This window comes from Streptomyces sp. NPDC002888 (assembly GCF_042888465.1).
Classification (GTDB): domain Bacteria; phylum Actinomycetota; class Actinomycetes; order Streptomycetales; family Streptomycetaceae; genus Streptomyces.
Window position 1 is genome coordinate 1 of record NZ_JBIAPU010000005.1, and the last position, 57,671, is coordinate 57,671.

Genomic DNA, 57,671 nt, shown 5'->3' on the forward strand with positions numbered 1-57,671 from the left:
AGAACTCGTACCAGGCGCCGTACAGGGCCCGCTCCCGCTCGACCTGCAACGGCAGGGGGTCCGAGGAGGTCACCAACTCCCGCAAGGGGTAACGGCCCAGGACCGTGTCCACCTCAGGCGTCAACGCCGCCGCGAGCCGTGCCGCGGCCGGGCGGGACTCGTCCCTGAGCGCGTCGACGGCGGCCAGTACGGTCTCGTGGCCCGCCTGTTCGGGCACACCGGCCGCGGCACGCTCGTAGAGCTGCGCACCCTCCTCCAGGACCAGGTGCGTGTCGATGCCTGCCGGGATCTTGATGCGGGCGTGGTGCCGCCAGGTGGTGACCGGGTCGCTCCAGGCCTCCACGGTGTAGGTCCAGCGGCCCGGCGCGCCCGCGGTGACGTCGGCGCCCCAGCGGTCGGTGCCGGGGGCCAGTTCACGCAGGGGAGTCCAGGGGCCGGGGCGGCCGTCCGGGTCCGTCAGGACCACGTTGGCGGCGACCGCGTCGTGGCCCTCGCGGAAGACGGTGGCCGAGATCTGGAACGTCTCGCCGGTGACCGCCTTGGCGGGCCGGCGCCCGTGCTGGACGACGGGCCGGACGTCGAGGACCGGTATGCGCCCGACGGCGGTGGCGTGGCCCGCGGAGGATGGCTCCGGGACCGGCGGTGGACCGACGTCGGCGGGGCGCACGGGAGGCGCGGCGGTGCTGGGTGTCGGGGGTGCTGACGAGTGGTGCGTGGCGGGCATGACCGCTCCTGTCCGCGTCAACGTGGGTGGGCGGATGGCTATGGGGAGGTGGGTCCTGCGTGGTGTACCCGAGAGGTGCACCGGTGGAGCCTTCCCACCCTATTCGGGTGGGCAATCCGGCACTTTGTTAACTACTCACGCGTATGTCTACGCACAAGACCGGCCCCGTTCGAGAGGAACGGGGCCGGTACCGGCACTCCGCCCTACGAGGGGGGCACGCGTAGAAGTTTGTTCGGTGAACCCGGCCCCCGGCCGGACACCTTCCCCTTCGTCGCTCCGTCAATCAGCGTCCCGGCGACCTGGGCCGGTGTCGCCCCGGGGTGGTCGGCCAGGTAGAGCGCGGCCGCGCCCGCCGCGTGCGGCGACGCCATCGACGTACCCGAGAAGGTCGCTGTGCCGGTGTCGCTCGTCCGGGTGGCCGAGGTGATCGACACGCCCGGGGCGAACAGGTCCAGGGCGGGGCCGTAGTTGGAGAAGGCCGGTTTCCGGTCCGTCCGGTCCGTCGCGCCGACCGTGATCGCCTCCTTCACCCGCGCGGGGGAGTAGGTGTCGGCCCGCAGCCCGTCGTTGCCCGCCGCGACCGTGTAGGTGACGCCGGACCTGATCGAGTTGCGTACGGCGGCGTCCAGTTGGGCGTTGCGGTAGCCGCCCAGGCTGAGGTTGGCGACCGCGGGCTTCCTCGCGTTCCGGGTGACCCAGTCGATCCCGGCGATGACCTGCGTGGTCGTGCCGGAGCCGTCGTCGGCGAGGACGCGCACGGCCACCACGCGGGCCTTCTTGGCGACGCCGTGGACCGTGCCCGCGATGGTGCCGGCGACATGGGTGCCGTGCCCGTTGCCGTCGGTCGCGGACCGGTCGCCGTCGACGAAGTCCCAGCCGTGGCTCGCCCGGCCGCCGAAGTCCCGGTGCGTGGTGCGGATGCCGGTGTCGATCACGTAGACCGTCACCCCGGCGCCCGCGGACTTGGGCCCGGTGTAACCGCGGTCCAGCGGCAGGGCCGGCTGGTCGACACGGTCCAGGCCCCACGGCGGCGGGGTGCGCGGGGCGCGGTCGAGGGTGACGCGGCTGTCCTGGACGACCGAGGCGACACGCGGGTCGGCGGCCAGGAGCCGGGCCCGTCTCTCGTCGCCCCTGACCGCGTAGCCGTTGAGTGCCGTGCCGTAGACATGGCTGATTCTGACCCCGTACTTCTCGGCGAGGCTCGTTCCCGCCGCCGACGGAGCCTTCGTTCCCCCTTTGAGCGTCACCAGGTAGCTTCCGCTGACGGAACCGGGCGCTCCGGCGCCGGATATCCGCCCCTGCGGTACGGCGTGCGCGGGCAGGGTGACGGCCGTAAGGGCCGCGGCACAGCTCACCGCGGCCAGCCCCACCGCCCGGCGCAGACGCCGCTCACGCGTCCGTGCCATGGTGTGAGTTCCCCTCCTCGACGGCGTACGCCCCTGGCGGCGCGCCGGGTGCATCCGGCGTGGAGCGGTACGCCACTGGGCAGCCTCTCGTGCGGGGTGAGGCACCACAAGAAGGCCTACGGTGGAATCGGCCATAACGGTCGGGCCGTGGCACTCCCAGCGAAGGGGACGTCGACGCCGGTACCGTCATGGGTGACGCCGAGACGCACACCGCCGTGCGTCCACAACGCAACGCGCCGAGGTGGAATGTGAAGGCGATCCGTCGATTCACCGTCCGTCCCGTTCTTCCCGAACCCCTACGGCCGCTCAGCGACCTCGCGCGCAATCTGCGCTGGTCCTGGCATGCGGAGACCCGTGACCTCTTCCGGTCCGTCGACCCGGAGCGCTGGGCCGCTTCCGAGTGCGATCCCGTACGCCTGCTGGGCGGTGTCTCATCGGAACGGCTCGCGGAGCTGGCCGAGGACCGCCGTTTCCTGCGCCGCCTCGCGGCGGCCGCCGACGACCTGCACGACTACGTCACCGGGGAGCGCTGGTACCAGGCGCGGTCCGGTGAACTTCCCGACGCCGTCGCCTACTTCTCGCCCGAGTTCGGCATCACGGCCGCCCTGCCGCAGTACTCGGGCGGCCTCGGCATCCTCGCCGGCGACCACCTGAAGGCGGCCAGCGACCTCGGTCTGCCGCTGATCGGCGTCGGACTCCTCTACCGCCACGGCTACTTCCGTCAGACCCTCTCCCGGGACGGCTGGCAGCAGGAGCACTATCCCGTCCTCGACCCCAACGAACTGCCGGTGGCGCTGGTGAAGGAGGCCGACGGCTCCCCCGCCCAGGTCTCCCTCGCCCTGCCCGGCGGAAAATCGCTGCACGCCCGGATCTGGCTGGCCCAGGTCGGCCGTGTTCCGCTGCTGATGCTCGACTCCGACGTCGAGGAGAACGACCTCGGCGAACGCGGGGTGACCGACCGGCTCTACGGCGGCGGCAGCGAGCACCGGCTGCTGCAGGAGATGCTGCTCGGTATAGGAGGGGTCCGGGCGGTGCGCACGTACTGCCGGCTGACCGGCCATCCCGAGCCGGAGGTCTTCCACACCAACGAGGGCCACGCGGGCTTTCTCGGGCTCGAACGCATCGCCGAACTCTGTGCGGAGGGCCTGGACTTCGACTCGGCGCTGGAGGCGGTCCGGGCCGGGACGGTCTTCACCACGCACACCCCCGTCCCCGCCGGCATCGACCGCTTCGACCGCGAGCTCGTCGCCCGCCACTTCGGCCCTGACGCCGAACTCCCGCGCATCGACGTCGAGCGCGTCCTGCGGCTCGGCATGGAGACCTACCCGGGCGGCGAGCCCAACCTCTTCAACATGGCCGTGATGGGCCTGCGCCTGGCCCAGCGCGCCAACGGCGTCTCGCTGCTGCACGGCAACGTCAGCCGTGAGATGTTCTCGGGCCTGTGGCCGGGCTTCGACTCCGACGAGGTGCCGATCACCTCCGTCACCAACGGCGTGCACGCCCCCACCTGGGTCGCCCCGGAGGTGCTGCGCCTGGGCGCCCGCCAGATCGGCGCCGAGCGGGCCGAGGACGCGCTGAGCGTCGGGGGCGCGGGACGGTGGGACGCGGTCGCCGACATCACCGACCAGGACATCTGGGAACTGCGCCGGACCCTGCGCGAGCAACTGGTGGTGGAGGTGCGGGAGCGGCTGCGGGCCTCCTGGCGGCAGCGGGGCGCGGGGACGGCCGAACTCGGCTGGATCGACGGGGTGCTGGACCCCGACGTGCTCACCATCGGCTTCGCACGGCGCGTCCCGTCGTACAAGCGGCTGACGCTGATGCTGCGGGACCGCGACCGGCTGATGGACCTGCTGCTGCACCCCGAACGGCCGATCCAGATCGTGATCGCGGGCAAGGCGCATCCCGCGGACGACGGCGGCAAGCGGCTGATCCAGGAGCTGGTCCGCTTCGCCGACGACCCGCGCGTGCGCCACCGGATCGTGTTCCTGCCCGACTACGGCATGGGGATGGCGCAGAAGCTCTACCCGGGCTGCGACATCTGGCTGAACAACCCCCTGCGGCCGCTGGAGGCCTGCGGCACGTCCGGCATGAAGGCGGCCCTGAACGGCTGCCTCAACCTCTCGGTCCTGGACGGCTGGTGGGACGAGTGGTTCCAGCCCGACTTCGGCTGGGCGATCCCCACCGCGGACGGCGCGGGCACCGACCCCGACCACCGGGACGACATCGAGGCGGCCGCGCTCTACGACCTCCTCGAACAGCGCGTGACGCCCCGCTTCTACGAGCGCGGCCGGCGCGGCCTGCCCGACCGCTGGATCGAGATGGTCCGCCAGACCCTCACCCTGCTCGGACCCAAGGTCCTGGCGGGCCGCATGGTCCGCGAGTACGTCGAGCGCCTGTACGCCCCCGCGGGCCTCGCCCACCGCTCGATGGACCCGGACTCCGCCCGCGAACTCGCCGCCTGGAAGTCCCGGGTCCGCGCGGCCTGGCACGGCGTCAGCGTCGACCACGTCGAGACGTCCGCCACCACCGCCACCGCCGAACTCGGCACCACCCTCACCCTCCGCGTCCGCGTCGGCCTCGGCGACCTCGCCCCCGACGACGTCGAGGTCCAGGCCCTCTCCGGCCGCGTCGACAACCAGGACCGCATCACCGACGCGACACCCGTCCCCCTGAAGTCGGCGGGCGGCCCCGACCCGGAGGGCCGCTGGTTCTACGAGGGGCCCCTCTCCCTCGACCGCACCGGCCCCTACGGCTACACGGTCCGCATCCTCCCGGCCCACCGACTACTGGCGGCCGGCGCGGAGCTGGGGCTCGTGGCGGTGCCCGGTGAGGAACTCGGGGAGGAGGCGGGGGTGCTGATGCGGTGAGCCTCAGGCGCTGTCCTCCGGGGCGCACAGCTTGCGCAGGACCACTCCGCACCTGCGGGCGTACGCATGCTGCAACCCCCGGGTGGCCGGGCCGCCGGCTCGGGAGTACCACTTGGCGGCGCGGCTGAAGGCGGAGATCGTCAGCCAGACCGTGCCGTCGCCGGTGCGGTCGACGACGAAGGACTCCTCGCCGCACTCGGGGTGGCCCAGGAGGGTGCCGTAGGCCCAGCCCGCGCGGCGGGGTTCCTCCACGGTCCAGACGACGCGGCACGGCGCCTTGATCATGCCGGCGAGGGTGACCGTGACGTCGACGTCGGGGGCCGCGCGGTCGGCGGTTGCGGCTATGCCCACGCCCAGGGCGCGGTGCATCTCCCAGGTGAGGACGGCATCGGCGGCCCGCCGGAAGAGCGCCTGACCCTCCCCGAGGCGGGTGCGCACATGGAGCGGGTGGAAGTTGGGCGGGCAGAAGCCGTTCTCGCGGGTGGCGCCGACATCCGCGTACGTGAAGGACATGCGCCCAAGAGTAGGGCGGCCCCCGGGGATGCCTTCGTCCCGGGGGCCACTCATGTCAAGCGGGAGTGCGTCAGCTGACGTTGATCGCCGACCAGGCCGCGGCCACCGTCTTGTACTCGGTGCTGCTGGAGCCGTACAGCGCCGACGCCGCGCTCAGCGTGCCGGTGCGCGCCGACTTGTAGTTGGTGGTCGACGTGAAGTACGTCGTGAGCGCCTTGTACCAGATCTGCAGCGCCTTGTCGCGGCCGATGCCGGTGACCGTGGAGCCGTTGGACGTCGGGGAGTTGTAGGTCACCCCGTTGATCGTCTTCGAGCCGCTGCCCTCGGACAGCAGGTAGAAGAAGTGGTTCGCGGGACCGGACGAGTAGTGCACGTCCAGGCCGCCCAGGCTGGAGGACCAGCTGTCCTTGGACCCGCCGTCCTTGCTCGGCTTGTCCATGTAGCGCAGCGGGGTGCCGTCGCCGTTGATGTCGATCTTCTCGCCGATGAGGTAGTCACCCTTGTCGGTCGAGTTGTTGGCGAAGAACTCGACGCCGGTGCCGAAGATGTCGGAGGTGGCCTCGTTCAGGCCGCCCGACTCGCCGCTGTAGTTGAGGCCGGCGGTGGCCGCGGTCAGACCGTGGCTCATCTCGTGGCCGGCCACGTCCAGCGAGGTCAGCGGGTTGGTGTTGCCCTCACCGTCGCCGTAGGTCATGCAGAAGCAGGTGTCGTCCCAGAAGGCGTTGACGTAGGCGTTGCCGTAGTGGACGCGGGAGTACGCGGCCTTGCCGTCGTTCTTGATGCCGCTGCGGCCGAAGGCGCTCTTGTAGAAGTCCCAGGTGACCTGCGCGCCGTAGGCGGCGTCGACGGCGGCCGTCTGGTCGCTGGTGGAGCTGGAGGCGGTACCGGTGCCCCACGCGTCGTCGGCGTCCGTGAACAGGGTGCCCGCGGAGGAGCTGGTGCTGCGGGCCTTGTTGTACGTCTTGTGGCCGCCGCGCGTGGTGTCGTACAGCTGGAACGTCGAGCCCGACTTGGTGGTGCCGAGGGTGACGCTGCCGGAGTACAGGCTCTTGCCGCTGCCGGTCTCGATGGCCTGGTACTCGTACAGCTTCTTGCCGGTGGCCGCGTCGGTGATGACGTGCAGCTCGTTCGGGGTGCCGTCGTCCTGGAGGCCGCCGACGACGGTCTCGTAGGCCAGGGTCGGCTTGCCGTTGCCCGCCCAGATCACCTTGCGCGGGGCCTGGTCGGCGGCGGTCTTCTCGGAACCGGCGTCCTTCGCGGCGGTCAGCGCCTGCTTCTCGGCCTTCGACGCGGCGACGGCCGGCTTCAGCGAGCTCACCTTGACGGCGGCCTTGAGCGCCTTGGTCACGCCTCTGGTCTCGCCCGACTTCGACTGGTGGACGACCAGGTCGCCACCGAGGACCGGGAGGCCCGCGTAGGTGCGCTCGTAGCGGGTGTGGACCGAGCCGTCGGCGTCCTTCACGACGTCCTTGACGACCAGCTTCTCCTGGGCGCCGAGACCTATCTCCTGTGCGGTCGCGGGCGCTTCGGCCTGCTGCTGCTTGATGAGCGTGGTGCGGGCGGCCGTCGTCAGCTGGACCGGCGCGGCGGCGAGCGGCGCCTTGGCGGTGGTGTCCGCCGGGACCTGGGCGGCGGCGGAACCGGCGGTCAGACCGGTGGTGAGCAGGGCTCCGGCGGCGACGGCGGTGGAGATGGCCAGAGTGGTGCGCTTGTGACGCGCGTAGAGGGAGGACACACAAGCTCCTTCGTGGGGGAGTCCGGGTCGGCGTGGGGCGGCCGGCCGGAGTGGTTGTGAAGTTGTGCGGCGGTTGTGAGGAAGACTGGCACCCGGGACGCGTACATGTCATGACCCTCAAGTGATGTTGGCTGAAAACCGACTCACGGGTGAACATTGCAGGAATGTAAACGGACTTGACCTGGGTAAAGCGCCAACCCGGCGTGGGCATACGCCTGGCAAAAAACGGGGCGCCGCCCCGGGGGGTCCTGACCCCCGGGGCGGCGCCCCTGCCCATGACTGCCCGAAGGCGGTCGGCCTACGGGAAGGTGAGCTTCCAGCTGTTGATGTAGCCGGTGTCCTGGGCCGCGTTGTCCTGGACCTTCAACTGCCAGGTCCCGTTGGCGACCTCGGAGGAGGCGTTCACCGTGTACGTGGTGTTGAGGTTGTCCGAGCTGCCGCCGGTGCCGTATGCCTTCAGCGTGTACGCCGTGCCGTCGGGGGCGACCAACTGCACCTGGAGGTCACCGATGTAGGTGTGCACGATGTCGACGCCGACCTGGAGGTTGGACGGTGCGTTGCCGGTGCGGCCGGAGACGGTGACCGAGGACGTCACGGCCGCGCCGTTGTCCGGAATCGATACGTCGGCGGCGTTCTCGAAGGAGGTGCCGCCACCGCCGCCACCGCCGTCGGAGCGCGAGCCGACCGCGATGCCCGCCCACGCGTCCTGCACCGCCTTGTACTCGGCGGAGGTGGTGCCGTACAGCTCACCCGCCGCCGCGAGGGTGCCGGTGCGGGCGCCCGCGTAGTTGGTGGTGGAGGTCCACTTCGTGGTGAGCGCCCTGAACCAGATCTGCTCCGCCTTCGCGCGGCCGATGCCGGTCACCGGCAGGCCGTCCGAGGTGGCCGAGTTGTAGGTGACACCGTTGATGGTCTTGGTGCCGCTGCCCTCGCTGAGCAGGTAGAAGAAGTGGTTGGCGGGGCCGGACGAGTAGTGCACGTCGAGGCCGCCCAGGCCGGAGTACCAGCTGTCCTTGGACGAGCCGTCCTTGCTGGGCTTGTCCATGTAGCGCAGCGGGGTGCCGTCGCCGTTGATGTTGATCTCCTCGCCGATGAGGTAGTCACCGACGTCGGAGGGGTTGTTGGCGTAGAACTCGACCGCCGTGCCGAGGATGTCGGAGGTGGCCTCGTTCAGACCGCCCGACTCGTTGGTGTAGTTCAGCTTGGCGGTGACCGAGGTCAGGCCGTGGGTCATCTCGTGACCGGCCACGTCGATCGACGTGAGCGGATTGGCGTTGCCCGAGCCGTCGCCGTACGTCATGCAGAAGCAGCTGTCGGACCAGAACGCGTTGACGTAGTTGCTGCCGTAGTGGACCCGGGAGTAGGCGCCCACGCCGTCGCCGCGGATACCGCTGCGGCCGTGCACGTTCTTGTAGTAGTCCCACGTCAGCGCGGCACCGTAGTGCGCGTCGGCGCCGGCCGACTCCAGGTTGGACGCCAGGCCGTTGCCCCAGACGTCGTCGGAGCCGGAGAAGAGCGTGCCGGTGCCGGAGGAGCCCCGGTTGAGGTTGTACGTCTTGTGGCCGCCGCGCGCGCCGTCGGTCAGGTTGTACGTCGACCCGGACTGCGTGGTGGTGAGGTCGACCGTGCCGGAGTACACCGTGTTGCCGGTGCCGGTCTCGATCGCCTCCCACTCGAACAGCTTCGTGCCGGTGGTGGCGTCGGTGATGACGTGCAGTTCCTGCGGGGTGCCGTCGTGCTGGAAGCCGCCGACGACCGTCTCGTACGCCAGGGTCGGCGTGCCGTTCGCGGCCCAGATCACCTTGCGCGGCGCGATGTTGACGTCGGGGCTCTTGGCCTTCTCCGCCTTCGCGGCGCCCAGCGCCTGCTGCTCGGCCTTCGACGCGGCGACGGCCGGCTTCAGCGAGGCGACCTTGATGGTGGCGCGCGTGGCCTTGACGACGCCCTCGGTCTGTCCGGCCGGGGACGTCTCGACGACCAGGTCGCCGCCGAGCACCGGGAGGCCGTCGTAGGTGCGCTCGTAGCGTGTGTGCAGGGTGCCGTCGCGGTCCTTCAGCACATCGCGGACGACCAGCTTCTCCTTGGCGCCGAGGCCCAGCTGGTCGGCGGCCTTCGCCTTGCCGGCGTCCGCCTGGCGGATCAGCTCGGCGCGCTGGGCCGGGGTGAGCTTCGCGGGCAGTGCGCCCGGGTCGGCCTTGCCCACGGCCGACGGTGCCTGCGGCGGGGTCGCGGTCGCGACGCCGGTCTGCACGGCGGCGGCCAGGAACGCGGCGACGCCGACGAGGGCGACAGCGGCGGTCTTACGGGTGTGGGAGGTGCGTCTGTGGGAGGAACTGCTTCTCAACACTGACTCCTTCTGCGCGGCCGCGGGTCGCACGGCCAGGGGAGACCGGGCGGCGGGTGGGCCGTCCGGGCAGAACAAGGGCGTTACGCGGAACCAGGTGCGGGTGGCCGTGTGGCGACACAGCGAGACGTGTGTGGGGTTGCTGTGAAGCGGCCGTGGGAAGCCTGGCACCGGATGGCGCTTGCTGTCAGGAGCGCGTCAAGAAGTTGGCCGGAAAGACTCCGTTGACCGGATATTCATGTTCGATATACGGACCAACGGGATGCAAAGGGGGCGGGGCGGAAGGGAGTTGGGCCATGGCGGGGCTCAGCCCGCCGTCGGCCGCTCCCCGTGCCAGGTCCGCCACAGCGCCGCGTACGCCCCGTCGGAGGCCACCAGCTCCTCGTGCGTGCCGAGTTCGGTGAGCCGTCCGTCCTCCATCACGGCCACCCGGTCCGCGTCATGGGCGGTGTGCAGCCGGTGGGCGATGGCGATGACGGTCCGGCCCTCCAGCACGGCGGCCAGGGCACGCTCGGTGTGGCGGGCGGTCGCCGGGTCGAGCAGGGCCGTCGCCTCGTCGAGGATCAGCGTGTGCGGGTCGGCCAGCACCACCCGGGCCAGGGCGAGTTGCTGCGCCTGCGAACCGTCCGTGGCACAGCCGTGCGGGCCCAGCTCGCTGTCCAGGCCGTCCGGCAGCTCGCGCACCCAGCCGTCCGCGCCCACGGCGGTGAGCGCGGCCCACAGCTGCTCGTCGGTCGCGTCCGGCTCGGCGATACGGAGGTTGTCGCGGACCGTGCCGAGGAAGACGTGGTGCTCCTGGGTGACCAGCACGACCTGGCGGCGCAGCTGCTCCGGGCCCAGCCCGGCGACCGGCACCCCGCCCACCGTCACCGAGCCGGCGGTCGGCCGGTCGATGCCCGCCAGCAGCCTGCTCAGCGTGGTCTTCCCCGCCCCGGACGGGCCCACCACCGCCAGCCGCTCCCCGGGGCGCACGGTCAGGTCCACCCCGCGCAGCACCTCGCCGCCCCGGTCGTAGGCGTACCGCACGCCCGTCACGTCGATCCGGTCGTCCTGCGGGGCCCGCGGCTCGCCCTCCTCCGCCCGCGGTGCCTGGGCGAGCCCCTCGACCCGGGCGAACGAGGCGCCGCTGCTCTGGAGTTGCTCCACCCGCATCAGGATCTCGTCGAGCGGCGAGGTGAGCTGCTTCAGATACAAGACAGCCGCTACAACGGCCCCCAGGCTCACCGCCCCGCGCGCGTGCAGCACCCCGCCGAGCAGCAGCACGCCCGCCACGGGCAGGACGTACGACGTCTCGACGACCGGGAAGAACACACTCCGCAGGAAGAGGGTGTAGAAGCGCTTGACGCGGGACGTCTCCAGTGCCTCCCGGCTCGCCGTCACCCGCCGCTCGCGCAGCCGGAACGCCTCCACCGTGCGCGCCCCGCCCGCTGTCGCCGCGAGGATCTCCGCGACCTGGGACGTCGCCGAGCCCTCCGCGAGGTAGCCGTCCCGAGCCCGGCGCAGATACCAGCGCAGCGCGCACCAGATCGGGGTGAGGCACAGCACCCCCACCGCGCCGAGCAGCGGGTCGAGCAGGAACACCGCGCCGAGGAGCAACAGCGCCTCGACGGAGTTCAGCAGCAGCTCGGGCCCCGCGTCCCGCAGGGTGGTGCCGACGGCGGCCACATCGGCCGTGCCGCGCGCGGTCAGATCGCCGGTGCCGGCCCGCTCCACCGTCGACGCGGGCAGCGCCAGCGCCCGGTCCACGAACTCCTCACGCACCCGCGCCAGCATCCGCTCCCCGAACCGGTACCCCACGTACCGGGCCCAGCGCGCGACCAGCAACTGCGCCGCCGAGCACACCAGGATCGCCAGCGCCATCCGGTCCACGGCACCGACGCCGCCCCCGCCCCGCACCTCGTCGACGATCCGCCCCAACAGCCACGGCCCGACCAGCCCCGCCCCGGCGGCCGCCGCGTTCAACGCCACCACGACGCCGAAGACCCGCCCGTCCGCCCGCACCAGCCGCACAGTGGCCCGCCGCACATCACCCCGCCCCGCCACGGGAAGCAGCCCTCGCGTCACCGCACGACCTCCTCGGCAACGGGACACCGACCCGGCGCGGCACCCTGTCCTTCCGCGGTCTCCAAAGTCCGGCCCGGTGTCGTCCCGTATGTCATCCCACGACCTCCTCGGCGTCCGCGTCGCGGGCCACCAGGGCCCGGTAGCCCGGTTCCTCGTTCAGGAGGCGTTGGTGGCTGCCCGTCGCCGCCACCTTGCCGTCGACGAGGTAGTGGACGACGTCCACCTGGTCCAGCACGAGGGGTGAGGTGGTGGTGACGACGGTCGTGCGGTCCCGGCGGGCGGTGCGCAGCCGTTCGGCCACGGCCGCCTCGGTGTGGGCGTCGAGCGCCGACGTCGCCTCGACGGCGAGCAGCACCTCGGGGTCGGCCAGCAGCGCCCGCACCAGCCGCACGCGCTGCCGTTGACCGCCGGAGAGGTTGCGTCCCTGCGCGTCGATCGCGGAGTCCAGCCCCTCCGGCAGCCCCTGCACGATGTCGTCGGCCACGGCGGCCCGCACCGCCCGCATGATCTCCGCGTCGTCCGGCACCCGGCGCCCGCCGAGCAGCTCGCGCAGCGGCCCGGCGAACAGGTCGGCCTCGTGGTCGGCGACCAGGATCCGCGCCCTGACCTGTGCCAGGGGGATCTCGTCCAGCCGTACGCCACCCCAGACCGCCGCCGACGGCACGTACCGGCCCAGGCGGTCCACCACGGCCGCCGCGTCGGCCGGCCGGGCCCCGGCCAGCGCCGTCAGCCGCCCCGGCAGCACCCGCAGCCCGGACTCCGGGTCGTGCAGCACCGCCGGCTCCGCGGGCGCGTCCGTCGTCCCCTCGTCCGGCTCCGGCTCCAGCCGCAGCAGCCGTACGACACGCTCGGCGGCCACCACGCCCCGGCCGATCTGGTAGCCGCTCTCCACGAGGAACGCCACCGGGCCCACCAGCACCGCGACATAGCCGTACACGGACACCAACTCGCCCACCGTGATCTGCCCCTGGGCGGCGAGCCGGGCCGCCAGCCACGTCACCACGGCGAGGAACAGCGTCGGCAGCCCCACGCCGAGCGCCTGGAGCCAGCTGGTCACCGCCCCGACCCGGTAGCCCTGCTCCCGCAGCAGCCCCGAGTCCCGCCGGAACGCGTCGGAGAACAGCCCCTTGCCGCCGAGGCCGTTGAGGACCCGCAGTCCGCCCGCGAGGTCACCGATCCGCGCGGTCAGCACGCCCTGCCGCTCCCGGTACTCCGACTCCACCGCCCGCAACCGTCCGAGCAGCGGCCCGACGAGCCCGGCCATCACCGGCACCCCGAGCAGCACCACGACCGCGAGCTGCGCGGAGACCGACAGCAGCAGCCCGGCGACCACGCAGTACGCGACGACCGCGCCGACGCCGGGCCCGACGACCGTCAGCGACTGACTGATCGTCTGCACGTCGCCCACGCCGATCGTGACGACCTCCCCGGCCCCGGCCCGCCGCGGCAGCGCCGCCCCGAGCCGCACCGCCTGCCCGACGACCACCTTCACCGTGCGGAAGTTGGCGTCCATCCGCACCCGGGTCATCGTGCGGTGCCGCATGATGCTCAGCCACGAGTTGAACGCCCCGATCACGACGATGGCCCCGCACCACCCGGCCAGCGCCCCCAGGTCCTTGCCTTCCAGCCCCTGGTCGACGGCCCGTGCCATCAGAAACGGTGTCGCCGCCAACAGCACCATCCAGACGCTGGCCAGCACCGCCCCGGTCACCGACCGCCACGGCTGCCGCATCACCAGCCACCACAGATACCCGGCCCCGCCCCGACACTCGGGTGTCCCGGGATCCTCGTACGCGTCGATCAACGCTCCTCCTGGAGACTCACGCCAGGCTGTCCCGCCACGCCCGGTGCAGATCCGCGAACCGGCCCGTGCCCGCGATCAGTTCGGCCGGGGTGCCGTCCTCGACGATCCGGCCGTGCTCCATGACCAGGACCCGGTCGGCGATCTCGACGGTGGACAGCCGGTGCGCGATCACGACCGCCGTACGGCCCCTCAGCACCGTCGCCATCGCGCGCTGCACGGCCCGCTCCCCGGGGATGTCCAGCGAGCTGGTCGCCTCGTCGAGGATCAGCACCGCCGGGTCGGCCAGCAACGCCCGGGCGAAAGACACGAGTTGACGCTGGCCTGCGGAGATACGGCCGCCCCGCTTGCGGACGTCCGTGTCGTAGCCGTCGGGCAGCGCGCTGATGAACTCGTGCGCGCCGATCGCCTTCGCCGCCCGCTCGATCTCCTCCCGACTCGCGTCCGGCCGCCCGATCGCGATGTTCTCGGCGACCGTGCCGGAGAACAGGAACGCCTCCTGCGTCACCATCACCACCCCGCGCCGCAGTTCCGGCACGGCCAGCTCGCGCAGGTCGACCCCGTCGAGCAGCACCCGGCCCTCGGAGGGGTCGTAGAAGCGGGCGAGCAGCTTGGCCAGCGTGGACTTGCCCGCGCCCGTCGAGCCGACGACCGCGACGGTCTGCCCGGCCGGCAGGTTCAGGTCGAAGCGGGGGAGCACCTCGCCACCGGTGCGGTAGGTGAACCGGACGCCGTCGAAGACGACCTCACGGCCGGGGTGCTCGCCCGGCAGCGGCGGCAGCTCCTTCGGCGCCGACGGCTCCGGCACGGACGGCGTCTGCGCCAGCAGCCCCGCGATCTTCTCCAGCGAGGCCGCCGCCGAGTGGTACGAGTTCAGGAACATCCCGAGCCGGTCTATCGGGTCGTACAGCCGCCGCAGGTACAGCACCGCCGCCGCCAGCACTCCCAGCGCCAGCGAGCCGTCCGCCACCCGGTAGGCGCCCCACAGCACGATCGCCGCGACGGCCGTGTTGGCGACCAGCCGCGAGCCGACGACATAGCGCGCCATCTCCAGCAGGGCGTCGCCGTTGGTCCGCTCGTGCCGCCGGTTCAGCACCTGGAACGCCTCGTCGTTGACGGCCTCCCGGCGGAACGCGCGCACCGGGCGGATGCCGTTCATCGTCTCGACGAACCTGACGATGACCGCGGCGATCGCGGTCGACCGCTTCGTGTAGACCCGCCCGGCCCGCCGCCGGTACATCCGCACCAGCAGGTAGAGCGGCACGAACGAGGCCACCGCCACCGCGCCGAGCCCCAGGTCCAGCCAGAGCAGCATGGCCGAGATGTAGACGAAGGACAGGACGACGGTCACGAGCTCCTGCAACCCCTCGTTGAGGAGCTCGCGCAGCGACTCCACGTCCGTCGTGGAGCGGGAGATGAGCCGGCCCGAGGTGTAGCGCTCGTGGAAGTCGACGCTCAGCGCCTGCGCATGGCGGAAGATCCGGCCGCGCAGGTCGAGCAGTACGTCCTGGTTGACGCGCGCGGAGGCGACGATGAACGCGTACTGGAGCCCGCCGGACGCCACCGCGCACAGCAGATAGCCCACGGCCACCGCGATCAGCGGACCGTGGTCGTGGGCCCGGAACGCCGGTACGGCCCGGTCGATCGCGTACGCCACCAGCAGCGGGCCCGCCTGGACGGCTGCCTGCTGGAGCAGCAGCAGGAGCGTGGTGACGGTGACGCGCGCCTTCATCGGCGCGAGCAGCGAACGCAGCAGGGCGGACGTGGCGCCGGGCGGGGTGGGCAGGACGTCCCGGTCGAAGGGGTCGCCGGTGTTCTCGGAGTGCGGAACTTCCTGGCCGTCGTCGGTGGGGACAGGAGAGGTCGACGTGGTGGACGTGGTCATCGCTCGTCCCCTTGCTGTCCGGCCTGCTCGCCGGACATGAGATGGGCGTACTCGGCGTTCGTGCGCAGCAGTTCGTGATGGGTGCCGACGGCGGCGATCCGGCCGTCGGACAGCAGGGCGACGCGGTCGGCGAGCAGCACGGTGGACGGGCGGTGCGCCACGATCAGTGCCGTGGTGTCGGCGAGCACCCGGCGCAGGGCGGCCTCCACGGCGGCCTCCGTGTGGACGTCGAGCGCGGAGAGCGGGTCGTCCAGGACGAGGAACTCCGGCTTGCCGACGACCGCGCGGGCCAGCGCGAGGCGCTGGCGCTGGCCGCCCGACAGACTGAGTCCCTGCTCGCCGACCTGCGTCCCAGTCCCCTGCGGCAGCGCGAACGCGAAGTCGGCCTGCGCGACGGAGAGCGCCCGCTCCAACTCCTGGGGACCGGCTCCGTCCCCGGCCCCCATGAGGACGTTCTCCCCGACACTCGCGGAGAAGAGGGTGGGTTCCTCGAAGGCGACCGCGACTCGGGTGCGCAGCGCCCGTCTGGGCATCGCGGAGATGTCCTCGCCGTCGAGCGTGATCCGCCCCGCGGTGACCTCGTGCAACCGGGGCACGAGCGCGGTGAGCGTGGTCTTGCCGCTCCCGGTCGCACCGACCAGGGCCATGGACTCCCCGGGCCGGATGTGGAGATCGACGCGATCGAGGACGGGAGGGGAGTCCGAGGGGGCGTCGGGGTAGCGGAAGGTAACGTTGTCGAAGCGGAGTCCGGTGCGCTCGGCGTCCGTCGAACGGGTGCCCGCGGCGGTCTCGGCCTCCGGCTCCTCGTCCATCACCTCGAAGTACCGCTCCGTCGCCGTCGCCGCCTCCTGACTCATCGCCAGCAGGAACCCGATCGAGTCCACCGGCCACCGCAGAGCCAGCGCCGTCGACAAGAACGCGACCAACGTGCCCGCCGACAGGTCCCCGTCCGCGACCTGCACGGTCCCCAGCACCAGCGCCGCCCCGATGGCGACCTCCGGCAGCGTCACGATGACGCCCCAGATCGCCGCCAGCAGCCGCGCCTTGCGCAGCTCCGTCCCGCGCAGCGTCCGCGTCAGCTCCCGGAAGGCCCGCGCCTGGCTCCGGTGCCGTCCGAACCCCTTGATGATGCGGATGCCGAGCACGCTCTCCTCGACGACCGTCGTCAGATCACCGACCTGGTCCTGGGCACGCCGCGCCACCTGGGCGTACCGCTTCTCGAAGACCACGCAGGTCACCATCACCGGCACGGCGGGCCCCAGGATCACCAGCCCCAGCGTCCAGTCCTGCGCCAGCATGATCAGCACACCGACGAGGATCGTCACCCCGTTGACCAGCAGGAACGTCAGCGGGAAGGCGAGGAACATACGCAGCAGCATCAGATCCGTGGTCGCCCGGGACAACAGCTGCCCCGAGGCCCACCGGTCGTGGAAGGCGACCGGCAGCCGCTGGAGACGGCGGTAGAGATCTGCCCGCATCTCCGCCTCCACGTGCGACAACGGCCGCGCCACCAGCCACCGCCGGGCCCCGAACAGCAGCGCCTCCGCGAACCCGAGCAGCAGCAGGTACAGCGCTCCGAGCCGGACGCCCGCCGGATCCCGGTCGGCGACCGGCCCGTCGACCATCCACTTCAGGACGAGCGGGATCACCAGCCCCACACAGGAGGCGAGGACCGCCACGAACGCGGCGGCGGACAGCCGCACCCGCACGGGCCGTACGTACGGCCACAGGCGCAGCAACGTCCGTACGGCGGACCGGTCCTTGGTGGGTGCAGGTTTCGTCGGCATCACGGGCGAGCCTACGGATCGGCACTGACATCGCCCACCGAGTTTCGACCGGGCCCGACTCCTCCGCTGGTCCTACGACCTGCGCGTTCGGGCGACCGAACCCGATGTCACGGCGTGCGCCACCGTCAACCGATCGGCCGAAGCCCGAACCCACCGCGCCGGGCTGGTCAGGAGGCGGGATAGGGCAGCAGGCCGCCCGCGATCCGCTCCCACGACGCCTTCAGCTCGGCGAGCAACTCCGGCTCGTCGGGGGCGCGGTCGGCCTGTTCGCGGGTGTCGGCGGCCAGGTTGTAGAGGTGATCGGTCTTGTTCGCGTCCTGGTAGTACTTCCAGTCACCGCGCCTGAGTGCCCGGTTGGCCCGCACCCGCCAGAACAGGTCCCGCTCGGGCGGCTTGTCGCCCCGCAGCAGGTACCCGGCGAGGCTCGTGCCGTCCAGCGGGTACGCCGGGTCGGGCCGGGCGCCGCCCAGCTCCAGCAGCGTCGCCGTCCAGTCGGGGGAGAAGTTCGGCTCGTGGCTGACCTGGTGGCCGTCGATCCGCGCCGGCCAGCGCACGATCGCCGGCACCCGGATACCGCCCTCCAGAAGCACGAACTTCTGACCACTGAGCGGCCAGTTGTAGGAGAAGCGCTCACCGCCGTTGTCGCTGGCGAACAACACCAGCGTGTTCTCCTCCTGCCCGGAGCGGCGCAGCGCGTCCAGGACCTCGCCGACGGCCGCGTCCAGGCTCTCCACCATCTGCGTGTACTTGGCGACCGAGCCGCCGTCGTAGTGGTTGAGCGCCCTGCTGACCTCGGCCTGACTCTTCGCGGCCCGGATCTTCGCCGCGATCTCGGCGCCCGTCTCGGCGTCGTCCGCGGCGAGCCACGGCCAGTGCGGGGTGGTGAAGTTGAGGTTCAGCAGCCACGGCCTGTCGTGGTCCCGGCCGACGTACTCGACGGCCCGCTCGGTCAGGACATCCGTGTAGTAGCGCAGGTCCTGGTACTCGGCGTCCCCCTCGTAGAGGTCGTGGTCGCCGAGCTGGCCCAGCTTGGAGAAGTACTCCAGCACGCCCCCGTGGTTGCCGAAGAACTCGTCCCAGCCCGACTTGGTGGGGCTGTAGTCGGGCAGCCAGCCGCAGTGCCACTTGCCGATGAGCGCGGTGGCGTAGCCCGCCTTCTTCAGCAGGGAGGCCAGGGTGGGGTGGTTCGGGTCGAGCCCCTGCGTCCGGTCGGCGATGGGCTCCGCGAGCCCGCCCTTCGTACGGCCCGGGTAGCGGCCGGTGTAGAGGCTGAACCGGGTCGGTGAGCAGGTCGCCGACCCCGAGTAGGCGTCGGTGAACCGCACGCCCTGCCGGGCCAGCCGGTCCAGGTGCGGCGTCCTGATGTGCGGGGCGCCGTACGAGGAGAGGTCGGCCCAGCCGAGGTCGTCGCCGAGGATGACGAGGAGGTTGGGGCGCTTGCCGGAGGCGGTGGCGGTACGGGCCTTGAAGGGCCGTTCGGCGGGGGCGGCTTCGACGGCCTCGGCGGCGGTCGTCGTCGCGGCGACGGCGGTCACGGCGCCGCCGCCGACGAGACCACCGAAGGCACGGCGGGATATCTCAGGCATGCGTCTCAGTCGATCAGCGTGCCGATCTCATGGCCAGGAAACACCGGGAGAGTTCATGGCCCTGAAACGTTGCCTCAGCCCACCACCCTCAGCCCACCACCCGCAGCAGCAGCACCGCCCGCGCCGGCATCGTGATCGCCGCCCCTGCCCGGTGTTCCACGCCCGGTGCCCCGGCCTGCTCCTCCCGTGACGTGTCGACGACCACCTCGTACCGGTCCGCCCAGGGCGGCCCCGGCAGCACGAAGCGCACCGGCCGGTCCCCGGCGTGCAGCACCGCGAGGAAACTGTCGTCGAGGATCGCCTCCCCGCGCTCGTCCCGGCCGGGGATGTCCCGCCCGGACAGGTACATCCCGAGCGTGGCCGCCGGCGCGTACCAGTCCCGTTCCGTCATCTCCGTGCCCCGCGCGGTGAACCAGGCCAGGTCCCGCAGCCCGTCCGCCGACTGCGCCCGTCCGGAGAAGAACGCCCGGCGGCGCAGCACGGGATGACGGTGGCGCAGCGCGATCAGCCGGGAGGTCAGGTCGAACAGCGCCTTCCAGCCCGGCTCCTCAAGGAGCCCCCAGTCCACCCAGCTGATCTCGTTGTCCTGGCAGTACGCGTTGTTGTTGCCGCCCTGGGTGCGCCCCAGCTCGTCGCCCGCGACCAGCATCGGCACGCCGGTCGACAACAGCAGCGTGGTCAGCAGGTTCCGCAGCTGGCGCCGCCGCAGCGCCCCTATGCGCTCGTCGTCGGTATCGCCCTCGGCCCCGCCGTTCCACGACCGGTTGTCGTCCGTGCCGTCCCGGTTGGCCTCGCCGTTGGCCTCGTTGTGCTTGCGCTCGTACGACACCAGGTCGCGCAGGGTGAAACCGTCGTGCGCGGTGACAAAGTTGACCGACGCGTACGGCCGCCGCCCGCCCCAGGCGTACAGGTCGCTCGACCCCGACAGCCGGTACCCCATCTCCCGCACATCCGGCAGGGCGTGCCGCCAGAAGTCGCGCACGGCGTTGCGGTAGCGGTCGTTCCACTCCGTCCACAGAGGCGGGAAGGCGCCCACCTGGTAGCCGCCGGAGCCCACGTCCCACGGCTCGGCGATCAGCTTCACCCGCCGCAGCACCGGATCCTGGGCGATGACGGCGAGGAAAGGGGACAGCATGTCGACGTCGTGCATGGAGCGGGCCAGCGCGGCCGCAAGGTCGAAGCGGAAGCCGTCCACGCCCATCTCCGTCACCCAGTAGCGCAGCGAGTCGGTGATCAGACGCAGCACGTGCGGCTGGACCACGTGCAGGGTGTTGCCGCAGCCCGTGTAGTCGGCGAAGCGGCGGGCGTCCGACTGGAGGCGGTAGTAGCCGCGGTTGTCGATGCCCTTCAGCGACAGCGTGGGGCCCAGCTCGCCCGCCTCCGCCGTGTGGTTGTAGACCACGTCGAGGACGACCTCGATCCCGGCCGCGTGCAGGGCGCGCACCATCCGCTTGAACTCGCCGACCTGCTGGCCCGTCGTCCCCGAGGCGGCGTACCCGGCGTGCGGGGCGAAATAGCCTATGGAGTTGTAGCCCCAGTAGTTGCGCAGGCCCCGGCGCAGCAGGTGGTCCTCGTGCGCGAACTGGTGCACCGGCAGCAGCTCGACGGCCGTCACGCCCAGCTTCACCAGGTACTCGATCGCCGCAGGGTGCGCCAGACCGGCGTACGTGCCGCGCAGCTCCTCGGGTATACCGGGGTGCAGCTTGGTGAAGCCCCGTACGTGCAGCTCGTAGATGACCGAGTCCGCCCACGGCGTCTTGGGCCGGCGGTCGTCCATCCACTCGTCGTCGGGGGCGTCGTCGTGGACCACGACACCCTTCGGGACGTACGGCGCCGAGTCACGGTCGTCGCGCACGGTGTCGGCCACCTGCTGCTCCGGCCAGTCCCGGACGTGCCCGTACACCTCCGGCGGCAGCCGGCTGTAATCATTTCCCTTGGCGCCGTCCACCGCGCGCGCGTACGGGTCGAGGAGCAGCTTCGCCGGGTTCCAGCGGGCGCCGGTCCACGGGTCCCAGCGGCCGTGCACCCGGTAGCCGTAGCGCCGGCCCGGCATCACGCCCGGCACGAAGCCGTGCCAGATCTCGTGCGTCAGTTCGGTCAGTCGCGCCCGGGTCTCCCGCCCCCGTTCGTCGAACAGGCACAGCTCGACCGCCTCGGCCCCGCCCGCCCACAGCGCGAAGTTGGTGCCCGCCACTCCGTCCGGGCCGACCCGGAAGCGGGCGCCCAGCGGCATCGACGTACCCGGCCACACGGGCACGGCGGGCGGCGGTGCGGCGCGGCGCGCGCCGTTCACGACGACGGCGGGGCGTTCGCCCTCGGCCACCGCCTCCTGTTCGGCTGCGCTCGACACTGGTCAGCCTCCCGCGGCTCGTGGTCCCGGGATGGGAGGGGGCACACCACCCCGCCCCCAGGAGCCGGCTCGTGAGCACGGGCGCGGCTCCCCATCACGTCGTCCTTCCCACTGTTCTGCCCAGCACATGGGTCGCACTCACGTTTCCCTGAGGCGGGCCCGCTCGTTGGGGATCACGTGAGGCGAGTTCAAGGGCGCGCACGGCGCGCGAGGGCCGTGCTGGCCGCCGTAGTGACATGGGCAGGACTGCTGGCCGGGGCCACCGGCTGCACAGCGGACCCCGGAGGGAGCGACGCGGGCGGGGTGTTCGGCAAGGGGCCGGCGCCCGAGGAGGTCATCAAGGTCTCCCCGGGCGACGGCCGGAAGGGCGTACGCCCCGACCGGGCGCTGCGCATCCGGGTGCCCGGCGGGAGCCTGGAGTCGGTGAAGGTCGTCAGGTCGCGCGACGCGCAGGACACCCCGGTGCCCGGGCGGATCTCCGCGGACGGCACCAGCTGGGCGCCCGACGAGAAACGGCTCGCGCTCGCCGCCCGGTACACGATCGACGTGGTCGCCCTGGACGACGAGGGCCGCCGCTCGGCCCGGCACACCACGTTCACGACGCAGGTGCCCGACGAGCGCTTCATCGGATACGTCAGCCCCGAGAACCGCTCCACCGTCGGCACCGGGATGATCGTCTCCCTGGAGTTCAACCGGGAGATCACCGACCGTGCCGCCGTCGAACGCGCCGTGCGGGTCACCGCGAAACCGGCCGTCGAGGTCCGGCCGCACTGGTTCGGCACCTCCCGCCTCGACTTCCGCCCCGAGCGCTACTGGCAGCCCGGCACCCGGGTCACCGTCGCCCTGAACCTCCGGGACGTCGAAGGGGCGAAGGGCGTCTACGGGTTGCAGGAGAAGACGTTCTCCTTCACCGTCGGCCGCCACCAGGCCTCGCTCGTCGACGCGGCCAAGCACACCATGGAGGTGCGCCGCGACGGCGAAGTCCTCGCCACGGTGCCCATCACGGCGGGCGCCCCCAAGACGACGACGTACAACGGGAAGATGGTCGTCACCGAGATGTTCGAGCTGACCCGGATGAACGGCGCCACGGTCGGCTTCAAGAAGAAGAACGGCAAGGGCGAGTACGACATCCCGGACGTCCCGCACGCCATGCGGCTCACCGACTCCGGCACCTTCCTGCACGGCAACTACTGGGCGCCGGACGCCTTCGGCCGGGTCAACGTCAGCCACGGCTGCGTCGGCCTCAGGGACGTCAAGGGCGGAAGCGCGGACACGCCCGCGGGCTGGTTCTTCGACCGCAGCCTCATCGGCGACGTCATCGAGGTCGTCAACAGCAAGGACAAAGAGGTCGCTCCAGACAACGGGCTCGGAGGCTGGAATATGGGTTGGAACGAGTGGAAGGCGGGCAGTGCGCTGAAGTAACCCCCCAGGGGGGAGGCTTGCACGAAGTTTCTGATCAAGTTGGGACTGAACGGTGACAATCTTGGACCGCCCGGGCCCCTGACCTTGTGGTTAATATGCGCCAGGCGCGCGGGGACGCGCCGGCGTGTGGGCCTGACCGGGCCCGGGGGAGGGGAGAGCAGAGTTGAACGTGCGACCGATATCGGGGGCGTCGGTTGACGCGCGCGGGCGTGGCCGCAGCAAGGGGGTCCTGGCGCTGATACTCGGCGCCCTGCTGCTCGCGGTCACCGCGTGCGGCGGGGGCGACTCGGACTCGGGATCCAGCGGGGGGAAGGGCAAGGACAAGGACGCGTCCGCGCAGAGCAAGCAGTCGGAGGCGGTCGTCACGATCGCCCCGAAGGACGGCACCAAGTCCGTCGACACCAACGGCGCCCTCAAGGTCAGCGCCGCCAAGGGGAAGCTGACCTCGGTCGAGGTCAAGAACGCCAAGGGCGAGAAGGTCGACGGGAAGATATCCGCCGACGGTGCCGGCTGGACGCCGGCCACGCACCTGGCCGCCGCCACCACGTACAAGGTGCACGCGGTCGCGAAGGACTCCGAGGGCCGCACGGCCGCCGAGGACGCCTCCTTCACGACCCTCACCCCGCAGAACACCTTCATCGGCGCCTTCACCCCCGAGGACGGCTCCACGGTCGGCGTGGGCATGCCGTTCTCCCTCCGCTTCACCCGGGGCATCACCAAGCCCGAGGACGTCGAGAAGGCCGTCACCATCAAGACCGAGCCGGCCGTCGAGGTCGAGGGCCACTGGTTCGGCAACGACCGTCTCGACTTCCGGCCCGAGAAGTACTGGAAGTCCGGCACCAAGGTCACCGTGAACCTCAACCTGGACGGCGTCGAGGGTCGCCCCGGCGTCTACGGCGAGCAGGACAAGACCGTCTCCTTCACCATCGGCCGCGAGCAGGTCTCCGTCGTCGACGTCGACAAGCTCACGATGAAGGTCCAGCGGGACGGCAAGGTCATCAAGACCATCCCCGTCACCACCGGCAAGCCCGGCATGGAGACCTGGAACGGCCAGATGGTCATCAGCGAGAAGCTCAAGGTGACCCGCATGAACGGCGAGACGGTCGGCTACGGCGGCGAATACGACATCAAGGACGTCCCGAACGCCATGCGCCTGACCACCTCCGGCACCTTCCTGCACGGCAACTACTGGGGTGGCGGCGCCTTCGGCAACTACAACGCCAGCCACGGCTGCATCGGCCTGCGCGACGTCCGCGGCGGCTACGACGGCGGCACGCCGGCCGCCTGGTTCTTCAACCGCTCCATGGTCGGCGACGTGGTCGTCGTCAAGAACTCCAACGACCGGACCGTCGACCCGGACAACGGGCTCAACGGCTGGAACATGTCGTGGGAGAAGTGGAAGGCGTGAGCCTGTCCTGACGCGAGTCCGACGTGAGCGGCCCCGGTGTGAGGTAAGGCACCGGGGCCGTTGCCGTTGGCCACGGTGCTGTGTCTGCCTGGGGGACAACCCCCAGACCCCCGGCCGAGTGTGAGCGACCGCACCCCACCAGGTCCCGTTAGCCCCCGTTAACCTGCCTGCATGACCGTGAATCTCGAAGTAGCCGAGGGTGTCGGCACGCTGCGTCTCGACCGCCCGCCCATGAACGCGCTGGACATCGCCACCCAGGACCGTCTCAAGGAGCTCGCCGAGGAGGCCACGCGCCGTGACGACGTGCGGGCCGTGGTGGTCTACGGCGGCGAGAAGGTGTTCGCGGCGGGCGCGGACATCAAGGAGATGCAGGCCATGGACCACGCGGCGATGATCGTGCGCGCCCGTGCCCTGCAGGACTCGTTCACGGCCGTGGCCCGCATCCCCAAGCCGGTGGTCGCGGCCGTCACGGGCTACGCGCTGGGCGGGGGCTGCGAACTCGCCCTCTGTGCCGACTTCCGCATCGCCGCGGACAACGCCAAGCTCGGCCAGCCGGAGATCCTGCTCGGCCTGATCCCGGGCGCGGGCGGCACCCAGCGCCTGTCCCGCCTGGTCGGCCCGTCCAAGGCCAAGGACCTGATCTTCACCGGGCGGATGGTCAAGGCCGACGAGGCGCTGACGCTGGGCCTGGTGGACCGGGTGGTCCCGGCCGCCGAGGTCTACGAGCAGGCGCACGCGTGGGCCGCGAAGCTGGCGCAGGGCCCCGCGATCGCGCTGCGCGCGGCGAAGGAGGCGATCGACACGGGCCTGGAGACGGACATCGAGACGGGCCTCGCGGTGGAAAGGAACTGGTTCGCGGGCCTGTTCGCGACGGAGGACCGGGAGCGCGGAATGCGCAGTTTCGTCGAGGAGGGCCCGGGCAAGGCGAAGTTCCTCTGAGTTTGTGAAAATCCGCCGATTCACTTGCAATTGACGGAGTGCCTGATCCGGGTCCCTCGATGGGGCGGTTTATGGGAACCTTAAGGCGACCTTAAGCCTGCCTTGTCGAGGGAGTTCGTCGATTGCCTCCGGTGGAGCCGTCGTCGCAGGTCAGCGGGGATTTATCGGGCCCCGAAATGCCGTTGGCACATGTCAACCGCATCGCGTGGAGCGGCGGCTTCCAGGGGGCGCATTCCGCCGGAACGGCCCCGGAGGGTACGCGTGACGGCCATGATGGGGGCATGGCGGGGCTGGAGGGTATCGAACAGCCGCGGGGGCACGGGCGTGTGGCCGCGGCGCGCTGGTCGCCGACGGTGGAGGACGAACGGGCGCTCAAGGCAATCGAGTTGTTCGGCAATCCCACGGAGGCGGAGGTTCCGCTGCCGTCCCGCCCCGAGTCGGCGGCCACGGCCCGCCGACTGGCCCAGGTGGTCGTCCTGCGTCAGTGGGGCCTGACCCCGAAGATGACGGAAGACGCTGTGTTACTCGTCTCCGAGCTCGTCGGCAATGCCGTACGCCACACCGGCGCCCGGGTCTTCGGCCTCCGTATGCGACGCCGCCGCGGCTGGATCCGCGTCGAGGTCCGCGATCCCTCGCGCGGGCTGCCGTGTCTGATGCCGGTTCAGGATCTGGACATCAGCGGGCGGGGGCTTTTCCTCGTCGACAAGCTCTCCGACCGGTGGGGCGTCGACCTGCTGCCGCGCGGCAAGACGACGTGGTTCGAGATGCGGGTCGCCGACCGCTGACGCGCGGGCGCCCTCCGCGCGGGCGCCACCCCGGACGACGGGCCGCCAATCGGATCAATCGCCCCATTCGCGGCAAAGCACCCCTTAAATGGTGCGGGTGACCACGACCGACCGCCGTACGGCGCTTCGCGCGGGAGCCTGCCTCGCCGCCGCGGGCGCGCTCGCCGCAGGGTGTGCCACGCACGGCGCCGTCGCCCACCCCGAACGGGCCGGGAGCACCACACCGCCCACCGACCGGGCCAGGGCCGCCTCACCGCCCGCGCCCGCCACCGCGACCCCAGCCCCTACTCCCCGCCTGTTCCCCCACGCGGCGGCCCAGATCACCCACGGCCCCCGCGACCGCCCCCGCGTCGCCCTCACCTGCCACGGCCAGGGGGACCCCGAGCTCGCCCGCGCCCTCCTCGCCGCCGCGGAGACCCACGGCGCGCGGCTGACCGTCCTGGCCGTCGGCAGCTGGCTGGACGCACACCCCGAGCTCGCCCGCCGCATCCTCGACGGCGGCCACGACCTCGGCAACCACACCCAGCGTCACCTCGACGTCAACGCCATGTCCGAGGCGGAGGCCGAGCGGGAGATCATCGACTGCGCACAGCGGCTGCGGCGGCTCACCGGCTCCATCGGCACCTGGTTCCGCCCCTCCCGCGCCGCCCGCGCCTCCCCGCTCGTGGAGCGGCTGGCCCGAGCCGCGGGCTACCCGCACGTCCTGTCGTACGACGTCGACTCCCTCGACTTCACCGCACCCGGCGCCCCCGCCGTCGCCCGCAAGGTCCTCGGCGAGATCCGCAACGGGTCCGTGGTGAGCCTGCACCTCGGGTACGCGGACACGGTCGCCGCCCTCCCCGCCGTACTGGAAGAACTCGACCGCCGCGGACTGCGCGCGGTGACCACCACGGAGCTGATCGGCTGATGCACCGCCACCTCGTGAAGCGCACCCTCCTCGCCGGTGCCGTCCTCGTCGCCCTCGCCGCCTGCGGCACCGAGTCCAAGGACCGGCCGGACGAGGCCCGCGCCACCAAGGCGGCCGTACCGGCACCGCCGAAGAAGAAGCAGGTCCAGGGCCTGCCCGGTATGCCGCCCGTCCTCGACCCCGAGGACGTCTACGCGGCCGACCGCCCGGGCCGGCTGTCCCCGGTGGTCAAGGACTTCCCGTCGCGGGTCTACGTCCCCAACACCGAGTCCGACACCGTCACCGTCATCGACCCGAAGACGTACGAGATCATCGACACCCTCCACGTGGGCCGCCAGCCCCAGCACGTCGTACCGTCCTGGGACCTGAAGACCCTGTGGGTCAACAACAACCGCGGCCACACCCTCACCCCCATCGACCCCAGGACGGGGAAGGCGGGCAAGGCGGTGGAGGTGCACGACCCGTACAACCTCTACTTCACACCGAACGGCAAGTACGCCGTCGTGATGGCGTCCCTCGACCGCGAGCTGGTCTTCCGCGACCCGCACACCATGGAGCGGAAGAAGACCGTCCCGGTCTCCTGTTACGGCGTCAACCACGCCGACTTCTCCCTCGACGGCCGCTACTTCATCGTCTCCTGCGAGTTCAGCGGTGAACTGCTCAAGGTCGACACGGAGAAGATGACGGTCGTCGGCCAGCAGAAGCTGCCCTTCGAGGGCGCCATGCCGCAGGACGTGAAGGTCTCGCCGGACGGGAAGCGGTTCTACGTCGCAGACATGATGGCCCACGGCATGTGGGTGCTCGACGGAGACACGTTCTCCAAGCCGACCCTCCTGCCCACCGGCAAGGGCTGCCACGGGCTGTACGTCAGCCGGGACTCCCGCGAGATGTACGTCTCCAACCGCGGTGAGGGCACGATCTCCGTCTTCGACTTCACGCAGAACAAGCTGACCAAGAAGTGGCACCTGCCCGACGGCGGCAGCCCCGACATGGGCGGTGTCTCGTCCGACGGCAAGGTTTTGTGGCTGTCGGGCCGTTACAACGCCGAGGTGTACGCCATCGACACCCGCACCGGCACCCAGCTCGCCCGCATCCCCGTCGGCGGCGGCCCGCACGGCCTCTCCGTCTACCCGCAGCCGGGCCGCTACTCGCTCGGCCACACCGGCATCTTCCGCTGACGCACGGTCAGTTGACACGCCGCCGGACGGGTGACGGTCCCCGGCTTGCCGCCCCGCAGCCGGGATCGTGCCTCGCATGATCACAACTCGCCTGCGGCGGCGGGCCGCTGCCGCCGTCCTGTCCCTCGCGGCCGTCCTCACCACGACGGCCGTGTCCGACGCCCGACCCGCCCAGCCCGCTCGACCCGCCCAGCCCGCCAGGGCCGCCGCGGCCCCGGCCTGCCCCCAGTTCGACGACCCGGTCAAGGCCGCCGTCGACCGCCGCGTCGACGTCGCCCGGATCACCCCGAAGCCGGTGTGGCGCAAGACCTGCGGCACGCTCTACCGCAGCGACGGCCGCGGCCCCGACATCGTCTTCGAGAAGGGCTTCCACCCGAAGGACGTCATCGACGGCCAGTACGACATCGAGCAGTACGTCCTGGTCAACCAGCCCTCCCCGTACGTGTCGACGACGTACGACCACGACCTGTACAAGACGTGGTGGAAGTCGGGCTACAACTACTACATCGACGCCCCCGGCGGAGTCGACGTCAACAAGACCATCGGCGACACCCACCGCTGGGCCGACCAGGTCGAGGTCGCCTTCCCCGGCGGTATCGACCGGAAGTACATCATCGGCGTCTGTCCGGTGAACAAGACGACCAAGGTCGAGATCATGAGCGGCTGTCAGAGCAATCCGCACTTCGAGGCCTGGCACTGAGCAGCGCCTCCGCCCCCACCGGGCGGTAGCCGGCCGCCTGGAACGCCCGCATGCTGCGGGCGTTCCCCGGCGCGACCTGCGCCCACAGCGGCTCGGCGACGAGATGGCGGGCCGCGGTCACCAGCGACCGCCCCAGCCCCCGGTGCCGTACGTCCTCGTCGATCTCGACCGACACCTCCAGCCGGCCGGCGACCCCGCGCCCCACCACCAGCACCCCGCCCTCGGCGGTCCAGACGCGCACGTCGTCACGGCGTCGGCGGGCGTAGACCACGCGGGGATGCCCGGCGTCCTCGATCTCCCGCAGCGCGAGCGGCGGGCCGCCCGGCAGCGGGGAGCCGACCAGGACCGCGTCGACGGTCTCGCAGGTGCGTCCCGTGCGCTCCAGGAGGGCCGCATGGAACCGCGGGTTCATGGGCGCGGCCAGCGCGTCGCACTCCACCGCCGCCAGCGTCTCGCGCACCCACCGGGGATCCTCGTCGGTGAAGACGACGGCGTGCGCGGTGAAGGCGACGACCCCCGCGTCCCGGGGGGAGTGCTGCGGCACCACGGTCGTGCCGCCGTCCGCCGGCGGGAAGACACCCCGCGCCGCCGCGTCGAGAATGTCCCGCAAGGTCTCCGCCACGACCGGGCTCCCGCTCCTTGAGTCTCCACCCACTGGAGGGTCCAGACTCGCAGACATGATCGAAGACGGCACCGGACTTCTCACCATCGGCGAGCTGGCGCGGACCACCGGACTGACCGTGCGCACCATCCGCTACTGGTCCGACGAGGACGTCCTGGCCCCGGTGGCCCGTTCGGCGGGCGGCTACCGCCTGTACGACGCCGGGTCGGTCGCCCGCCTGGAGCTGATCCGCACCCTGCGCGAGCTGGGCCTCGGCCTGGACGACGTCCGCAGGGTGCTGGCGGGGGAGCGGACGGTCGCGGAGGTCGCGGCGGCGCACGTGGCCGCGCTGGACGCGCAGATCCGCTCGCTGAAGGTGACCCGTGCGGTGCTGTCGTCCGTGGCACGACGCGGTTCGACCGCAGAGGAGACGACATTGATGAACAAGCTGGCACGGCTCTCGGCCGCCGAGCGGAGCCGGATCGTCGAGGACTTCATGGCGGAGGTCTTCGAGGGGCTCGACACGACCGACCCCGACATCCGCCGCCGTCTGCGGTTCGCCCCGGCGGACCTGCCCGACGACCCCACACCCGAGCAGGTGGACGCCTGGGTGGAGCTCGCCGAGCTGATCCAGGACCCGGAGTTCCGGGCGACCATGCGGCGGGCGGTCGAGTTCAACGCGGCGGACCGGGGACCGGACGTGCCGCCGGGCACGTCCCTGTGGTTCATGAGCCGGCTGGTACAGCTGGCCGGCGAGGCGCTGCGCGACGGCGTCGCCCCCGAGGCACCGGAGGCGGGCGACATCCTGGGCGGGCTGCTCGGCGACGCCGACCCGAACGCCGTACTCGAACGCCTGGCGGCCGCCACGACCGCGCAGCTCGCCCGGTACCGGGAACTGTCGGCCGTCGTGAGGGGCCTCGAACCCCAGCCGTCGTACGAGCAGGAGTTCTCCTGGGTGGTCGCTGCGCTGCGGGCCCGCGCGGGCCGTTAATCTGACCTGCGGCAGTAAGCCAGCAAGCCAGTAGAAGTACGACGGAATGGGGCGCATCGGTGGCGGACATCGACGAGGCACGCAAGCAGTTCGAGCGGATCGATACGGACGGTGACGGCTTCATCACCGCTGCCGAGTTCAAGACCGCCCTGGCCCAGCAGGGTGACTGGAACGTCACCGACACGGTCGCCGAGGCGATCATCAAGAGCCGCGACCTGAACGGCGACAAGCTGCTGTCGTTCGACGAGTTCTGGGCTTACCTGAACAAGTGACGCGCACGGAAGGGGGGCGCCCGCTCGGGGCGCCCCCCTTCGTCATGCCCTGAGTCCGTCCGCCCGGTGCTCGATCCGCACGCTCCACCGGCCGCCGTGCCGCTCCAGCGCCAGCGGCAGGTCGAAGCACGTGCCGACCTGGTCACCGGTGAGGACCTCGGCCGCCGGTCCCCGCGCCAGGGTGCGTCCCTCGCGCAGCAGCAGGGCGTGGGTGGTGTGCGGCGGGAGTTCCTCCAGGTGGTGGGTGACCAGGACGGTCGCCAGACGCGGATGGGCCTCGCGCAGGGTGCCCAGCGCGTCGATCAGCCGCTCGCGGCCCGGCAGGTCCAGGCCCGTCGCCGGTTCGTCCAGCAGCAGGAGCCGGGGCTGCGGCATGAGCGCGCGGGCGATCAGGGTCCGGCCGCGCTGACCTTGCGAGAGCGTCGGCCAGCGCGCCTCGCGGTGACTGCTGAGCCCCAGGGTGTCGATCAGGCGGTCGGCCCGGACCCGTTGTCCGGGTGTCGGCCGCCAACGCGGCAGCGGCGCCACGGAGTTGGTCAGCCCGGTCAGGACGACGTCGCGGACGCGCAGCGGTTCGGTGAGCGGGTGACGGGGGTCGACGTGGCCCACGTACGACCTGAGCTCGCGCACGTCGACACGGCCCAGCCGGTGGCCCAGGACGTCCACGGTGCCCCGCGTCGGGTGGACCCGGGCGCCCAGCAGGGCGAGCAGGGTCGACTTGCCGGCGCCGTTGGCCCCGAGGAGGGCCCAGTGCTCGCCGGGGCGCACCGTCAGCGACACCTCCTGGAGGATCGGCCGGCCGTCACGCACCAGGTGGACGTCCTCGGCGCGCAGGACGTCCGTCATCGCGCCGCCCGGTTCACCGCGGACAGGACCGCCCGGACCGAGGCGGCGAGCGTCGAGGAGTCCTCGGCGGCGCCCCAGGCCGTGGCGCCGTTCGCACGGCACTCGGCGTAGGCGACGCCTGCGTCCGCGGCGAAGTCGAGGACGTCCACCGTGAACCCGGCGCCCGCCAGCGCGTCCACGAAGGCGGTGAGGGGGCCGTTGCCGGTGCCCTCGTGGTCGCCGGTGCGGTCGCCGGTCTGGAGGGTGCAGACGAAGCGGTGGACGCCGGGCGCCTCCTGGTGGGTGGACCAGGCGTGGAGCTGGACCTCGCCCTCCGTCAGGTACGCGGCCCGGAACAGCTCGTACAGCTCCTTCGGCGTCGCCTCGCGCCCGCTGCCGTCCGTGGCCTCCTGCACGACCCGCGAGAAGTCGGGCCGCATCCGCTCGGGCAGGTCCAGGCCGTGGTGCGTGCGCAGCAGGTACGCCACTCCGCCCTTGCCCGACTGCGAGTTGACCCGGATCACCGCCTCGTACGACCGGCCCACATCGGCCGGATCGATCGGCAGGTAAGGCACCTCCCACGGCGCCTGCCCCTCCGGCACCCCCAACGCGGCGGCCCTCTCGGCGTGGTGGGCCAGGCCCTTGCTGATCGCGTCCTGGTGGGTGCCCGAGAACGCCGTGTGGACCAGCTCGCCGGCGTACGGGTGCCGTGGGTGCACCGGCAGCCGGTTGCAGTGCTCGACCGTCTCCCGGACCGCGTCGATGTCGCCGAGGTCGACCATGGGATCGACCCCCTGGGCGAAGAGATTGAGGGCCAGCGTCACCAGGTCCACGTTGCCCGTGCGCTCTCCGTTGCCGAACAGGCAGCCCTCCACGCGCTGCGCCCCCGCCAGCACGGCGAGTTCGGCGCAGGCGATGCCGGTGCCACGGTCGTTGTGCGGATGGACGGAGAGGATCACGCAGTCCCGGCGGGCCAGGTTGCGGTGCAGGTACTCGATCTGGTCGGCGTAGACGTTGGGCGTCGCGATCTCGACGGTCGCGGGAAGGTTGTGGGTGACCGGGCGGTCGGGGCTCGCGTCCCACAACTCCGTGAGGCCGTCGCACAGTTCGAGGACGAAGTCCGGCTCGGTGAGGTTGAAGGTCTCCGGGGAGAACTGGAACCGGATTCCGGGAGAGTCGCCCGCCCGGCGCGCCATGTGCGCGGCCGCCTCGCGCACCGTCCGCCACACCTCGCGCCGGTCCCGGCCGAGGACGACGTCCCGCCACACCGGAGAGGTCGCGATGTACAGGTGCACCACCGCCCGCGGCAGCCCCTCGACGGCCTCGAAGGTGCGGTCGATCAACTCCCGCCGGGCCGGGGTGAACACGACCGGCGTGACGTCGTCCGGCACGGCGCCGGTGGTCACCAGATGCCGTACGAAGTCGAAGTCCGTGCGGCTCGCGGAGGGGTAGCCGACCTCGATCTCCTTGAAGCCCATGCCGGTCAGCAGATCGAAGAAGCGGCGCTTGCGGGGCGTGTCCATCGGCTCGGCGAGCGCCTGGTTGCCGTCGCGCAGGTCGACCGGGACCCAGAGCGGGGCGCGCTCGATGCGGGCGGTGGGCCAGGTGCGGTCGGACCCGGTCACGGGCACGTGCACGCGCTCGTGGAAGGGGCGGTAGCGGTGGTGGGGCATGGGGCTGGGGCGTTGCGGGTTCCAGAGGGTCTTCATCGACGGTCGCTGCCTTCGGCTCGGTCGGACGGTGACCGGCAGCACGGCGACCCGCGGCGGGGTGCCGGTCGCTTCAGGCCCCGCCGCGGCAGCCGAGAAGAAGGAGACCGCACAGCGTCATGCCGGTACGCTAACCACACCTCAGGTCCTCAGACAAGTGAGAACGCCTGTGAACGTCGTTGGTCCTCAGACAAGTTGGTGACACTCATGCCGCTCGGCCCCGTTCGTCCCAGTCCTCTGGTCGAACAGGCCGCCGAACAGCTGCGCGAGCAGATCGCCGCAGGCCACTGGCCGGTCGGCACCCGGCTGCCCGGCGAGACCACCCTCGCCAAGGAGCTCGGCGTGGGCCGCTCCACCGTGCGCGAGGCGCTGCGCGCGCTCGCCGGTGCGGGACTCGTACGGCCCCGGCAGGGCTCCGGCGTCTTCGTCGTCGCCACCGAGCCCGTCGAGGACTGGCCGACCCGGCTGCGCCGGGCCGCGGTGAGCGACGTGTACGAGGTGCGCCTGGCGGTCGAGGTGTACGCGGCCCGGCTGGCCGCCCGGCGGCGCACCCCCGAGGACGTCACGGCGATCGAGGCGGCGCTGGCCGGCCGCCGCGCGGCCGCGACGGCCGACGACGCCGCCTTCGTCGACGCGGACATCGCCTTCCACGCGGCCGTCGTCGCCGCCGCGCACAACCCCGTGCTCGCCGACCTGTTCACCGAGTTCACCCCCGTCCTGCGCGAAGGGCTGATCGATCTGCTGACGCTGACCGACGTGCGCGCCCACGACCCGAACACCAGCGACGACGCCCACGCGACCCTGGTCCGAGCCGTCACCGATGGCGACGCGGAGGCCGCGGCGGAAGTGCTGCGCGGGGAACTTGAGGATCCGTTCGCGATGTGAGGCGGCGGTCGGTGCGCCGCCGGGGTCGGGGCTCGTCGGTCACGTGAGACGGGGGTCGGTGTGTCGTCCGGGCCGGGGCCCGTCGGCCAGGTGAGGCGGGGGCCGGTGCCCCGCCCGGGTCGGGGTCCGTCGGTCGCGGGAAGCGGGGTCGGTGAGTCGCCCGGGCCGGGGGCCCGTCGGCCGCGCGCGGCAGGGCCCGGCCCCCCGTTCGCGTCGCCCGAGGTGGGCCTCCGGTCGCGCGTCCCACTGCATTTGTTGCCAGGAGGCGGAATAGCCCACCCGGGACGGCGGTTACTCGGCTCACGACAGCCGTACGCGACACCACCGACCCCCGGAAGGGCGAGGCAGGACATGAAGATCGGCATCATCGGCGCGGGCAACATCGGCGGGAACCTCACCCGGCGGCTCACCGCCCTCGGACACGACGTCTCCGTGGCCAACTCCCGCGGCCCGCACACGCTCACGGAACTGGCCGGGGAAACGGGCGCGACCCCCGTACGGATCGAGGAGGCCGCACGCGGCGCGGAGATCGTCGTGATCGCGATTCCCGAGAAGGCGCTGGCGGATCTGCCGACCGGCGTGCTGGACGGGGCGGCCGACGGCGTCGCCGTCATCGACACCGGCAACTACTACCCGAAGCAGCGGGACGGGAAGATCCTCGCGATCGAGGTCGAGGGCCTCACCGAGAGCCGCTGGACGGAACGCGCCCTCGGCCACCCCGTGATCAAGGCGTTCAACGGCACCTACGCCCAGGACATCCTGGACCGCCCCCGACCGGCCGGCGCCCCCGACCGCATCGCCCTGCCGGTGGCCGGCGACGACGAGGCGGCGAAGGCGGTCGTACGGTCCCTCATAGACGAGCTGGGCTTCGACACGGTCGACGCGGGCGGCCTCGACGACTCCTGGCGCCAGCAGCCCGACACCCCGGTCTACGGCCTGCGCGGCGGTGTGGCGGACGTGACGAAGGCCCTGGCGGAGGCGACACCCGGGCGCAAGCCGGAGTGGCAGGCGTAGCGGCCCGCGTTTCAGACGATGTGCAGGGGCCGGTGCGGTTCGTCCGGCAGCTCGGCCGTCACCGGGTCGCCGGGCCGTACCACGCCCCCACGGACGACGACGCTCATGATCCCGGCCTTGAAGCGGGTCGTCCCGTCCTCGTGCCGCTCGACGACCTTCTTGAGGAGCCCCTTCTGGAAGGCGTCGATCTGCAGACAGGGATTGCGCAGCCCGGTCACCTCGACGACCGCCTCGTCCCCCAGGCGCAGCAGGGTCCCTTCGGGCAGCCCCAGCAGATCGATGCCGCGCGTGGTGACGTTCTCCCCGAGCTGCCCGGCCGCCACCGCGAACCCGGCCTCGCCCACCTCGGCGAACAGCTCCTCGTGGATGAGGTGCACCTGCCGCAGGTTCGGCTGCGTGGGGTCCTGCCGCACCCGGGACCGGTGCTTCACCGTCACCCCCAGGTGCGCGTCCCCCTCCACACCGAGCCCGGCGATCAGCGTGATGCTGTCGCGGTTGGGCTTGGTGAACGAGTACGAAGCGTTGCTGCTGACCGCGCTGACCGTCCCACCCATGCCGCGAGCGTACCCGGTGGCGTTGTCCTGACAGGCGTACGGCCCCGCCACTACGCTGGCACGGACGACGGGGGTGGCGCGGTGGCGGGGAACTGGCAGAGCGCCGACGGCGCCTTCACCCGGGCCACGGCCGACGAGGTCAGATGCGTGCTGTGCCCGTTCCGCTGCCGGCTGCGGGACGGCGAGACCGGCGCCTGCAAGGTACGGCGTCGGCGGGGCGGCTCCGTGCAGACCCTCACCCTCGCCACGACGGTCAAGCACCGGGACGCCGTCGAACGCAAGCCCTTCTACCACTTCAGGCCCGGCAGCACGGTGTTGACGCTGGCGCCGCCCGGCTGCTCCTTCCGCTGCGACTACTGCGTCAACCACCGGCTGTCCCAGTACGGCCGTGAGCCCGACGCCGGCCGCGGCCTGCCGTTGGAGTCGGTGGACGTGCCGGCGGTGGTGCGGGAGGCGGCCGAGGCGTCCGCGTCCCTGGGGCTGTCGTACTCGGAGCCCTCCCTCGCCCCGGAGCTGACCCTGGCGCTCGCCGCCGAGGCCCGGCCGGCGGGAGTGCCGCTGGTGTGGAAGAGCAACGGCTTCCTCACCCCGGAGGCCACCGACCGGCTGGCGCCCGCGCTGTCCGCCGTCAACATCGACATCAAGGCCGCCGAGGAGGAGCCGCACCGCAGGCTCACCGGGGCCCCGCTGCGCCCCGTACTGGACACGCTGCGGCGGATGCACGACCGGGGCGTCTGGGTGGAGGCCACCACTCCGCTCATCCCCGGGACCAGTGCCGACGACGCCCAGCTGGAGGCCATCGCGGGCTTCCTGGTCTCCGTCGACCGGGACATCCCCTGGCACCTGATGCGGTTCACCCCGACGCACCGCATGGACACCCACGCCCCGACCGGCCCCGACCGCCTCGACCGGGCGCGGGCCATCGGCAGGGCGGCGGGGCTGCGGCACGTGTACGTGGAGCGGGCGCTGGGAGCCGAAGGACGCACCACCTACTGCCCGGGCTGCGCGGCGGCCGCGGTCGACCGGGACATCTGGGCGCTGTCGGCCCTGCGGCTCGACGGGACGGGCCGGTGCGGGGAGTGCGGGACACGGATCAAGGGGGTCTGGCGATGACGGCATCGGAGTACGGCGAGGAGCGGGTGCGGTCGGGGGAGCAGGCGGGGGCGACCTACCGGCTGGTGGACTCGTTGCCCGATCTGATCGACGCGGACGAGTACGCCGGGCACCCCGAGGGGCGACTGGTGCGGCTGCGGCTGACCTGGTCGGCGGAGGGCGTGGAGATCCTCGGCGACGCCTTCCGGCCGGACCTGCTGGAGCGGCTGCTGGAGGGCCTCGGCCCGGACGAGATCGAACAGATGATGTGCGGCTGACCAGGCCGGCGAGGCCGATCAGACCTACCAGGCTGGACAGGCCGATCAGGCCGATCAGCTGCCGTCACAACTCCGCCAGCACGGAGGCGAGTACGGCTTTCAGCCGTTGCGGCGCCGGATCGGGCGCCAGGGTCCAGCTGTTGCGTTCGTCGGTCGTCGTGGGCACTCCCGGGTAGTGGACCCGGATCGTGAGCAGGCCGGGCAGGCCGAGCCGACGCTGGTGCGGGTGGGTGAGCAGCACCGCCCGCGGCGTGCCGAGCGCGGCGACCTCCAGCCGGCGCAGCGCGGCCGTCGCGCGTTCCGCCGCCCGTACCGGATCCGGGGGCGCGGGCGGGGAGACCTGCCACAGCGCGCGCAGATCGGCCGTGTGGGCCAGCGGCAGCGGGCCGCCCAGGCCGTTCAGCTGGAGCAGCTCCACCTGACGTCCCGCTCGCAGCAGCGCCTGGGCCAGGGCGTGGGCGCACACCCGTAGACACGTGCCGACCTGCCCGTGTGCCGCAGGTCCCGTGTCCAGGACGAGGACGGCGTTGCGTGTCGCGGGCGGTGCCGCGCCGCTGCGGGTGCGGTAGAGCAGCGCGTCCTGCGCGTAGAGCGGGCCCAACACGTCATCGGGTAGGGCGAGTTGGCTGGGCACCATGCGGTCCGGCGGGCCGTGCCGCACCAGACCGGCCGGGGCCCCGGCGGCGGTGGGGCCGGTGATCTCGTCGCCCACGGGGGACGACGGCAGCCGCAGCCCCGGAACGGGATGGCGTCCGTCCGGCTCCGGTCCCTGCGTTCCCAGGCCCCGGGCCACCCGGTGCACCAGCCCGGGGTCCTGGCGTACGGCGTCCGGGCCGAGCAGGCGCAGGGCGGGCAGCAGGCGGGTGCGGGTCCGTTCCAGCGCGGCGGCCAGGGCACCGGCCCCGTGCCCGTGTTCCGGCGGGTCCTGGGCGGCGCCCCCGAGGCCGCGTTCCAGCGCGGAGCGCAGTTCGGCCGAGGGAACGGCCGAGGGCGCCGTGTACCGGGAGTCCGGCGGCAACTGGGAGGCGGTGACGGCGGCCAGCGCAGGGTGCGCGGCCGGTGGCCAGTCCAGCGCGCGCAGCGCCCGCGCCGCACGGGCGCCGTGCAGCAGCTCCGCGTGACCGGTGCTCGGGACGCCCGCTGTCGTGGGCGTGAGCAGGGTCAGCAGTTCGGCGAGGGTGGACAGCGGGGCCGCGGCGTCCGCGGCCACGGCCGCGCCGCCCAGCTCGGCGAGCCGGTTCGCGGGCAGCGGGAGCGGCGCGGACGGGGCGGAGCCGGTGGTGCGTAGCTCCCACACGAGCGTGGTGCCACCGCCGTACGTCGTGGTGATCCGGCGGCCGTCCGGGGACCAGCGCACCGCCCACAACGGGCCCGGAACGCGGGGCGGTTCGAGGGTGAGCACCACCGACGCCTCCGCCACGTCCCAGATCTGCACGGTCGACGTCGACCTGCCCGGACCCGGCGCGGCCAGCAGGGAGCCGTCCGGCGACCAGGCGAGTGAGGGCGCCCAGCCGACGCCGCCCGGTGCCCCGAGCTCGCGGTGGATCTGCCAGTCGGCCGTGTCCCACACGACGGTCGGCCCGCGGCCCGCCTCGCAGGTGGCCGCGAGCCTGCTGCCGTCGGGGGACCAGGCGACCCTGGTGCCGAACGCTCCCGACGGGAGTCTCAGCCGGGGGCTGGTCAGGGCGAACTCCGGCATCCGCCACAGCAGCACCTCGCCCGACGTGCCCGCCGCCAGCAGCCGCCCGTCGGGCGACCAGGCGGGCCGGCCCACCCGGCCGGGCACGAACCGGCTCACCGCGGTGGCCTCGGAGGGCGGTTCCCCCAGCTCGTACAGGTACAGGTGAGCGGGTGTCGGCCCCGGTTCGGGTACGACGAGCCGGCCACCGCCGATGGGACACCAGACGGGCGCCTGCCCCCCGGGCAACCGGGCCCGTACGGCGCCCGTGACCGCGTCCAGCACGGTGAGTGGGGCCGCTCCCCGGCGCGTCGCGAGGGCGACCGCCGCGCCCGGGGAGTCCGACCGCGCCGGATCCAGAGCCTCGGCCGACGGCTCGATGTCGACGGCCCCACCCCAGCGGGCGGTAGCCAGCTCGACCGTCCACACGGACTCGACTGCGGGCCCCGCCTCCGTCGCCCGCCCCGCCTCCGTCGCTCGTCCCGCCTCTGTCGTCCGTCGCGGTTCGGTCGCCTGTCCCGGGCCTGCTGTCGTCCGTCGCGGTTCGGTCGCCTGTCCCGGGCCTGCTGTCGTCCGTCCCGGTTCGGTCGCCTGTCCCGGGCCCGCCGTCGTCCGTCGCGGTCCCGTCGCCCCTCCCGGCGCCGGCGCCGGCGCCCGCCCCCGCGCCCCCGCTCCGGGGCGGCGGCGCGTCAGCAGGCCAGGGCGTAGTTCGCCGACCGAGTTGTCGTCGTCGAGCCAGGCGAAGCCGGGGGCGGGGAGGCCTTCGGCTGTGCCGAGCGGGTGTGGGGGGTCGGCGTGCAGGGTGGGGGCCTCGCCCGGCTCGGGGACCCGGCGGCCGACCGAGCCGCACATGGCGGCGACCCAGCGCCGCAGCGCGGCGTCGGTGCGCCGTCCGGGCACGGGCTCGACGGCGTCGGGGAGCTCCCACAGCGCGTAGCCCGCCGTACCGTCCCGCTCGGTCCGCACCAGCAGCCGGCCCGCGGCGCAGGCGCTGAAGTCGGCCGGGAGGCGCAGGGCCGCCGGGAGCTCGGCGACGGGGGAGAGCTCGCGGTCGAGGATCAGCACACGGTCGGCGGTGGCGACCGCGAGATGCCGGCCGGTGCGGCCGAAGCCGAGCCCGTACACGAGCGGGGCGAGGGCGGAGACCGGTGTGGCCGTGCCCTGGGCGTCCACCAGGTGCACGCCCAGGGCGTCCGCGAAGGCCAGGGTCCTGCGGTCGGGGGCCCACGCGACCGCGTGCAGGGCGGTGCGCCCGGAGCACGGCATGGCGTACGGATCACGGGTGGTCGGGTTCCACAGCTGCAACGCGGTCGGAGTGGCCACGCACAACAGCCGGCCGCCCGGGTCCCACACCAGGTCGACGACCTCGTCCCCGACGGACAGGTGGACGGTCGCCTCCGTACGGCGGTGACGGACCGTCACGGTCCGCCGGTCGGAGAGCAGGGCCGTGCGCAGGCCGTCCGGAGAGACGGCGACGGCCGGTCCCGCCGCTCCCCGCACCGCCGGGAACCGGGTGCGTTCGGCGCCGGTGTCGGGGTCCAGGGCGTGCCCCCGGGTGCCGGCGAACACCAGGACCTCGCTCGCGTCGGGCGCCCACACGGCGGACACCGGCCCGGCGCCGGACCCGTCCAGGGCGGCCGACCAGAGCCTGCGGCCGCTGTCGTCGACGGCCTCCACGGCCGTCCCCTCGGCGCGCAGGAAGAGGGTGCCGTCGGGGGAGAGGCCGCTGTACCGGGCATCGTCCGCCCGGAACCAGCGGCGCTGCGGCGCCAGGCCGTCGCTCGGGGCGGGCGAGGTCACTCCGCCTCTCCCAGCCGCAGTGCCGCCTGCTCGAAGAGCCGGCCCGCCTCCATCGGATCCCCCGCCGTGCGGAACACCTCGGCGGCCTCGGAGAGATGCCCCTCGGCCCGCAGCAGGGCGGCCCGGGCGAGAGCCGTCGTGGGGTTCTCCTCGGACGCCTCGGGGGGCACCGGGCCGCCGCCCGCCGGACCGGTCGCGTCGGTCTGGCCGTCCATCAGGGACTCGAAGAGCGTGAGGAGTTCGCGGGCGGTGTGGGACAGGCCGGGAGGCGCGGCCGGTGGCTCGGGCGGAGCCCACAGCGTCCACACCGGTACGAGCGGATCGAGCCGGAACTCGGACCGGCCCGCATACCAGCACACCACGGCGACTCCCGCCCGCAGCCCGAGCGAGCGGACGCGGGCACCCGGCGGCAGCGGCGGCGTGAGCACATGGCCGGACTGCACGTAGCAGGCGCCCGGGCCCACCCGGCGCAAAGGCACGCCGAAGGGCACGGACGCCACCAGCCCCGACGCGTCGACGAGGAGGTGGGTGCCGTCCCCCATCGCGAGGAAGGCCTGTTCCGCAAGCGGACGTCCCGTCAGATAGCGGCGCAGCAGCGGGAGCTCGTCGTCCGTGAGCAGCACCGCGTCCGCCCCCGTACGGGCCTCCGGGTCCGGCACCACCTGCAACCGGGTCTCGAGCGGCTCGCTCACGGGGCCCGCCCGCCGCACGGCCGCCGCGGGCGCGTCCACCGGCGCCTGGACCCGCAGCGGCGCCGGGGCGGCCAGCAGCCGCAGCGCCACGGGAGGCTGCTCACCCGAGTCGCCCAGCAGCCACAACTCCCCTTCCGGGAGGAAGGGTTGCAGCAACTCCTCGTCCAGCGGCGGATCGTGCCGTACGTCGAGGAGCAGCCGGGCGCAGTGGGCGGCCGGACGGCACACGGAGGTACGGGGCAGCGACACCAGGGAGTGCACCAGGCCGTCGGGAACCGCGCGGCCCGGATCGTCGAGGACCGGGACCGCCGGGGCGCTCAGCAGGATCAGCAGCCGCTCCTCCTCCACGCCGGGCCGCACCGCCGGGAACAGGGGACGCGCCGCGGCCCGGACGCACGAGACGTCGACCCGCGCGGACCGCGCGTGACGCACCACGGTCCGCAGCAGTGCGGGGGCGGTGAGCACGTACAGCAGCGGGTGCCCCACGGTCGGCGGACCGTGGGTGGGGAAGGCGGCCAGCAGCTCCACCGCCGTCACCTCGGGCCAGGACCGCACCTCGCGCACGTCGTGCGTGCGCGGGCTGTCCACCGGCACGGGCTCGCCGCCGTGCAGCGCGATCACATCGGCGGCCACCGGCCCGTGCACCGTGGTGAGCAGCCAGTACGCCGACGCCTCACCCGGCGCCGCACCGGGCTGCCGGTGGCAGGCCCAGTCCGCCGCGCCCGCCCCGTACAGCGAGCCCAGAGCCGCCAGCGTCTGCCGGGCGGAGCCGAAGCGGCCCGCGCTGCGCCAGCGAACCGCACCATCCGCCGCAGTGGCCGGGGCGGGGCGGACACCCTCGCCGGGGCGGCGCCGGGCACGGCCCAGGAAGTCCGTCACGGCTCACCCCGCCACAGGGGTGGCGCCAGGGACGGGCAGCCAGGCCGTACCGCCCAACCGCCGGGCCGCCCAGTCCTGCCACCGCTCCAGCACCTCGGCGCGGGCCGCCGACTGGTCCCGGCGCGGCCGGTGTGCGGCGCCGAACAGCGCGGCGGACACGTCGAAGCGGTCGATGCGGTCGGCCGCCTCCACTCCCCACTCCAGCAGCCGCAGCCGCTCGGTGCGCGACGACACGGTGAGGATCGCCTGCTCCACCTCCGCCAGGAGGGCCGAAAACGGTTCGGGGCCCGCGGCCCGGCCCGGCCCGGCGCGGTCCTCGATCCGGCGGTACAGCTCCTGCGCGAGCCGCAGCCGCAGCAGCGGGGCCGGCGCCTTGGGCGGGGTGCGGGTGGCGGCGGCCAGCAACGGGGCGGCCGCCTCGGTCCGTCCGGCCACCAGCAGCTCCCATCCCGCCTCCAGCGGACTGCCCGCCTCCTGCCAGCACCGGGCGGCCCGGTCGGGACGGCCCAGCAGCCGGAAGCAGCGGGCGGCCCGGTCCGGATGGCCCGCCCTGCGGTAGGTCTCGGCGGCGTGCTCCAGATCGCCCGCGCGGTGGTAGGCGTCCGCCGCGCTCCAGCGCCAGCCCAGCGTGTCGTAACAGCGGGCCGCGTCGGCGTGCGCGCCCGCCTCGGCGTAGGCGCGGGCCGCTCGCAGCAGCAGTTGGACCCTCTTGCTCACTGCGTGCCCAGCTCTCCCGTCTCGACGTCGGGTTCCAACTCCTCGTGCCTGGCCCTGACCGGACGTACCTGCGACCACAGCGCGGGATCGAACGCGACGCCGGCGCCCACCGGTCGTACCTCCTCGATCTCGGGCCGGCTGGCGGCGACCGCACCGAGCTCGGCGCTGATCCGGTCGTGCTCCGTGTCGTGCGCCGCCCCGCGCGGGCGGGCCCCTCGCGTCCCGTCCGCCTCTTCCGCGCCGATGTCGTCGATCTGGAACAGCTCCACCTCGCCCGAGACCGTGTTGAAGCGGAAGCGCACTCTGACCCTCATGGCTAGCTCCCCATCTCGAACTCGACGTCGAGCGAGTCCGGCGACTCCGTGACCCGGACATCACGGGCCCCCTGCTCCCGGGCGAAGGCGACGAGCGCCTCCCGGTACGCCAGCGCCAGTACGGCGTTCACCGCTCGCAGCGCCTCCTGCCCGAGCCGCTCCACCCGCTGCCGGTTGCGGGCGTCGAGCTCGTCCCGCACCCGGGCCCGCTCCGCCTCGAGGTGGGCGGCGGCGTCCGCGGTCGCCGCCTGCCGTACGCGTTCCTCAGCGCCCCGCTCCGCGGCCGCGGAGGCCGCCTGGGCGCGGCGCCGCACACTGTCGAGGAGCGCCCGCGCGTTGCGCTCCGCCGCGGACTCGGCGACCCTGCGGGCCTCCGCGTCGGCGATCCGGCGGGTCCTGCCGCGATAGTTGTCGTCGTAGTAGCGGCCCTCGCCCTCGCCGTGCGCGACGTCCCTGACCGTGCCGCGCAGCGTCTCGGCCGCCACGCCCTCGGCGCGCGCGGTATCCGTCAGCCGGGCCCGCACCACGAGCGTCCCGTCCGCCGGACGGTACGTCACCCGGCCGTCGCCGAGCCGCAGTTCGTACGCGCCGTCGCCCGTATCCCGCCAGTGCGGATCGCGGGCGAGGGCGCCCTCGAAGACCGCGCGCGTACGGTCGCCCAGGGTGCCCCCGAAGGGGAAGGAGATCTCCAGTTCGCTGACGACGGTGTCGCTCAGGGCGACCCGGCGCTCCAGCTCGACCTGCCAGGCCTCGGCGACCTCCCGCGTCGCGGTGACTCTGACTCGGCGTGGATTGCACATGTCCTGACGGCTCCCCCCGTACAGGGCCCGGTCGCCTCCCCGTTCAACGGGGAAGGAACTCGAGCGTGTTGGTGATGATAATGGCCAGTTCGTCACACGCGGCCTCGTCGCGCGGATTGCCCGCCTCCAGCTCTTGGCGCACGGTGTTGAGACCGCGCAGCGTCACCTCCGTGGCGGCGGGTTCGGGGGCCGTCCCCAGCTGCCGGAACAACACCCGGGCGTGCGCGATCAGTTGCTGCGAGTCGTGCTCCTTCGGGGGGCCCGCTCCGGTGCTCCCGGCGAACCGGCTCACCGCCTCCGCGACCACCGGCTCGTGCACCGGATCGGCCCAGAAGTGCCGCAGCGGCCACAGGTCGCCGGGCACGGCCCGCACCCGCTCGTCGAGCATCGCCGCGGCCGCCACCAGCCGGGTGCCGCGGATGATCCGGCGGTCCGACAGGGTCACTCCCTGCCCGAGCAGTTCGCGGATCAGCGCCCGGTAGGCGTCGGTCGCCCCGCTCAGGTCGACCCGGGCCGCCTGGCGGCCGAGGCGGGCCAGGGATTCCTTGTCGACGTAGACCTGGCCGTCGGCCCGCTGCGCGGCATCCGGCGGCGGCGGTGCGAAGTGCGCCGCGAGCAGCTCCTCGAGGCGGCTCTCCGCCACGGGAGCCACATGCAGCCGCAGCAGGAAGCGGTCCGCGAAGGCCAGCAGGGACGGGTCGCGGGGCAGCGCGTTGGCGGCACCGATCAGACTGATCAGCGGCACCGGAACGGTGCCCCCGCCGTGCCGGAACAGCCGTTCGTTCATCACCGTCAGCAGGGTGTTGAGGATCGGGCTGCCGCACTGGAACACCTCGTCCAGGAACACGATCGACGCCTCGGGCAGCATGCCCTCGGTGCGGACCACGTGGTGCCCGTCGCGGAAGGCGGCCACGTCCATCGGGCCGAACAGCTCGGCGGGCTCGGTGAAGCGGGTGAGCAGCCGGATGAAGGGGTGCGTTCCGAGACCGGCCGCGAACCGGGACACCAGATCGGTCTTGCCGGTTCCGGGCGGCCCCAGCAGCAGCACGTGCTCCTGGGCGACGACCGCGATCTCCAGCAGGTCCAGGGCCTGCCGACGGCCCGTGAAGTGCCGCTGCACACTGCGGCCGAGGGCGCGCAGCGTACGGATGGCCCGCAGGTCGTCCGCGTCCCAGCCGGGCTGCGCCGGACCGGCTCCGCCGGTGGGGGGCGTCGTCACTGCTGCGCCTTGCGCTGGCGGCGCTCGTGCTGGATGCGGCCGACCAGCCTGCCCATCTGGAGCGCGGTGGGCGGTCTGCCCTCCAGGTTCTCCTCGATGGAGGCGTTGCGCATCAGGGAGCGCAGTTCGTCGCCGTTCCAGAGGTCGGTCGCGCCGCTGATCAGTTCCAACAGTTCGTCCTCGAGTTCCACGTGGTAGCGGTGGGCATGATGGCGCAGGATCTGTCGCCGGGCGGCCAGGCTGGGCAGCTCGATGTGGATGCTGCGGAACCGGCTCGGCCGCAGGAGGGCCGAGTCGATGATGTCGATGCGGTTGGTGGTCCCGATGACGAGCATCTGCACCTCGGGACGGAAGCCGTCCATCTCGGTGAGGATCTGCGCCACCACGCTGTTGCCGACCCGGGAGCCGCCGTCCTGGCGGGCGCTGCGCTCCGCGGCGATCGCGTCGAACTCGTCGAAGACGATGACCGAGGGGGCGCTGCGCCGGCCGGCGGCGAACACCTCGCGCACCATCCGCTCGCTCTCGCCGACGTACATGTTCAGCACCTCGGGACCGGAGACGACCTGGATCGTCGCGTCCATGATGTTGGCGATCGCCTTCGCGAAAAGCGTCTTCCCGGTGCCGGGTTCGCCGTGCAGGATGAAGCCCCGCGGCACGAGCTCGCCGCGCACCCCCTCCAGCTCGGCGGGCAGCTGACGGGCGCCGGTGACGATGGACAGGGCCTGCGCGATCTCCTTCTTGACGTCCTCGTAGCCGCCGATGTCGTCGAGCGTGACGTCGGGCACCTCGAAACTCGTGGACTGCTGGGCCTTGAAGGAGCGCAGGGTGGCCCGCAGGTCCCGGACGGTGGGGCGGCTGCCGTCGGGGCCGCCCGCCGCGTGCAGCTGCCGGGCGTAGCGCATCGCCTGACGCATCCGCACCGGGTTGAGACCGGCCACGTGCTTGTGGAACTCCCGCGGCTGGAACCCCTCGAAGCAGGCCGCCTCGTCCGCCGTGACAAGTGCGATGCCCAGCGGGGTCCTCGGGGCGTCCGGCCGGTGCGGCACCGGCACACTGGGCGGGACGCCGGTGATCGAGACACGGACGCTGAACCGCTCGGCGAGGACGTGCGGCAGGGGCAGCGAGGTGTCCGCGAAGGCGAGCACGAGCCGGTCCGGGTACTCGTACAGCAGCTCCACGAGCTCCCTGGCCTCGGCGTGCCGCCCCAGGTCCTGGCCGCCGCACAGCAGGTCGAGGTGGGGCAGGACGATGACGTCGCGCTCCTTGAGGTGCACCAGCAGGGTGCGCAGCTGGCTCAGCCGGTCCTCGCGGGTGCCCGCCTCGGCCTGGAAGGTGTGCGCCATCGCGGACATCCCGGACAGCACGGCCACTTCCTGCCCGGCCGGGGGATCCTCGACGGCCGCGGCCGCCGCGTCCTGGGGATCCTCCAGCAGCACCGGACGCAGTTCCGCGAGCGAGGTCATCTCGGTGAACAGGTGGGTGACGACCAGCTTCTCGGTGACGACGAGGACCGGGAGGCCGTTGCGCAGCAGCGAGGCCACCTGCTCGATGTGCTCCCAGTAGGCGGAGCGCACCGCCTGACCGTCCCTCAGCTCGGCCGGGTGCTCCGCCGCCCGGTCCGGCACCGCCTCGGACGGCCCCGCCCCGGACTCCGCCCGGCCCTCCACCACGCAGTCCGGCGCGAACCGGTACCACGGCAGGTCGTACAGCTCCTCCGGCACCTCCTGGAGGAGCCGGTAGTCGCCGGCGGCCAGTACCCCGCGCAGCGACAGCGTCGGCGGCGCCCCCAGCAGCTCGTTGCGTTCGGCGTCGGAGCGGGCCGCCACCTTCACCTCGTAGGGAATATCGCTCACCGGGCCGCCAATCGGGTCAGTTCCGCACGGGCCCGCACACCCCGGTGGATCCGGCACAGCTCCAGGGCGTCGTCGTAGCCCTTCAGCAGCGGGCGGGAGCGCAGCTCCTCCCCGTGGCGGTGGGTGAGCACCGCCAGTGGCCGCCACCACTCGGCGAATGCCTCGGCCTCGTCCAGAGCCCGGCCCTCCTCGGTGTCCCGCTCGTCGGGGCCGGGTGGTACGGGCCCCACGGATGCCAGCACGGCGACGGCGTGAGCGGTACGACGGCGCAGTTCCGGCCCGTGGTGCAGCAGGGCCGTCTCGTACACGTCCTGGACCCACCGCCGCTCCCCGGTGGTGTACCGGCGGCGCTCCAACAGCCGCGCGCGCCAGCGCGCCGTGCGGGCGTCGGCCGGCGGCGGGGCGAGGGCGGTGGTGGCGCTCGTGCGGCCCTCGGGGTGGCCGAGCAGCCGGTCCAGGACCTGCTCGGCGGCCGTCTCGGCGCCGGGCGCGGTCGCGGGCGCGCCCATCAGCCCGGTCAGCGGGGAATGGCGCAGCAGTTCGTCGCTCAGCCGGCCGTCGGGCGTGAGCGCCGGGTCACCGCACGACCGGACCCGGCGCACCAGTCCGTGCCGGGCCAGCAGGTCCGCCACGGAGTCGGGGGCGGACACGTCCAGGGCCATCCCGGCCACTTCTGGGGTGTGGCGCAGGGCCACGGCGGTGGCGAGCAGCAGCGCGCCCAGCCCGGCCGGACCGCCGTCGCCCAGGGGCGGGGCGGACAGCCGCAGCCGGGCCGCCGTCACGGCCGCGAGGCGTTCCACCCCCGCCGCCGGGTCGCCGTCGGCACCCGGCGGCCCGTCGGCGGCGCCGGACACGGACGGCGGAAGGTCGCAGGAGTCAACGGCGGCCCAGCGAAGGACGCGTAAGACGGTAAGGGGCAGTGTCGTCATCCCGGCTCCACAGGGGGCACGCTTCCATGGAGTTCTCGGAGCGGCTGTAGCAGCGCACGACGCGGCGGCCGTCCGAGATGTTGATCAGTGCGGCGACCTGCCAGGGGCGGCGGAAGGTGGCCCGGTGCAGCTCGACGTCGGTGCGGGACAGGCCCATCCCGCCGACCGCCGAGAAGAGATGCGTGTGGTACCAGCCGAGCAGCTGGTCCTCGGGATGACGCTCCTCCATGACACGGCTCATGGTGCGGAACGAGTCCCCGGTGAACGTGAAGTGCATGTGCGAGGCCCCGGAGTGCTCGGCCGGCAGCACATGTTCGACGATCACCACATGCCCGTCGGCGCCGTCCGGCCTGCGGTACACCTTGCCGAGGAGGAAGCCGCCCTCCTCGACGGCGAGCGACAGCGACAGGTCGCGCTCCAGCAGCCGCTGGACGTGCGGCGTCAACAGCACCGTCACCGGCCGCCTCTCCAGGTTGTGCGGCAGCCCCGCACCGTGCGTGTCGGAGGAGCTGATCCGCGGCGCCTCCGGCTCCTCCACCCGCCGCACGCCGAAGGACAGCCGCGAGGAGCGGGTGACGTCCACGTCACCGGAGCCCGTCACGATCGGCGGCAGCCGGGACGCGTCCCGGCCGCCGAGCAGCTCGCGGCGCCGACGGCGGTCGTAGGCGTCGTAGCGGTCGTACGGGTCGTAGAGGTCGTAGCGGTCGAAGTCCCCGTAGTCCCCGTGGTCCCCGCGCTCCTCATAGGCCCCGCGCTCCCCGTCGTCGCGTTGGCCGCGGCGCGCCGCCGAGTCGCGCAGCGCGATGGAGTCGACGCGGAACGACCAGCGTGGTTCGCCAGGGTCGATGGTGCGGCCGAGCGCCGCAAGCACCGGACCCAGCAACCCGGTCACCGAGTGCGGCTGCTGGTACAGCACCCGGTCCCCGATGTGCGCCAGCACCGTCAGATGCCCGAAGTCGGGACGGAGGTTGACGATCTCGGGCGGCCCCTCGTACCGGTCCCGGCCCTCGATGTCGTGGAAGAGCAGCACGAACCCGAACTCCGGATCCCGCGTGTACTCCCGCAGTTCGTCGGCCAGCACGGCCTCCAGCAGCGGCACCATGGGCAGCCGCCGGGCGATGCGCGCGGTGTCGTCGCCCCAGTACAGCTCGACCTGGGGCTCGCGGCCCGGTTCCAGACCCAGGCCGGGCAACCTGCGAGGGCCGCCGTCAGGCGTCATCGCCGACCACGTTCGCTTTCCGCAGCCGCAGGGCCCGCACCCGCAGGCTCGTGGCGTCCCCGTCCGGATTCTCCCGCGCCGGGGCCGACGGCACGCCGCCGATCTTCCTGATCATCCTCTCCCCCTTCTCGGAGGCGGCCCACTGCGCGGCGCGCGCGTTGAACCACCCCTCGCCACCGTCATTGTGGGAGCGGACGTCGTAGGTGCGGTAGCCCGCGATGTCGACCAGCATCTGACACAGCCTCCCGAAGTCCATCGTCGGCCGGTACGCCCGGTTCAACGGTCCCAGACACACCAGTCCGTCCGGGGCTTCCGGGGGGCATCCGGGTGGTCTCTGGGGACCCAGGATGTTCGGGTGGAACACCGGGGTCTGCCACACGGCCAGCGGCGCGCCGTACGGGAACTTGGGACCCAGCAGGATCGTCACCGTGTGCACGTTCTGGGGCATCGGGGGCGAACCGGGGGGCGCGGCCTCGGGCGGGGGGCGGAAACCGGGCGCATCGAAGGAGATGTCGTAGACCGTGGGGAACTCCGCGTCGTCCATGTGGTCGATGCGGAAGAAGTCCTCGTGCTGCTGGGCGTATTGAAAGATCTCCTGCCGCACCCGCAGGATCGCCCGGATCCGACCCTGCGGCGCGCCCGCGCCCGCGGTGCTCTCGGGCCACACGTGCAGCGTGTTGCCGTCGCGCACGTCGGAGTCGTACAGCGTCCGCGACAGATCGTCCAGCCGCGCCAGGCCCCCGTCGGGCAGCACCCGGTCCACGACGGTCCGCCGCCGCCGCGCGAGCCGGTCGCGCAGGGCGCCCTCACCGAACCCGAGGACGGCGGCCGCGATGTCGTGCCCCGTCGTGGTGGAGGGCACGTTGTCGAACTCGTACGGCTGCTTGTCGGGGCCCAGGGCGTGCAACTTCCGGAAGATGTGCGGGCGGTGCCCGTGCACCTGCTGCAGGATCTCCAGGTCCGAAGCTCCGCGGGCCCGCAGGCTGTCCCGCAGGGCCGTGATCCGTTCCGGCGGCAGCGGCTCCGACAGCAGCATCGCCACCTGGCCCACCGGGGCGCCGGCGCCGGAGCTGACGAAGAGAACCTGGGCGGATCGGTCCTCCTCCTGCACGGCCATGATGAACTCACCGTGGTGGCTCACCGCGATGAACACCAGCGTGTGGAACTCGGTGGGCGCGGCGGCCGCCTGCGGGGTGTCCTGGGGGTGTGGTCGGCCCGGGTGGGGCTGCTGGGGCTGGTGGACGTGGTACGGCCCGGTGAACGGTGGGGCGGCGCCCATGCCCGGCGCGGGGGCCGGCGGGCCCGGCTCCTGAGGTGTCGCGAAGTAGTTCGGGGGCGCGTGCTGTGTCTGCGCCTGGTAGGGAGGCGGAGCGGGCGGTGCGCCGTACGGCGCGTAGCCCCCGTGCGGCGGTGGCGGTGGCGGTGGTGCGTGACCGCCGCCGTGGTGGTGGGGCGGAGCCGGGACCAGTGACCAGAAGATCTTCTGGAGCACCGGGTTGCCCGGGTAGGCGGGGGCGATCTGCTGGATCAGCCTGTCCTCGCCGTCGACCACGACGCCCTTCGTCAGAAGCTTCCGGAGTTGGGACCAGAACATCTGCGGGACGGCGTTGAAGTCGAGCCGGTGCATGGGAAAGCGGAGCGAGGAGAGATACATCCCCGCCTCGTCCGGAGTCACCGTCTCCTCCAGTTCCCGGTACAGCTCGTCTCTCAGGTCGTCTCGCATGGGATCCCCCCGTCCCCCGCCAACTCCAGATACCGCAATCCGTTTCCGTCCCGCCGCGTGACGGCCAGCAGCTCCATGGGAGCCACCCCGATCTCGCGCAGGGTTGCCTCCGGCGCCGCCGCGCGCAGCCGGAACGCCGCGGGCAGCGCTTTCGGCGGCTCGTCCGCGGCCGGGAAGCCGGCCCAGCCCAGCGGCTCCTCGTCCGCGCCGACGTGGGCGAGGAGTTCACTCACCCGGGCCTCGTGGCCGAAGGGCAGTCGCCGGACGGCGTCCTCGTCGATGTGCTCGTGCAGTGGGCAGTCCTCTCCTGGCGTGTCCATGGGGCCCGTGCCGGACACGGGCAGCGTGGAGCCGTACGCGTCGATCCGCAGGGGCAGCGGCTCCACCGGCAGTCCCAGCAGCAGCCGTACGGCGTGACCGGCGAGCCAGGATCCGACGAGGAACGACACCGGGGCGCTCGCGCCGACCGGCATCCCGGCGGCGAGCGGCGCGGCGCACGACCAGGGGCTGTCCGCCACGGCCAGTTCGTCCGTCGGTGTCCCGCACGCCCAGCAGCGGCCGCCGGGCGGGAAGTACGTGACCTGGCCGCCCCAGTCGTGGGTGCCGCCGTCGAGCATGCCGACGCCCACCAGGCTGCAGCGGGTGGCGAGTTCGATCCGGGCGGCCCGGCTGTCGAGGCAGCCCACGACGAGTTCGGCGGCGCGCAGTTCGCCGAGGCCGACGCCGGAGACCAGCGGCGCGGTGCGGGCCTCGGCCCGTACCTCCGGCGCCAGGCGGGTGAGCGCGGCGGCGGCGACCCGTGCCTTGGGACGGCCGACGTCGTCGGGACGGAACAGCGGGCAGCGGCTGAGGTTGCTGGGTGCCACCACGTCCGGATCGCACAGCAGCAGCCGGCCGACCCCGGCCAGGGCGAGGGCCTGCGCGACGACGTTGCCGAGCGCGCCCACGCCGAGCACGACCACGGTCGCCGAGCCCAGCGCGTCCTGCTTCCAGCCGGGGACCAGCGCGTGGCGGTCGTAGCGCGACTCCTGAGGTGGGCCGTCCGGTTGTGGCGGGGGAGCGGATCTCGTGTCGGTCATCAGCCGCCGCCCCCTCCCACACACGGAATGGTGTCGTTGTGGGCCCGCCAGTCGTCGTAGCAGAGGTTTCCCCGCTCCGGATCGCGGTGAATCGCGCCCATGCAGGCGGGGTGGTGCGGGGAGCAGGTGCAGTGGATGACGAGGTCTCCGGGCCGGAGCGTCATGTCGCAGACCCAGCAGGTGAAACGGGTGGACGGCCGGTCCCCGACCCCGGCGTGCAGGGCGACCAGCTTGTGGTCGGGTGCCAGTCGCACCGGATGCATGTCGCCGGAGGGCGGGTTGGTCTCGTCGAGGCCGCGGTGGAAGTCCCCCGCGAGCCGTGAGGTGTGGGTGTCCAGGGTGCCGGCGTTTCCGCAGCCCAGCAGTCTGCCGCGGTGGCGCAGGGCGAACGTGCCGGCGGCGGGGTCGCGGTCCACCACGACCTCTTCGCCGAGCCGGAAGGTGTGGTGGCACTCGGGACAGGCCTGCCCGGCCTCGCCCAGCCCGATCAGCAGACGGTCCGTCACGACCGTCACCCTGTCCTCGGGCTGACCCGACCCGGCGTCGGAGTCCGGGTCGTCCGCACCGCCCGCGACCCCGAGTTCGAACTCGATCGCCAGCCGACTGCGGCCCTCCGCTCCGCCGTCCGGGCCCCTCGGGCGGGCCCGCTCCCGATGCGAGGCCCAGTCGAAGTCACCCCACCCATCGGCGCTCCAGTCCCCACCGGCCCAGTCCTCGTGGACCTCGTCGGCACCGGCCTCGGCGTCGACCCGGTCGGCGCCGGCGTCGGCGTCGGGCGCGGGTGGGGCGGGGCGGGCCCCAGGTGCGTCGCCGGTTGTGTGCGGGGCGGTGGTTCTGTGCGGGTCGGCGGGTCCGCGCCGGTCGGCCGGTCTCTGCGCCTCGGCCGGTCCGCCTGCGACGGTGTCCGGCGGTTCGGTGTCGTCCGGGCGGCGCGCTGCCGCGTCGGGCAGCGAAATGACACCGTCGGACGGAGGAAAGCCCGCGGCGAGCGGGGAACCGGCCCTGTCGGGCGGGGAGCCGGCCCTGTCGGGCGGGGAGCCGGCCCTGTCGGGCGGCGAATCGGACACGTCGGGTGACCAACAGGCCCCGTCGCCCGGCGGTAACCCCCCGTCGGGCGGTGGAAAGGCCGTCGGTTCGGTCACGGGAGGTCACCCCCGCCCCGGCGGCCCCGTACGATCCGCAGGCCCTGGGGCTTGCCGGCGGTCATGGTGACCTGGGCCTTGCCGAGTGTGAAGGCCTCCGGTACCGGTCTGCCCCGGCGCAGGGCCTCGTAGAAGATCCGGCTGAAGGCCCGGGCGTCGCGGTTGCGGAGCGGGGCGGTGGCGCCGATCGCGAAGTCGGTGCAGGAGCGGAAGTCCTCGAGGTCCCGCCCCAGGTGACAACTCGTCAGGACCAGGCAGTGCACCCCGCCGACCGCCGCGAGCGCCTGCGCCAGCCAGCTGGTGTGCACCGGGGCCATGCTCCCGCCGGGCCCCTCCATCAGCAGGTGCCCGTTGGGCGAGCCGTGCCCGGCGTAGTGCAGGACGTGCGGGCGGGCGGCGTCCAGAGCCGACACCACCACGTCGTTGCGGGCCGCCGCCCGTACCCGTACGTCGACGCGGCGCACACCCGGGCCCGCGACCGCCTCCTGGATCTCGTCGAACTCCGTGCCCAGATGCAGCCGTTCCTCGGTGAGCGGGCCGGACATCAGGAACAGCACGGTCGCCGGATCGGGGAGCCCGACCGCGACCTCGGCGAGGGCCCCGGCACTTCCGGCATCGTCGGCCCCGCGGGCGCGTCGCCTCGCGAGGAACGTCTCCAGCCGCGTCGCGCCCGGATACTCCGCCAGCACCGCCTCCAGCAGCTTCTCCAGGTTGAACGGGAAGGCGCCGTGCTCCGTCAGGCGGCAGACCTGGTACCAGCGGACGAGGGGAGCGGCCTGGTCGGGGACCCGGGACAGGCTGCCGCCCAGGGGCTCCAGCAGCAGTCGCGTCTCGGCGGTCCCGGGATACAACTCCGCCAGGAGGCCCAGGATGCCCTCCCGCTGCATGTCACCGGCCGAGAACGCCTCCACGCGCCCCACCCCCCTCGTGGAAGACAGCTTGGCACACGACCTCACGCCAAGTAACGGATCCTGCACAAAACGTCTCACTCGGGGTTCCGTTTGTGGTAGAGCTTTGCCCCTGCACTTTGCGCGGGGCGCGTCGACTTGGGGGGAGGTCGTGGCGTTGGCTGAGGAGTTTCGCGGTGAACGACCCGCAGAGCCACGGGGCCAGCGGGTGACCATAGCCATCGTTCCGGAGTCCGGTGAGGGAGCCGACTTCGTCTGCGACGGCTGGCACTTGACCCGTTACCGGCATCAGGTGACAGGGCGTCAGCTCGTGGTCAAGTCGGCCCGTGGCGGCGGCGATGTGGCTGCGTTGGAACGGGAGTTCGACAATACCGCCGTCCTGGTCCGCCTGTTCCACCGCGACCGGGTGCCGAGGCAGCTCGCCCACGTGGTCGCCCGGGACGACACGAACCCGACGGGGCCCCGACTGCTGCTGGCCCTGCGCGGCCGCAGGCTCGCCGACTGGACGTCCCCGGACGCACTGCACGGCAACAAGCTCGAGGGCGCGGTGCGCGACCTGTTCACCGCCGTCGCCGCGCTGCACCGCTGCGGGCTGGTGCACGGGCGGCTGAGTCCGGAGCACCTGTGGTGGGACGGCGACAGCCTGCAACTGTCCGGCCTGGACACGGCCGTTCGGGCGGGCCGGCCCCTGCCCGGGCGGCCCGTCACCGCCTGGGACCCGCCGGAGTTCGGGCACGGCCGCACCGCGGACGAGCAGGACGACGTGCACAGCGCGGCACTGCTCGCCTTCTGGATGGCGACCGGCCAGAGGGTGCCCCCGGGCAGCAGCCGCAGCGCGTTGCGGGACCTCGTGGACCCGCATGAGCAGTGGATCCGGGGCCTGATGCTGCGGATCTTCTCCCACACCGGACCGGCACAGCTGCCGCCCCAGCTGCCCAGGGCCCGGGAGGTGCAGGACTGGCTGGAGCCCCAACCGCCGCCCGGACAGCGGCTGTGGGAGGAGCGACGGGACCGGAACCTGGAGCGCGCGCAGGAACTGGCCCGCAAGGAGTTCGCCCAACTCCGCGCCCAGCAGCGGTCGGTGCGTGAGGTCAGGCGGCAGCGCGAGGAGGAGGCCGCCCGCCGGGAGCGCGAACGCCGGGACCGGGCGGCCGCCGCGGCAGCCCGGGCCGCCGCCGACGCGGCCGCGGCCGCCCGCGGCGGCCCCCCGCCACGGCACGCCGCCGGCGGCCGTCGGGGACTGCGGGCCACCCTGCTGTCCTGGTTAGGGGTGGAGCCCTCGCCCGAGCCGAGCCCGCCACCGCCCCCGCGGACGTCGCCGTTCGTCGCCCCTGCCGCGCGGGAACCGGAGCAGCTGACGGTGGAGTGCCCCGTCTGCCTCAAGGTCCTCGTCTGGGACAGCCTGCGGCGCGGTGCGTACGAGGACGTACGCCCCCCGGCGCTGCGCGGTGAACCGGACGAGCCCGAGCCCCCGCCGTCCCGGGCCGACGGGCCCACCGCCCGGGCCGCCCAGGAGGCGCGCTCCTACCGCACCTGCCCGGGCAACACCACGATCGGCCCGCACGCCCTCCCCGAGCGCTACCCCTCCTACGGCACCCCGGTCCGCATCGGCCTCGTGGGCGAGTCCGCCACCGGCAAGTCGCACCTGCTCGCCGCGATGATCCACCAGGTGATGGACGCGGGGCTGGCCCAGCAGTACGGCATCCAGGTGCAGCCGCTGGACCAGCGCCAGTACAACGAGTACCGGTCCAGGACCATCGATCCGCTGATGCGGGGACGCCGTGAGCTGCCCGCCACCTCCGCGGCCGAGGTCCTGAACTTCGCCGTCGGGCTGATCGTCACCGACCTGAACTCAGGCCGTCGGCACACGGTCGTCTTCTTCGACATCGCCGGCGAGCGTCTCCAGCGGCACGGCCCGGAGGTCGACTTCCTCGGCGGGCTCAACGCCCTGCTGTGCGTGGTCGACCCCACCACGGTCACCGGGCTGCGGCGCCTGGGCCGGCGCGGGTCCGGGCAGGGCGAGGACCGAGCGGTGGCGGCCGTACGCACCCGGCTGAAGGCACAGCGGAGCGCCACCGACGGACCCCTCCTGCGCCTGCCGTGCGCGCTGGTCGTCTCCAAGTCGGACACCCTGCGGCACCTGCGGCTGGCGGAGGCCGAGCCCTGGCTGCCCGGCGGCGACGTACCCGAGGACGACCTCACGAGCGTCGAGCGTGAGAGCGAGGACGTGTACACGCTGCTGGCGGCCCGCGGCGGCCGCCGTGCCCTGGACCTGGTCCAGGAGTGCGAGGACGCCACCCTCCACCTGGCCTCCGCCACCGGCACCCGTTCCGTCCCGGTCAGACGCCGGGACGGCAGGACGGAGCAGCGCTTCGGCGACGGCTTCGGCCAGCACCGCGTCCTCGCCCCGCTGTTGTCGCTGCTCGCGATGAAGGGCGTACTGACGGGGCAAGGGGCCTACCTCGGCCTGCACCGCGACGTACGGCACGGGGGGTCCGGGACATGAGCCTGCCCGCCCTCTCCGGCCGCAGGGCGTTCGCCGACCTCACCGTCTACCGGTGGTCGGAGCTCTCCCTGACCGGCGGAAACGGCGTGGGCCCGGTGGCCACGTCACTGAGCGACGCGGACCTCGGCCGCTGGGACCGCCGCCTCGCCCCGCTCGTCTGGGCGGCCCAGGGCTCCACCCGGCCCGGCTACATGTACCTGACCTACGACGACGAGGCGGCCGTCCTGCGCAAGGTGTCCGTCCAGGACGCCCACGGCCGCAGCGGATCCACGCTGGCCCACGTGCTGACCGGGCCGGCCGCCGACGTCGACCTGGCGCTCGCGCTGACCCTGTGCCGCAGCGACTGGAACTGGCTGCCGCCCGGGGGCCTCGACGGGACGCAGAGCCATCTGCCGCTGGTGCCGCTGGACCGGCTGCGGCCCCATCTGGAGCCCGACGTGGCCGCGTTGGAGAAGGCCGCGGCCGAGGTGCCGGAGGCGCTGATCGCCCCCGTCGCGGCCGCGGTGCTGTCCGCTCCCGCCGAGCCCGTGACCGTCGTCGGGTCGCTAGTCCCGGCGGAGGTCGTGATCCAGGCGCTGAGCGGGGTGCTCGGCCCGCTGACGGCGGGCGAGTGGACCTTCGCGACCGGTGAGGAGAGCGACTCGGGCCCGGAACTGCCGCGCTTCGTCTTCCTGGAGCACGAGCGCGGCCCCCTGCACCAGGGGAACTCCCGGCTGCTGGTGCGCGCCGACGTGGTGGAGGACATGGGGGCGGCGGACGCCTCCGTCGAGCGTGCCGCGCGGCTCGTCCGCTTCCACCGCCGGCGCGGCCCCGAGGCCATCGCCCGGCTCAGACCGCACCACCCGCTGCGCAGCGGACAGGAGGCACGCGCCTGGCAGGACCAGCACCAGACCGCCACCGGCATGGTCATGGACGTCGCCGGCATGCTGCTCGACGCGGTGCAGGGCCGTCTGGAGCCCGACGAGGTCGCGTTCCTGCGCCGGCCGGCGAGCGTCCCCCAGGTGGAGACACACCTGCGCCGCATGAAGCCGCAGGAGCTGGAGGCGCTGGTACGGGACTGGTCGCCGCACCGCCAGGACCTGAAGGAGCTGGCCCTCGTCCGGGACACCCTGCACACCGAGGTGCTGCGCCGTGTGCTGCGGGCCCGGACCGACCCGGGCTCCCACACGGCCGCCGAGAACAGCCCCGGCCTGGTGTCCGCCCTGCGGTCGGCGCTTCCCCGCGGGGACCTGATGCGCGAGCGGCTCGACCACGAGCTGGAACTCGCCCGCCGCAAGGGCCTGAACGTCGACGTCCTGGGCGTCCTGCTGGTCGCCCGCAGCGCCGGGCTGCCCGAGGACGATCTCGTCGAGGAGGTGCGCCGGCTCGCCCTGTCCGAGCTGCCCGTCGAGATCCTGCTGGCGCAGGTGGACCGCATCACCGCGACGGACCCCTCGCTGGGCCGGGAACTCCTCCAGGTCTGCTTCCGGCGACGCGCCCGCCGCGACAACAAATACCGGATCGCCTCCGTCCTCGGCGACCACCGCTTCCTGTCGAACGCCGTGCAGGCCATGTCCGACGGGCAACCGGGCCTGGCCGTCAAGTACTACCA

General features: G+C 72.9%; 44 protein-coding genes (1 of these 44 running past the window's edge). 16 read left to right on the forward strand and 28 right to left on the reverse strand.

What is annotated here, in order from left to right:
• On the reverse strand, nt 1-724 hold a 724-nt coding region (locus ACFYWX_RS09640; RefSeq protein ID WP_389423425.1), incomplete at its 3' end, for a maltotransferase domain-containing protein.
• Between the two features lie 203 nt (nt 725-927).
• The gene (locus ACFYWX_RS09645; RefSeq protein WP_389423426.1) at nt 928-2,130 is read right to left on the reverse strand and encodes a S8 family peptidase; all 1,203 of its coding nucleotides are present in this window, start codon (nt 2,128-2,130) and stop codon (nt 928-930) included.
• Nucleotides 2,131-2,378: 248 nt separating this feature from the next.
• Here ACFYWX_RS09645 and ACFYWX_RS09650 point away from each other — a divergent pair, with 248 nt between their 5' ends.
• Nucleotides 2,379-4,997, forward strand: coding sequence for a glycosyltransferase family 1 protein (locus ACFYWX_RS09650; protein WP_389423742.1), 2,619 nt, complete (start codon nt 2,379-2,381; stop codon nt 4,995-4,997).
• Nucleotides 4,998-5,000: 3 nt separating this feature from the next.
• Here ACFYWX_RS09650 and ACFYWX_RS09655 read toward each other — a convergent pair whose 3' ends face one another.
• From ACFYWX_RS09655 to glgX, 9 genes are all read right to left on the reverse strand, one after another.
• A complete protein-coding gene (locus ACFYWX_RS09655; RefSeq protein ID WP_389423427.1) occupies nt 5,001-5,510 on the reverse strand; it encodes a DUF1990 domain-containing protein in 510 nt (169 codons plus the stop codon).
• A gap of 70 nt (nt 5,511-5,580) precedes the next feature.
• Nucleotides 5,581-7,245 carry a M4 family metallopeptidase gene (locus ACFYWX_RS09660; protein ID WP_389423428.1) on the reverse strand — a complete coding sequence of 555 codons (1,665 nt, stop codon included), beginning with the start codon at nt 7,243-7,245 and terminating at the stop codon, nt 5,581-5,583.
• Nucleotides 7,246-7,543: 298 nt separating this feature from the next.
• Nucleotides 7,544-9,589 carry a M4 family metallopeptidase gene (locus ACFYWX_RS09665; RefSeq protein WP_389423429.1) on the reverse strand — a complete coding sequence of 682 codons (2,046 nt, stop codon included), beginning with the start codon at nt 9,587-9,589 and terminating at the stop codon, nt 7,544-7,546.
• 306 nt (nt 9,590-9,895) lie between these two features.
• Nucleotides 9,896-11,653 carry an ABC transporter ATP-binding protein gene (locus ACFYWX_RS09670; RefSeq protein ID WP_389423430.1) on the reverse strand — a complete coding sequence of 586 codons (1,758 nt, stop codon included), beginning with the start codon at nt 11,651-11,653 and terminating at the stop codon, nt 9,896-9,898.
• A 91-nt stretch (nt 11,654-11,744) separates the two neighbouring features.
• Nucleotides 11,745-13,457: an ABC transporter ATP-binding protein gene (locus ACFYWX_RS09675; protein WP_389423431.1), complete on the reverse strand. Its 1,713-nt coding sequence runs from the start codon at nt 13,455-13,457 to the stop codon at nt 11,745-11,747.
• Between the two features lie 16 nt (nt 13,458-13,473).
• Nucleotides 13,474-15,339, reverse strand: a complete 1,866-nt coding sequence (locus ACFYWX_RS09680; protein WP_389423432.1) for an ABC transporter ATP-binding protein — start codon at nt 15,337-15,339, stop codon at nt 13,474-13,476.
• The gene (locus ACFYWX_RS09685) at nt 15,336-17,126 is read right to left on the reverse strand and encodes an ABC transporter ATP-binding protein (RefSeq protein ID WP_389423433.1); all 1,791 of its coding nucleotides are present in this window, start codon (nt 17,124-17,126) and stop codon (nt 15,336-15,338) included. The genes ACFYWX_RS09680 and ACFYWX_RS09685 overlap by 4 nt, the downstream gene beginning before the upstream one ends.
• Nucleotides 17,127-17,293: 167 nt before the next feature.
• Nucleotides 17,294-18,712 (reverse strand): sulfatase, encoded by a 1,419-nt coding sequence (locus ACFYWX_RS09690; protein WP_389423434.1) that lies wholly within the window; start codon nt 18,710-18,712, stop codon nt 17,294-17,296.
• An 88-nt stretch (nt 18,713-18,800) separates the two neighbouring features.
• On the reverse strand, nt 18,801-21,062 hold the full coding sequence (gene glgX / locus ACFYWX_RS09695) for a glycogen debranching protein GlgX (RefSeq protein ID WP_389423435.1): 2,262 nt from the start codon (nt 21,060-21,062) through the stop codon (nt 18,801-18,803).
• A gap of 177 nt (nt 21,063-21,239) precedes the next feature.
• On the opposite strand from glgX, the gene ACFYWX_RS09700 reads away from it, so the two are divergent.
• From ACFYWX_RS09700 to ACFYWX_RS09730, 7 genes are all read left to right on the forward strand, one after another.
• Nucleotides 21,240-22,484, forward strand: coding sequence for an Ig-like domain-containing protein (locus ACFYWX_RS09700; protein ID WP_389423436.1), 1,245 nt, complete (start codon nt 21,240-21,242; stop codon nt 22,482-22,484).
• Between the two features lie 163 nt (nt 22,485-22,647).
• Complete coding sequence (locus ACFYWX_RS09705; protein ID WP_389423437.1) at nt 22,648-23,892, forward strand: Ig-like domain-containing protein; 1,245 nt, start codon at nt 22,648-22,650, stop codon at nt 23,890-23,892.
• Nucleotides 23,893-24,063: 171 nt separating this feature from the next.
• On the forward strand, nt 24,064-24,831 hold the full coding sequence (locus ACFYWX_RS09710) for an enoyl-CoA hydratase/isomerase family protein (protein ID WP_389423438.1): 768 nt from the start codon (nt 24,064-24,066) through the stop codon (nt 24,829-24,831).
• Between the two features lie 281 nt (nt 24,832-25,112).
• A complete protein-coding gene (locus ACFYWX_RS09715; RefSeq protein ID WP_389423439.1) occupies nt 25,113-25,616 on the forward strand; it encodes an ATP-binding protein in 504 nt (167 codons plus the stop codon).
• An 88-nt stretch (nt 25,617-25,704) separates the two neighbouring features.
• Nucleotides 25,705-26,523 carry a polysaccharide deacetylase family protein gene (locus ACFYWX_RS09720; protein ID WP_389423440.1) on the forward strand — a complete coding sequence of 273 codons (819 nt, stop codon included), beginning with the start codon at nt 25,705-25,707 and terminating at the stop codon, nt 26,521-26,523.
• Nucleotides 26,523-27,701, forward strand: coding sequence for a YncE family protein (locus tag ACFYWX_RS09725; protein WP_389423441.1), 1,179 nt, complete (start codon nt 26,523-26,525; stop codon nt 27,699-27,701). The genes ACFYWX_RS09720 and ACFYWX_RS09725 overlap by 1 nt, the downstream gene beginning before the upstream one ends.
• Nucleotides 27,702-27,777: 76 nt before the next feature.
• Nucleotides 27,778-28,401 (forward strand): ADP-ribosyltransferase, encoded by a 624-nt coding sequence (locus ACFYWX_RS09730; RefSeq protein ID WP_389423442.1) that lies wholly within the window; start codon nt 27,778-27,780, stop codon nt 28,399-28,401.
• Here ACFYWX_RS09730 and ACFYWX_RS09735 read toward each other — a convergent pair.
• Nucleotides 28,355-29,023, reverse strand: a complete 669-nt coding sequence (locus ACFYWX_RS09735) for a GNAT family N-acetyltransferase (protein WP_389423443.1) — start codon at nt 29,021-29,023, stop codon at nt 28,355-28,357. The two genes, ACFYWX_RS09730 and ACFYWX_RS09735, sit on opposite strands and share 47 nt — an antisense overlap.
• 55 nt (nt 29,024-29,078) lie before the next feature.
• Between ACFYWX_RS09735 and ACFYWX_RS09740 the strand changes: the two genes are divergently transcribed.
• Nucleotides 29,079-29,993: a MerR family transcriptional regulator gene (locus ACFYWX_RS09740; protein ID WP_389423444.1), complete on the forward strand. Its 915-nt coding sequence runs from the start codon at nt 29,079-29,081 to the stop codon at nt 29,991-29,993.
• Nucleotides 29,994-30,052: 59 nt separating this feature from the next.
• Nucleotides 30,053-30,265, forward strand: a complete 213-nt coding sequence (locus tag ACFYWX_RS09745) for an EF-hand domain-containing protein (protein ID WP_389423445.1) — start codon at nt 30,053-30,055, stop codon at nt 30,263-30,265.
• A 42-nt stretch (nt 30,266-30,307) separates the two neighbouring features.
• On the opposite strand, the gene ACFYWX_RS09750 is transcribed toward ACFYWX_RS09745, so the two are convergent.
• Nucleotides 30,308-31,111: an ABC transporter ATP-binding protein gene (locus tag ACFYWX_RS09750; RefSeq protein WP_389423446.1), complete on the reverse strand. Its 804-nt coding sequence runs from the start codon at nt 31,109-31,111 to the stop codon at nt 30,308-30,310.
• On the reverse strand, nt 31,108-32,799 hold the full coding sequence (locus ACFYWX_RS09755; protein WP_389423447.1) for a 2-isopropylmalate synthase: 1,692 nt from the start codon (nt 32,797-32,799) through the stop codon (nt 31,108-31,110). Before ACFYWX_RS09755 ends, ACFYWX_RS09750 begins: the two co-directional genes overlap by 4 nt.
• 207 nt (nt 32,800-33,006) lie before the next feature.
• On the opposite strand from ACFYWX_RS09755, the gene ACFYWX_RS09760 reads away from it, so the two are divergent.
• Both ACFYWX_RS09760 and ACFYWX_RS09765 read left to right on the forward strand, forming a co-directional pair.
• Nucleotides 33,007-33,684, forward strand: a complete 678-nt coding sequence (locus ACFYWX_RS09760; protein WP_389423448.1) for a FadR/GntR family transcriptional regulator — start codon at nt 33,007-33,009, stop codon at nt 33,682-33,684.
• 222 nt (nt 33,685-33,906) lie between these two features.
• The gene (locus ACFYWX_RS09765) at nt 33,907-34,698 is read left to right on the forward strand and encodes an NADPH-dependent F420 reductase (protein WP_389423449.1); all 792 of its coding nucleotides are present in this window, start codon (nt 33,907-33,909) and stop codon (nt 34,696-34,698) included.
• Nucleotides 34,699-34,709: 11 nt separating this feature from the next.
• Here ACFYWX_RS09765 and ACFYWX_RS09770 read toward each other — a convergent pair whose 3' ends face one another.
• On the reverse strand, nt 34,710-35,252 hold the full coding sequence (locus tag ACFYWX_RS09770; protein ID WP_389423450.1) for an MOSC domain-containing protein: 543 nt from the start codon (nt 35,250-35,252) through the stop codon (nt 34,710-34,712).
• An 81-nt stretch (nt 35,253-35,333) separates the two neighbouring features.
• Between ACFYWX_RS09770 and amrS the strand changes: the two genes are divergently transcribed.
• Both amrS and ACFYWX_RS09780 read left to right on the forward strand, forming a co-directional pair.
• Nucleotides 35,334-36,365, forward strand: coding sequence for an AmmeMemoRadiSam system radical SAM enzyme (amrS, locus tag ACFYWX_RS09775; protein WP_389423451.1), 1,032 nt, complete (start codon nt 35,334-35,336; stop codon nt 36,363-36,365).
• Complete coding sequence (locus tag ACFYWX_RS09780) at nt 36,362-36,622, forward strand: radical SAM-modified peptide, FtsH ternary system-associated (protein WP_389423452.1); 261 nt, start codon at nt 36,362-36,364, stop codon at nt 36,620-36,622. Before amrS ends, ACFYWX_RS09780 begins: the two co-directional genes overlap by 4 nt.
• Before the next feature lie 64 nt (nt 36,623-36,686).
• On the opposite strand, the gene ACFYWX_RS09785 is transcribed toward ACFYWX_RS09780, so the two are convergent.
• From ACFYWX_RS09785 to ACFYWX_RS09845, 13 genes are all read right to left on the reverse strand, one after another.
• Nucleotides 36,687-40,100: a hypothetical protein gene (locus ACFYWX_RS09785; RefSeq protein WP_389423453.1), complete on the reverse strand. Its 3,414-nt coding sequence runs from the start codon at nt 40,098-40,100 to the stop codon at nt 36,687-36,689.
• Nucleotides 40,097-41,671: a hypothetical protein gene (locus ACFYWX_RS09790; protein ID WP_389423454.1), complete on the reverse strand. Its 1,575-nt coding sequence runs from the start codon at nt 41,669-41,671 to the stop codon at nt 40,097-40,099. The genes ACFYWX_RS09785 and ACFYWX_RS09790 overlap by 4 nt, the downstream gene beginning before the upstream one ends.
• Before the next feature lie 3 nt (nt 41,672-41,674).
• Complete coding sequence (locus ACFYWX_RS09795; protein WP_389423455.1) at nt 41,675-42,388, reverse strand: hypothetical protein; 714 nt, start codon at nt 42,386-42,388, stop codon at nt 41,675-41,677.
• Nucleotides 42,385-42,702 (reverse strand): hypothetical protein, encoded by a 318-nt coding sequence (locus ACFYWX_RS09800; RefSeq protein WP_389423456.1) that lies wholly within the window; start codon nt 42,700-42,702, stop codon nt 42,385-42,387. The genes ACFYWX_RS09795 and ACFYWX_RS09800 overlap by 4 nt, the downstream gene beginning before the upstream one ends.
• 2 nt (nt 42,703-42,704) lie before the next feature.
• Nucleotides 42,705-43,502, reverse strand: a complete 798-nt coding sequence (locus ACFYWX_RS09805) for a hypothetical protein (protein ID WP_389423457.1) — start codon at nt 43,500-43,502, stop codon at nt 42,705-42,707.
• A 43-nt stretch (nt 43,503-43,545) separates the two neighbouring features.
• Nucleotides 43,546-44,721, reverse strand: coding sequence for an AAA family ATPase (locus ACFYWX_RS09810; protein ID WP_389423458.1), 1,176 nt, complete (start codon nt 44,719-44,721; stop codon nt 43,546-43,548).
• Nucleotides 44,718-46,574, reverse strand: coding sequence for an ATP-binding protein (locus ACFYWX_RS09815; RefSeq protein WP_389423459.1), 1,857 nt, complete (start codon nt 46,572-46,574; stop codon nt 44,718-44,720). Before ACFYWX_RS09815 ends, ACFYWX_RS09810 begins: the two co-directional genes overlap by 4 nt.
• Entirely contained in the window at nt 46,571-47,428 is an 858-nt protein-coding gene (locus tag ACFYWX_RS09820; RefSeq protein WP_389423460.1) for a hypothetical protein, read from the reverse strand. The genes ACFYWX_RS09815 and ACFYWX_RS09820 overlap by 4 nt, the downstream gene beginning before the upstream one ends.
• A 22-nt stretch (nt 47,429-47,450) precedes the next feature.
• Entirely contained in the window at nt 47,451-48,722 is a 1,272-nt protein-coding gene (locus ACFYWX_RS09825) for a JAB N-terminal domain-containing protein (protein WP_389423461.1), read from the reverse strand.
• Nucleotides 48,712-50,445 carry an effector-associated domain EAD1-containing protein gene (locus ACFYWX_RS09830; RefSeq protein ID WP_389423462.1) on the reverse strand — a complete coding sequence of 578 codons (1,734 nt, stop codon included), beginning with the start codon at nt 50,443-50,445 and terminating at the stop codon, nt 48,712-48,714. The genes ACFYWX_RS09825 and ACFYWX_RS09830 overlap by 11 nt, the downstream gene beginning before the upstream one ends.
• Complete coding sequence (locus ACFYWX_RS09835; protein WP_389423463.1) at nt 50,430-51,524, reverse strand: HesA/MoeB/ThiF family protein; 1,095 nt, start codon at nt 51,522-51,524, stop codon at nt 50,430-50,432. The genes ACFYWX_RS09830 and ACFYWX_RS09835 overlap by 16 nt, the downstream gene beginning before the upstream one ends.
• Nucleotides 51,524-52,591 carry a hypothetical protein gene (locus tag ACFYWX_RS09840; protein ID WP_389423464.1) on the reverse strand — a complete coding sequence of 356 codons (1,068 nt, stop codon included), beginning with the start codon at nt 52,589-52,591 and terminating at the stop codon, nt 51,524-51,526. Before ACFYWX_RS09840 ends, ACFYWX_RS09835 begins: the two co-directional genes overlap by 1 nt.
• A gap of 71 nt (nt 52,592-52,662) precedes the next feature.
• Nucleotides 52,663-53,577 carry an effector-associated domain EAD1-containing protein gene (locus ACFYWX_RS09845; protein WP_389423465.1) on the reverse strand — a complete coding sequence of 305 codons (915 nt, stop codon included), beginning with the start codon at nt 53,575-53,577 and terminating at the stop codon, nt 52,663-52,665.
• 205 nt (nt 53,578-53,782) lie between these two features.
• On the opposite strand from ACFYWX_RS09845, the gene ACFYWX_RS09850 reads away from it, so the two are divergent.
• A complete protein-coding gene (locus tag ACFYWX_RS09850; protein ID WP_389423466.1) occupies nt 53,783-56,080 on the forward strand; it encodes a hypothetical protein in 2,298 nt (765 codons plus the stop codon).
• Nucleotides 56,077-57,671 carry the 5' portion of a hypothetical protein gene (locus tag ACFYWX_RS09855; protein WP_389423467.1) on the forward strand. The gene runs 304 nt beyond the window's last position, so 1,595 of the gene's 1,899 nt are visible here — the first part of the coding sequence; it begins with the start codon at nt 56,077-56,079; its stop codon lies off the right edge, out of view. Before ACFYWX_RS09850 ends, ACFYWX_RS09855 begins: the two co-directional genes overlap by 4 nt.

Coding starts and splice junctions, on each gene's coding strand:
- ACFYWX_RS09830 (WP_389423462.1), bottom strand. CDS start 50,445: ATGCGAGACGACCTGAGAGACGAGCTGTACCGGGAACTGGAGGAGACG.
- ACFYWX_RS09835 (WP_389423463.1), bottom strand. CDS start 51,524: ATGACCGACACGAGATCCGCTCCCCCGCCACAACCGGACGGCCCACCT.
- ACFYWX_RS09755 (WP_389423447.1), bottom strand. CDS start 32,799: ATGAAGACCCTCTGGAACCCGCAACGCCCCAGCCCCATGCCCCACCAC.
- ACFYWX_RS09710 (WP_389423438.1), top strand. CDS start 24,064: ATGACCGTGAATCTCGAAGTAGCCGAGGGTGTCGGCACGCTGCGTCTC.
- ACFYWX_RS09770 (WP_389423450.1), bottom strand. CDS start 35,252: ATGGGTGGGACGGTCAGCGCGGTCAGCAGCAACGCTTCGTACTCGTTC.
- ACFYWX_RS09800 (WP_389423456.1), bottom strand. CDS start 42,702: ATGAGGGTCAGAGTGCGCTTCCGCTTCAACACGGTCTCGGGCGAGGTG.
- ACFYWX_RS09730 (WP_389423442.1), top strand. CDS start 27,778: ATGATCACAACTCGCCTGCGGCGGCGGGCCGCTGCCGCCGTCCTGTCC.
- ACFYWX_RS09645 (WP_389423426.1), bottom strand. CDS start 2,130: ATGGCACGGACGCGTGAGCGGCGTCTGCGCCGGGCGGTGGGGCTGGCC.
- ACFYWX_RS09685 (WP_389423433.1), bottom strand. CDS start 17,126: ATGCCGACGAAACCTGCACCCACCAAGGACCGGTCCGCCGTACGGACG.
- ACFYWX_RS09780 (WP_389423452.1), top strand. CDS start 36,362: ATGACGGCATCGGAGTACGGCGAGGAGCGGGTGCGGTCGGGGGAGCAG.
- ACFYWX_RS09680 (WP_389423432.1), bottom strand. CDS start 15,339: ATGACCACGTCCACCACGTCGACCTCTCCTGTCCCCACCGACGACGGC.
- ACFYWX_RS09750 (WP_389423446.1), bottom strand. CDS start 31,111: ATGACGGACGTCCTGCGCGCCGAGGACGTCCACCTGGTGCGTGACGGC.
- ACFYWX_RS09760 (WP_389423448.1), top strand. CDS start 33,007: ATGCCGCTCGGCCCCGTTCGTCCCAGTCCTCTGGTCGAACAGGCCGCC.
- ACFYWX_RS09825 (WP_389423461.1), bottom strand. CDS start 48,722: ATGACGCCTGACGGCGGCCCTCGCAGGTTGCCCGGCCTGGGTCTGGAA.
- ACFYWX_RS09725 (WP_389423441.1), top strand. CDS start 26,523: ATGCACCGCCACCTCGTGAAGCGCACCCTCCTCGCCGGTGCCGTCCTC.
- ACFYWX_RS09690 (WP_389423434.1), bottom strand. CDS start 18,712: ATGCCTGAGATATCCCGCCGTGCCTTCGGTGGTCTCGTCGGCGGCGGC.
- ACFYWX_RS09715 (WP_389423439.1), top strand. CDS start 25,113: ATGGCGGGGCTGGAGGGTATCGAACAGCCGCGGGGGCACGGGCGTGTG.
- ACFYWX_RS09655 (WP_389423427.1), bottom strand. CDS start 5,510: ATGTCCTTCACGTACGCGGATGTCGGCGCCACCCGCGAGAACGGCTTC.
- ACFYWX_RS09740 (WP_389423444.1), top strand. CDS start 29,079: ATGATCGAAGACGGCACCGGACTTCTCACCATCGGCGAGCTGGCGCGG.
- ACFYWX_RS09805 (WP_389423457.1), bottom strand. CDS start 43,502: ATGTGCAATCCACGCCGAGTCAGAGTCACCGCGACGCGGGAGGTCGCC.
- ACFYWX_RS09720 (WP_389423440.1), top strand. CDS start 25,705: ATGGTGCGGGTGACCACGACCGACCGCCGTACGGCGCTTCGCGCGGGA.